The 57,671-nt window shown below is 40.4% G+C and carries 55 protein-coding genes (1 of these 55 running past the window's edge); 20 read left to right on the forward strand and 35 right to left on the reverse strand.

All coding sequences use genetic code 11. The features are described from left to right. Positions 1-376 precede the first annotated feature (376 nt). Positions 377-1,006 carry a lytic transglycosylase domain-containing protein gene (locus CH377_RS16825; protein ID WP_100724915.1) on the forward strand — a complete coding sequence of 210 codons (630 nt, stop codon included), beginning with the start codon at positions 377-379 and terminating at the stop codon, positions 1,004-1,006. Here the strand turns inward: CH377_RS16825 and CH377_RS16830 are convergent. Then, the gene (locus CH377_RS16830; RefSeq protein WP_100724916.1) at positions 1,003-1,869 is read right to left on the reverse strand and encodes an MBL fold metallo-hydrolase; all 867 of its coding nucleotides are present in this window, start codon (positions 1,867-1,869) and stop codon (positions 1,003-1,005) included. The two genes, CH377_RS16825 and CH377_RS16830, sit on opposite strands and share 4 nt — an antisense overlap. Positions 1,870-1,887: 18 nt before the next feature. After that, entirely contained in the window at positions 1,888-2,727 is an 840-nt protein-coding gene (locus CH377_RS16835; RefSeq protein WP_100724917.1) for a substrate-binding periplasmic protein, read from the reverse strand. Between the two features lie 152 nt (positions 2,728-2,879). Here CH377_RS16835 and CH377_RS16840 point away from each other — a divergent pair, with 152 nt between their 5' ends. The 4 genes from CH377_RS16840 to CH377_RS16855 are packed head-to-tail and all read left to right on the forward strand — an operon-like array spanning position 2,880 to position 5,146. Then, on the forward strand, positions 2,880-3,614 hold the full coding sequence (locus tag CH377_RS16840) for an LIC10920 family plasminogen-binding lipoprotein (protein ID WP_100724982.1): 735 nt from the start codon (positions 2,880-2,882) through the stop codon (positions 3,612-3,614). 23 nt (positions 3,615-3,637) lie between these two features. Next, on the forward strand, positions 3,638-4,276 hold the full coding sequence (locus tag CH377_RS16845; RefSeq protein ID WP_100724918.1) for a Spy/CpxP family protein refolding chaperone: 639 nt from the start codon (positions 3,638-3,640) through the stop codon (positions 4,274-4,276). Position 4,277: 1 nt separating this feature from the next. Next, complete coding sequence (locus CH377_RS16850; protein ID WP_100724919.1) at positions 4,278-4,814, forward strand: RNA polymerase sigma factor; 537 nt, start codon at positions 4,278-4,280, stop codon at positions 4,812-4,814. After that, positions 4,811-5,146: a hypothetical protein gene (locus tag CH377_RS16855; RefSeq protein ID WP_100724920.1), complete on the forward strand. Its 336-nt coding sequence runs from the start codon at positions 4,811-4,813 to the stop codon at positions 5,144-5,146. Before CH377_RS16850 ends, CH377_RS16855 begins: the two co-directional genes overlap by 4 nt. A gap of 57 nt (positions 5,147-5,203) precedes the next feature. On the opposite strand, the gene CH377_RS16860 is transcribed toward CH377_RS16855, so the two are convergent. Continuing rightward, a complete protein-coding gene (locus CH377_RS16860) occupies positions 5,204-7,168 on the reverse strand; it encodes an acetoacetate--CoA ligase (protein WP_100724921.1) in 1,965 nt (654 codons plus the stop codon). Positions 7,169-7,280: 112 nt separating this feature from the next. On the opposite strand from CH377_RS16860, the gene CH377_RS16865 reads away from it, so the two are divergent. After that, positions 7,281-7,691: a hypothetical protein gene (locus tag CH377_RS16865; RefSeq protein ID WP_100724922.1), complete on the forward strand. Its 411-nt coding sequence runs from the start codon at positions 7,281-7,283 to the stop codon at positions 7,689-7,691. Positions 7,692-7,843: 152 nt separating this feature from the next. On the opposite strand, the gene CH377_RS16870 is transcribed toward CH377_RS16865, so the two are convergent. Next, positions 7,844-8,248 (reverse strand): 6-carboxytetrahydropterin synthase, encoded by a 405-nt coding sequence (locus CH377_RS16870; protein ID WP_100724923.1) that lies wholly within the window; start codon positions 8,246-8,248, stop codon positions 7,844-7,846. 66 nt (positions 8,249-8,314) lie between these two features. Between CH377_RS16870 and CH377_RS16875 the strand changes: the two genes are divergently transcribed. Beyond that, positions 8,315-8,539, forward strand: a complete 225-nt coding sequence (locus tag CH377_RS16875) for a disulfide oxidoreductase (protein WP_100724924.1) — start codon at positions 8,315-8,317, stop codon at positions 8,537-8,539. Positions 8,540-8,561: 22 nt separating this feature from the next. On the opposite strand, the gene CH377_RS19615 is transcribed toward CH377_RS16875, so the two are convergent. From CH377_RS19615 to CH377_RS16915, 9 genes are all read right to left on the reverse strand, one after another. Continuing rightward, the gene (locus CH377_RS19615; protein WP_125172181.1) at positions 8,562-8,777 is read right to left on the reverse strand and encodes a hypothetical protein; all 216 of its coding nucleotides are present in this window, start codon (positions 8,775-8,777) and stop codon (positions 8,562-8,564) included. 58 nt (positions 8,778-8,835) lie between these two features. After that, positions 8,836-9,921 carry a hypothetical protein gene (locus CH377_RS16880; protein ID WP_100724925.1) on the reverse strand — a complete coding sequence of 362 codons (1,086 nt, stop codon included), beginning with the start codon at positions 9,919-9,921 and terminating at the stop codon, positions 8,836-8,838. 64 nt (positions 9,922-9,985) lie between these two features. After that, positions 9,986-10,342 (reverse strand): DUF4180 domain-containing protein, encoded by a 357-nt coding sequence (locus CH377_RS16885; protein ID WP_100724926.1) that lies wholly within the window; start codon positions 10,340-10,342, stop codon positions 9,986-9,988. A gap of 12 nt (positions 10,343-10,354) precedes the next feature. Beyond that, a complete protein-coding gene (locus CH377_RS16890) occupies positions 10,355-11,146 on the reverse strand; it encodes a hypothetical protein (RefSeq protein ID WP_100724927.1) in 792 nt (263 codons plus the stop codon). 63 nt (positions 11,147-11,209) lie between these two features. After that, a complete protein-coding gene (gene rodA / locus CH377_RS16895; RefSeq protein ID WP_100724928.1) occupies positions 11,210-12,730 on the reverse strand; it encodes a rod shape-determining protein RodA in 1,521 nt (506 codons plus the stop codon). Continuing rightward, on the reverse strand, positions 12,727-14,667 hold the full coding sequence (gene mrdA / locus CH377_RS16900) for a penicillin-binding protein 2 (protein WP_100724929.1): 1,941 nt from the start codon (positions 14,665-14,667) through the stop codon (positions 12,727-12,729). The genes rodA and mrdA overlap by 4 nt, the downstream gene beginning before the upstream one ends. Position 14,668: 1 nt before the next feature. Beyond that, complete coding sequence (mreD, locus tag CH377_RS16905; protein WP_100708168.1) at positions 14,669-15,172, reverse strand: rod shape-determining protein MreD; 504 nt, start codon at positions 15,170-15,172, stop codon at positions 14,669-14,671. Next, the gene (mreC, locus tag CH377_RS16910) at positions 15,172-16,275 is read right to left on the reverse strand and encodes a rod shape-determining protein MreC (protein WP_100724930.1); all 1,104 of its coding nucleotides are present in this window, start codon (positions 16,273-16,275) and stop codon (positions 15,172-15,174) included. Before mreC ends, mreD begins: the two co-directional genes overlap by 1 nt. A 51-nt stretch (positions 16,276-16,326) precedes the next feature. Further along, positions 16,327-17,349, reverse strand: a complete 1,023-nt coding sequence (locus CH377_RS16915; protein ID WP_008595388.1) for a rod shape-determining protein — start codon at positions 17,347-17,349, stop codon at positions 16,327-16,329. Positions 17,350-17,537: 188 nt separating this feature from the next. Here CH377_RS16915 and CH377_RS16920 point away from each other — a divergent pair, with 188 nt between their 5' ends. Both CH377_RS16920 and CH377_RS16925 read left to right on the forward strand, forming a co-directional pair. Next, positions 17,538-19,094, forward strand: a complete 1,557-nt coding sequence (locus tag CH377_RS16920; protein ID WP_100724931.1) for a Ppx/GppA phosphatase family protein — start codon at positions 17,538-17,540, stop codon at positions 19,092-19,094. Then, the gene (locus CH377_RS16925) at positions 19,091-19,765 is read left to right on the forward strand and encodes a hypothetical protein (protein WP_100724932.1); all 675 of its coding nucleotides are present in this window, start codon (positions 19,091-19,093) and stop codon (positions 19,763-19,765) included. The genes CH377_RS16920 and CH377_RS16925 overlap by 4 nt, the downstream gene beginning before the upstream one ends. Positions 19,766-19,851: 86 nt before the next feature. On the opposite strand, the gene CH377_RS16930 is transcribed toward CH377_RS16925, so the two are convergent. The 10 genes from CH377_RS16930 to CH377_RS16975 all read right to left on the reverse strand — a co-directional run bounded on the left by CH377_RS16930 (position 19,852) and on the right by CH377_RS16975 (position 35,866). Beyond that, positions 19,852-22,074, reverse strand: coding sequence for a SpoIIE family protein phosphatase (locus CH377_RS16930; RefSeq protein WP_100724933.1), 2,223 nt, complete (start codon positions 22,072-22,074; stop codon positions 19,852-19,854). A gap of 118 nt (positions 22,075-22,192) precedes the next feature. Then, positions 22,193-24,304 (reverse strand): ATP-binding response regulator, encoded by a 2,112-nt coding sequence (locus CH377_RS16935; RefSeq protein WP_100724934.1) that lies wholly within the window; start codon positions 24,302-24,304, stop codon positions 22,193-22,195. Positions 24,305-24,362: 58 nt separating this feature from the next. After that, positions 24,363-24,740: a response regulator gene (locus tag CH377_RS16940; RefSeq protein WP_100724935.1), complete on the reverse strand. Its 378-nt coding sequence runs from the start codon at positions 24,738-24,740 to the stop codon at positions 24,363-24,365. A gap of 2 nt (positions 24,741-24,742) precedes the next feature. Next, positions 24,743-26,290: a PAS domain S-box protein gene (locus CH377_RS16945; RefSeq protein ID WP_100724936.1), complete on the reverse strand. Its 1,548-nt coding sequence runs from the start codon at positions 26,288-26,290 to the stop codon at positions 24,743-24,745. 159 nt (positions 26,291-26,449) lie between these two features. Then, positions 26,450-26,842, reverse strand: coding sequence for a DUF6941 family protein (locus CH377_RS16950; RefSeq protein WP_100724937.1), 393 nt, complete (start codon positions 26,840-26,842; stop codon positions 26,450-26,452). Positions 26,843-26,860: 18 nt separating this feature from the next. Next, positions 26,861-29,635, reverse strand: a complete 2,775-nt coding sequence (locus CH377_RS16955) for a 2-oxoglutarate dehydrogenase E1 component (protein ID WP_100724938.1) — start codon at positions 29,633-29,635, stop codon at positions 26,861-26,863. A 13-nt stretch (positions 29,636-29,648) separates the two neighbouring features. Next, positions 29,649-31,052 (reverse strand): dihydrolipoyl dehydrogenase, encoded by a 1,404-nt coding sequence (gene lpdA, locus CH377_RS16960; RefSeq protein ID WP_100724939.1) that lies wholly within the window; start codon positions 31,050-31,052, stop codon positions 29,649-29,651. Positions 31,053-31,067: 15 nt separating this feature from the next. Further along, complete coding sequence (odhB, locus tag CH377_RS16965; RefSeq protein WP_100724983.1) at positions 31,068-32,318, reverse strand: 2-oxoglutarate dehydrogenase complex dihydrolipoyllysine-residue succinyltransferase; 1,251 nt, start codon at positions 32,316-32,318, stop codon at positions 31,068-31,070. Between the two features lie 141 nt (positions 32,319-32,459). After that, positions 32,460-34,916 carry a penicillin-binding protein 1A gene (locus CH377_RS16970; RefSeq protein WP_100724940.1) on the reverse strand — a complete coding sequence of 819 codons (2,457 nt, stop codon included), beginning with the start codon at positions 34,914-34,916 and terminating at the stop codon, positions 32,460-32,462. Beyond that, positions 34,913-35,866, reverse strand: a complete 954-nt coding sequence (locus CH377_RS16975) for an MBL fold metallo-hydrolase (protein WP_100724941.1) — start codon at positions 35,864-35,866, stop codon at positions 34,913-34,915. Before CH377_RS16975 ends, CH377_RS16970 begins: the two co-directional genes overlap by 4 nt. 98 nt (positions 35,867-35,964) lie before the next feature. Between CH377_RS16975 and CH377_RS16980 the strand changes: the two genes are divergently transcribed. Beyond that, positions 35,965-36,804, forward strand: coding sequence for a rhomboid family intramembrane serine protease (locus tag CH377_RS16980; RefSeq protein WP_100724942.1), 840 nt, complete (start codon positions 35,965-35,967; stop codon positions 36,802-36,804). Between the two features lie 24 nt (positions 36,805-36,828). On the opposite strand, the gene CH377_RS16985 is transcribed toward CH377_RS16980, so the two are convergent. Both CH377_RS16985 and CH377_RS16990 read right to left on the reverse strand, forming a co-directional pair. Continuing rightward, positions 36,829-37,623: a hypothetical protein gene (locus CH377_RS16985; protein ID WP_100724943.1), complete on the reverse strand. Its 795-nt coding sequence runs from the start codon at positions 37,621-37,623 to the stop codon at positions 36,829-36,831. Next, positions 37,620-38,210: an SGNH/GDSL hydrolase family protein gene (locus tag CH377_RS16990; protein ID WP_243402109.1), complete on the reverse strand. Its 591-nt coding sequence runs from the start codon at positions 38,208-38,210 to the stop codon at positions 37,620-37,622. The genes CH377_RS16985 and CH377_RS16990 overlap by 4 nt, the downstream gene beginning before the upstream one ends. 393 nt (positions 38,211-38,603) lie before the next feature. On the opposite strand from CH377_RS16990, the gene CH377_RS16995 reads away from it, so the two are divergent. From CH377_RS16995 to CH377_RS17015, 5 genes are read left to right on the forward strand one after another with little or no spacing between them, the layout of a single operon-like run. Next, entirely contained in the window at positions 38,604-39,437 is an 834-nt protein-coding gene (locus tag CH377_RS16995; RefSeq protein WP_100724945.1) for a lipoate--protein ligase family protein, read from the forward strand. A gap of 25 nt (positions 39,438-39,462) precedes the next feature. Next, the gene (gene glyA / locus CH377_RS17000; protein ID WP_100724946.1) at positions 39,463-40,710 is read left to right on the forward strand and encodes a serine hydroxymethyltransferase; all 1,248 of its coding nucleotides are present in this window, start codon (positions 39,463-39,465) and stop codon (positions 40,708-40,710) included. Between the two features lie 30 nt (positions 40,711-40,740). Beyond that, positions 40,741-41,943, forward strand: a complete 1,203-nt coding sequence (locus CH377_RS17005) for an acyltransferase family protein (protein ID WP_100724947.1) — start codon at positions 40,741-40,743, stop codon at positions 41,941-41,943. 13 nt (positions 41,944-41,956) lie between these two features. Further along, complete coding sequence (locus CH377_RS17010; protein WP_100724948.1) at positions 41,957-43,147, forward strand: acyltransferase family protein; 1,191 nt, start codon at positions 41,957-41,959, stop codon at positions 43,145-43,147. 39 nt (positions 43,148-43,186) lie between these two features. Then, positions 43,187-45,160 (forward strand): hypothetical protein, encoded by a 1,974-nt coding sequence (locus CH377_RS17015; RefSeq protein WP_100724949.1) that lies wholly within the window; start codon positions 43,187-43,189, stop codon positions 45,158-45,160. Between the two features lie 54 nt (positions 45,161-45,214). Here the strand turns inward: CH377_RS17015 and CH377_RS17020 are convergent, their stop codons facing one another. Continuing rightward, a complete protein-coding gene (locus CH377_RS17020) occupies positions 45,215-45,736 on the reverse strand; it encodes a Pycsar system effector family protein (RefSeq protein ID WP_100724950.1) in 522 nt (173 codons plus the stop codon). Positions 45,737-45,933: 197 nt separating this feature from the next. On the opposite strand from CH377_RS17020, the gene CH377_RS17025 reads away from it, so the two are divergent. From CH377_RS17025 to CH377_RS17040, 4 genes are all read left to right on the forward strand, one after another. Then, positions 45,934-46,308, forward strand: coding sequence for a cupin domain-containing protein (locus CH377_RS17025; protein WP_100724951.1), 375 nt, complete (start codon positions 45,934-45,936; stop codon positions 46,306-46,308). Positions 46,309-46,555: 247 nt separating this feature from the next. Beyond that, the gene (locus tag CH377_RS17030) at positions 46,556-47,203 is read left to right on the forward strand and encodes a hypothetical protein (protein WP_100724952.1); all 648 of its coding nucleotides are present in this window, start codon (positions 46,556-46,558) and stop codon (positions 47,201-47,203) included. After that, positions 47,196-47,456, forward strand: a complete 261-nt coding sequence (locus CH377_RS17035) for a DUF8156 family protein (RefSeq protein ID WP_100724953.1) — start codon at positions 47,196-47,198, stop codon at positions 47,454-47,456. Before CH377_RS17030 ends, CH377_RS17035 begins: the two co-directional genes overlap by 8 nt. After that, positions 47,453-49,750, forward strand: a complete 2,298-nt coding sequence (locus tag CH377_RS17040) for a DNA polymerase domain-containing protein (RefSeq protein WP_100724954.1) — start codon at positions 47,453-47,455, stop codon at positions 49,748-49,750. Before CH377_RS17035 ends, CH377_RS17040 begins: the two co-directional genes overlap by 4 nt. A gap of 1 nt (position 49,751) precedes the next feature. On the opposite strand, the gene CH377_RS17045 is transcribed toward CH377_RS17040, so the two are convergent. Next, a complete protein-coding gene (locus tag CH377_RS17045; RefSeq protein ID WP_100724955.1) occupies positions 49,752-50,900 on the reverse strand; it encodes a DUF1577 domain-containing protein in 1,149 nt (382 codons plus the stop codon). A 287-nt stretch (positions 50,901-51,187) separates the two neighbouring features. On the opposite strand from CH377_RS17045, the gene CH377_RS17050 reads away from it, so the two are divergent. Further along, positions 51,188-51,487 (forward strand): hypothetical protein, encoded by a 300-nt coding sequence (locus tag CH377_RS17050; protein ID WP_100724956.1) that lies wholly within the window; start codon positions 51,188-51,190, stop codon positions 51,485-51,487. Between the two features lie 40 nt (positions 51,488-51,527). On the opposite strand, the gene CH377_RS17055 is transcribed toward CH377_RS17050, so the two are convergent. From CH377_RS17055 to CH377_RS17090, 8 genes are all read right to left on the reverse strand, one after another. After that, positions 51,528-52,340 carry an Lp29 family lipoprotein gene (locus CH377_RS17055; RefSeq protein WP_100724957.1) on the reverse strand — a complete coding sequence of 271 codons (813 nt, stop codon included), beginning with the start codon at positions 52,338-52,340 and terminating at the stop codon, positions 51,528-51,530. A gap of 69 nt (positions 52,341-52,409) precedes the next feature. Beyond that, a complete protein-coding gene (locus tag CH377_RS17060) occupies positions 52,410-53,222 on the reverse strand; it encodes an Lp29 family lipoprotein (RefSeq protein WP_100724958.1) in 813 nt (270 codons plus the stop codon). Between the two features lie 58 nt (positions 53,223-53,280). Beyond that, positions 53,281-53,679 carry a hypothetical protein gene (locus CH377_RS17065; RefSeq protein WP_100724959.1) on the reverse strand — a complete coding sequence of 133 codons (399 nt, stop codon included), beginning with the start codon at positions 53,677-53,679 and terminating at the stop codon, positions 53,281-53,283. Positions 53,680-53,798: 119 nt separating this feature from the next. Next, positions 53,799-54,617, reverse strand: coding sequence for an Lp29 family lipoprotein (locus CH377_RS17070; protein WP_100724960.1), 819 nt, complete (start codon positions 54,615-54,617; stop codon positions 53,799-53,801). Between the two features lie 155 nt (positions 54,618-54,772). Continuing rightward, positions 54,773-55,297, reverse strand: a complete 525-nt coding sequence (locus CH377_RS17075) for an Lsa16 family lipoprotein adhesin (protein WP_100724961.1) — start codon at positions 55,295-55,297, stop codon at positions 54,773-54,775. A gap of 11 nt (positions 55,298-55,308) precedes the next feature. After that, positions 55,309-56,532, reverse strand: coding sequence for a hypothetical protein (locus CH377_RS17080; protein WP_100724962.1), 1,224 nt, complete (start codon positions 56,530-56,532; stop codon positions 55,309-55,311). Beyond that, positions 56,532-57,128, reverse strand: a complete 597-nt coding sequence (locus CH377_RS17085) for a c-type cytochrome (protein WP_100724963.1) — start codon at positions 57,126-57,128, stop codon at positions 56,532-56,534. Before CH377_RS17085 ends, CH377_RS17080 begins: the two co-directional genes overlap by 1 nt. A 10-nt stretch (positions 57,129-57,138) precedes the next feature. Next, positions 57,139-57,671, reverse strand: the 3' portion of a protein-coding gene (locus CH377_RS17090) for a DUF3341 domain-containing protein (RefSeq protein WP_100724964.1). 19 nt of this gene lie beyond the right edge of the window; the window shows 533 of its 552 coding nt (coding positions 20-552); the start codon falls outside the window, past its right edge; it ends in the stop codon at positions 57,139-57,141.

Here is a 57,671-nt window from a genome sequence, read left to right on the forward strand (position 1 = left end):
ACTTCTACTAAACGTTCCGATCTATATTTTTAAATTTTTTATACCGAAAGATTTATTCTTATATTGGAAATTTTTTTCCAATATCATGTAGTTGAGAAGTCTTCGCAAATAATTCGAATATGTATAGTGATGAAGAGAAAAAACTAGAGTGAAAGAATGAGAGCTACAGTTTTGGAAATAAATTTACTAAAAGGAAAATGTTTCCTGTGATTCTTCTACATCCCGTTTTTAATTTCTTAAGGGCCAGATTTTCCGCCAGAAACCCGACTTTTTTTCCAAAACCCCAAAAATCGGATGGTTTTTTGCTTTGCCTGTAGTGCGATGCAAAAAAACTGGTCATAGATGGTGCGTTGCACCATAAGAGGAGGCAAGGAGAATGCTCCAGCCTAAAGTTAGAAAAAGATACATATTTATCGCCTCATTACCACTTCTCTACCAATCATTTGTAGCTCCAATCGCGGGCTCCCTGATCGGAAAGACCGCACCTGGTAGGAACTCCTTACCGGAAAGCGCTCAAATCAAAGAATACATTCGCTCAGAGAGACCAAGCCTCTCAGAATCAGAGCTGGAACTTCTGTCCTTAACCGTAGAAAAGGAATCAGAAAGGATCCATAACAGTGCTTGCGGAGTTTATTGCCAAGAAGGAGAGAAGGCAGGGTTACTTCTCGGGATCATCAAGACGGAGTCAGAATTCTATCGAAAAGCAAGATCCAAAAAAAATGCACTTGGGCTTATGCAGATCATGCCAGGGACCGGATCCTGGATAGCTTCTTGGGAAGGAAAACATATCAAAAAACAAGATCTATTGGAGCCGGAGACAAATATCCATTTAGGAGTCTCTTATCTGAACCATCTTTTGAAAACCCACGAGGGTAATCTGCGTCTGGCTCTTCTTGCTTATAATGCGGGACCGGGGGCGGTTAAAAAATGGGGAGGAGTTCCTGCCTACGCTGAGAGCGTGTTTTCAGGCCAGGAAGAATATTTAGGAAGCAGGGAATCACTTTAACGTTTTTGCATCCATAGAACACAGGACCTAAGCATCTCACTCATACGCTTCCGATCCGTATGAGTGGGGTGCCCATGGCCTGGAAGAAGCCACTCAAAATTATAATTTTCCAGGTCCTGCATGGACTTGGTTTGCTCTTCCCAAGAATACCAACAAGCACCTCTAAAAGCGATCAGTCTATCTCTCTCAGGATCAAATGCTAAATGATCCCCGGAAAATAGAAATTTATGTTTATATAATAAAGTCGAATGTCCTCTTGTATGCCCAGGCCCGGGTATCACGAGTAGATCTTCGCTAAGAGAGAATGGTTCTTTTCCTTTGATCACTATCTCCGCATTGGGAACGGCAGATAGGTCTCCTTCATGTATGATCCTTTGGGTCCCGAAATCATTATGGAATTTTTCGTGATCTGCAATATCATCTCTATGAGTTAGGAAATGGTATTTGATCCCGCCCAGATTTTTTATTTTTTCTGAAAGTGACGGGATATACCTGGGAGAATCCACAAGTACGTTACCTTCTTCCCGGACAATTAAATAGGAGAAGGCTCCGAACGAATCCTTAGAATGGAAACCGCAATGATAAACCTCGTCTTGGATCCGTCTAGGGAAAGATAATTTTGCTTCTGTAAGATCAATTCGATCTTCCGTTCCGATAGAGGCAGTAGGGCAAGCAACTAATGCTTGTAAGGCTTGTAATTTTTCGGATTCCGTTTCAGGTTGTTTTTTAACAAAAGAACCGGTTTGGTCTTCTCCAAAAATATCCGAGGCCAAGATCCTACATGTCTCACAATCTATACAACTGGAGTCCACATAGATCTGTCCGGGAGAATTTTGGGCCTTTCTTTTTGCCAAAGTCGCCATAGGGATTAGACTGTTTCTTTATTTCACCCAGTCGTTTCTGTTAAAATACTTATCCTCTAAACTTTTTAATTCTCCTGTTCGTTTGAGTTCCGACAGAAAAAATTCAAAATTGCGGGAGAAGTAAATATCACCTTTGGGAAGTAAAGCGCTGACATGATTTTCTTGAACCGGCTCTATGAGTGCTCTGAAATTAGATAAAATACTTCTTTGTTTGAGTAATAGACCCTTTATATAAAGAGAATCCCCCACAAAACAATTTGCCTGCCCTTCTTTCACCGAATTCCAAGCGCTTTCCATAGAACCGTAAGTGAATATCCTAGAATTCGGGAAAAGGCTTAAAAGATATTCATGGCTGGCAGAAAACGCACGAACTGAAAAACTGAGTCCGCTTATACTATCTAGGTCCTTTATATTTCTGAAATATACCGTGGTGATAATATTTCCTTCCGGAGGAGGAGGAAGTGCATTCTTATTCACCAATGCCCCTGTTGTAGAAACCAAGTAGGGATAACTAAAGCTTCCTTTTTTAGATCTTTCTAATGTAGTACTTAAGCCTGAAAATGCGATATCCGCTTCTCCATTTTTGATCGCTTCTGCGTAATCCTCAAATTCTGGGCGGTTTGTGAATGTGTATTTTACTCCCAAGAACTCGGCATATTTTTTTCCAAGTTCCGCATCGAATCCAGGAAAACCATCTTTTGGATCAGAGATATAAAATGGGTCGAAGTTACGGTTTCCAGTGACTCTCAACTCTCCCCTTTTTTGGATCTCTTCTAAACGAGAACCGGTGATGTTTTGAGAGAATACAGGAGAAAGGATCAAAAACGAAAATAGAAGTCCGAATATTCGAAACACCATTCTTTTTTATTTTCTTGGCGCTTATGGATCAAGGGAAAAACAGATATCAATCATACTCGAGTCGATTCGATAAATGTGAATTTTTTAGTAAGAATCAGGGAACGTTTTTCCCTCTCCGGGTTTACTTATATATAGAATCCGGAAATTTTATTTTGAATCTTTTCATCCGACCGAACCTACAAGGCCATCAGGCCCTCTTCCTATTTTTCTTATTTTGTTTTTTATCCTGCGAGAACAGAGATGCGGATAAGGTAAGTTTAACCGTTTTTGGGGACGGGGTCGCGTTCAATATAGATGGGGAATTGGACATGGATAAAACTGCAAGTTGCGGGACCGCCAGTCCTTATAGTTCTTCCAGCACGAGTACGACCACCACTACAACAAGTACAAGCACCACGAACCTTTATACGGTGATCACAAGATTGTATTTTAAAACGGGAGAATATTTGTATCTCAAGTTCTTATACGATGCCACTCAAAATCAAGGGTTTATCGATTCAACCCAAGGTTTCTCTTATTCAGGAGGAATAGGAACATCTGCAGTGGTTTCTAATTACGGTAAAATTTATTGGGGAGGAAGTGGTGTGCCTGTGGACACAAGTGTTTCCAGTTCTCAGGCTCTTTCCTATCTTACAGTAGATTTGGATCTCGTAGGCACAGCAGTTTCGAGCGGAAGTGTAGGTCTTTCTCTCACTCAATGTTATACTATAGATAATATCAATTGTACTTCCGCAACTTCTACAAGTATGTGTTATACCCAGGATGGAGCGACTTGTTATAATACGCAGAATGTTTCGGGTCCGTCTGTCAGTATTAAAGGAGAAGTAAATTGTACAAGTAGTACGATTTCTTCAGGAAGTTCTTCTAGCACTAGTACCACACAATAAAAATAATTCGTCAGAAATAGTAGGTGATCGTTTTGGATTTTAATAAACTCAAGTTATTCGTTCTTATTTTACTGGTTTCAGGATCAGGGAATATCTTATTTGCAGAACCCCCTCCTCCGCCACCATTCGGTCCTGAACCATTCGACTTCTTTATACCAGGAGGAGGCCCTGGTCCAAGGGAAAGAGAGGAGAGAAATTTTGAAAGATTCTCCAAAGAACTTTCCCTGACTCCCGAACAAATCGAAAAAGCAAAGGCGGCCACCGACAAAAGGCTTAATATAAGTCGGAGTATGGGAGAAAAGTTACCTGCTCTTCACGAATCATTACGCAAACTATTAGAATCCCCTAAAGTAGATCTGGTAGCTGTAAGATCCAAACTAAAAGAGATCAGCGACATACAATTAGAATTAAGATTTCTGCATATACAAGGAAGATTAGAATTCGAGTCCATTCTGAATCCGGAGCAAAAACAAAAACTGAACCAACTCCACAAGGAAAGATTAAATAGGATCAAGGAAAGAAGGGATTCTCACCCGCATCACCATGGCCCACCTCCTCCAGGAGATAGAGACTGTAAGAACCTGTCCATAAATGGCCAGGTTCTTGAAGCCCGAGACCAAATACTTATTAATAACCTAAGTTTTGGTGCGGACTATAGATAGAATGACGGAACCAGAATTAATCCGGATCATAGAATCCAGCAAGGAGACTGTCCTCAAGTCCATCCGTAGGCATATTATGCCTGGGATGGCTTCCTTAGTTGAGGACCTGGTCCAAGATACATATTTAAGATATTATCTTAAATTTAAGAACAAACCTTCTCTGGATCCACAAGATGCAAATCGTTGGTTGTACGTTGCTGCCAGAAATGAATGCAGAAGAGCGATTAGAAAATGGAATCGAGAAGGAAGAGCTTATTCAAAACTACAAGCAGAGATAAAGGTTTCCGAGAAAAAAGAACAAGATATTGCAGCGATCGAACCTGATCCGGACAAACGTAAATGGATGGAATCTCAAATTAATCTCTTGCCTTCTCCATATAAAGAAACTATGATACTTAGGTTGGGTGGCGAGAAGATGGAATCGATCGCTAAAAAACTGGATATCTCCGAAGGAACTGTCAAGTCCAGGATTTCCAGAGCAAAAGAATGGTTATCCCGATTCGCAAATTCGAATCGGACAGGAAGAGAAAAAAAATGAAAGAACCTTATATCGATTCCGATGTGGAGCAAAAAATTGGATCCTTACTCAAAGATCCTGATCTTGCAAAAAGGATTGCCGGCAAAGTAATCGCCAAAGCAGAATTCCAAAAAGTTGCGAACAATATGTTTGTATGGCAGGCGGCATTAGCTGCAATTCTACTTTTAGGATTGGCTGGGCTTGCTACATTTTATGTGCGTAGCATGAAAGAATCCGAAGAGAATTACTCTAATTCACAGAACTCTGCGGAATATTTAGCTTCCCCTATTGAAACGGAATATATCTGGGAAAATACGGATCTGATCATAGAAACTTCTTTTTCAGAAAGATAGAAGGTCCAAACTTATATCTTTCTATCCGAATGAAAGAAGAATGCCGCAAAGGCGAATTTAATCCGTTTGTAATTGCGGGATATTTTTATAATATTCTAACGATTCAGGATTAATGAGTGCATCTTGGTTCGTGACCGTCTCTCCTTGGACTGTCTTTTTAACCGCGATCTCTACTTTCTTCATGTTTCGAGTATAAGGAATATCCGCTACCTGGATGATCTTAGATGGAACATGGCGAGGAGAAACCTTCTCCTTTATTTCTTTTTTGATCTTAGATTCAAATGTGGGATCTAAGACTGCACCTGCAGCCATCTTTAAGAATAGGATCACTCTAACATCATCCTTCCATTCTTGACCGATCACTACTGAATCTGCAATTTCGGAAATTGTTTCTAGTAAACTATATAGATCCGCGGTTCCAATTCGAACTCCACCTGGATTTAAGGTAGCATCCGATCTTCCATAAACTACCATTCCTCCATTGGGAAGAATTTCCGCAAAATCACCATGTCTCCAGATATTGGGATACGTATCAAAATAAGCACCCAGGTATTTTTTTCCATCCGGATCATTCCAAAATTCCAATGGCATGGAAGGAAATGGTTTTGTACAAACTAGTTCCCCTTTTTGTCCCTGGACCGGCTTTCCGGAATCATCAAAAATCTGGACTGCCATTCCAAGTCCTAGAGATTGTAATTCTCCGGAGTGCACGGGTAAATTAGGATTTCCTAATGCAAAACATCCATTCAGATCGGTTCCTCCCGAAATAGAGGAAAGCCTTAGGTCCTTCTTCCAAGATCCATAGACATACTCGAATCCGTATCCTGGTAACGGGGATCCTGTTGATAATACCGCTTTTACAGAAGATAGATCCATGCTCGGTTTATATTTTTCCTTTTCCAAGCTAAGAATATATTTAGCTCCTACTCCGAATACCTTGACTTTCCGATCGGAAACATAACGGAATAATACTCCAGGATCAGGGTGAAATGGATTTCCATCGAATAGATGTACTGTGGCCCCGATAGAAAGAGAACTTACAAGCCAGTTCCACATCATCCATCCGCAGGTGGTATAATAGAAAATCCCATCTCCTTCTCTCAGATCCGAATGAAGTGCGAGTTCTTTCCAGTGATTTAGAAAAACTCCTGATCCTTGGACCATACATTTTGGAAGCCCCGTTGTTCCGGAAGAATACATGATGTATACCGGATGATCAAAAGATGTTTGATAAAATTCGGGTTCCTGTCCCTGAAAAGATTGATAAGATTCTTTTAATGGAAGTGAATTTGTAGGAAATTCATCCGTAACAATTTTCTGATCCTTTGATCCTAAACTAGGATATTCGGAAACTAAGATCTTTTTGAGATCAGTAAGTTGGGAAGATATCTCTTGGATCGTAGCTGCAAGCGAAAGTGATTTACCTTTAAATTCATATCGATCCGTGGTGATCAGGATTTTAGGTTTGATCTGGCCGAATCGATCTAAAACACCTTTGACCCCGAAATCAGGAGAACAAGATGTCCAAACAGCACCGATGCTAGTAGCAGCTAACATTGCGAGAACCGTATCCGGGACATTCGGCATGAGCCCAGCAATCCTATCTCCAGGTACCACACCTTCTGATCTAAAATAAGCGGCGAGTGCTCCTACATTTTTATAAAGTTCCGAATAGGTCAGACTACTCTCCGCTCCACTTTCTCCCCTGTAAAAGATAGCGATCGTATCGTCTTTTTTTCGAAGTAAGTTTTGTGCGAAGTTTAGTTTTGCTCCCGGAAAAAATTGAGCCTCTCTAAAAGTTTTTCCAGGCCGGATGACTTCGTCGTAGGTTTTGGAATGAATGACAGGAGCAAATTCCCAAATCAGTCCCCAAAATTTTTCGGGGAATTCCGCAGACCAGGAATGTAGTTCTGAGTAGTTCTGAAATTTTTTACCGATCTTTTGTTCGGCAAAATTTTGGAATTCTGTAAGTCTTGAGTTTTGAATGAGTTCGGGACTGGGGGTCCAAAGAGTTTGATTCATGTCCGGCCTGTTATCTTCGTTTTTTTCAATCGAAGGTCAACAGTAAATTAGTTGTGAAGTGAAAGCCGTCCCATAAGATTTGTGAGTCGATAAGAAGTCCGGAGTTTTCCATTTGTCAGACCTGAATCATCTCAACCTGCCTACGATCCTATTTTTATGTGTAAGTTTGGTCTACGCATTCCATGGTTTTCTGCACCAGTTAGTAGTGGGAGGCGCTATCTCTGTCTTCCAACATCCCGACGAAAGACAGTCCAGAATGATCCTAATGGTTTGGATCGCTACCGGCGGGTTCATGAGTTTTCTAGGACTATTGCCTACGATCCTTCTTCTTTTATACGGAGCCGACTCTGAACCGGTGAAGGCCGTCCTTTGGACCAACACTTTGGCTCTTTGTTTTTTAGCGGTGCATTTTGTTTTATGCGGGGTGATGAAACTTCCACGCCCTTTGCGAATCGGTTTTTATTTCACGATCTCTTATGCAGTGGCGAACTTAGTTTTCCTTTTCACGTACGGTAAGATTTGATTTTTATCAAATACACGTTCGTTTTGATTTGAATGCAGTTTGTTTATTTAAGATTTGCTTTCACTTCGTTCAAGCACCCACGCGCAGCGACAATAGAAGCGAGCGTACGACTGCGAAGCAAGTCGGTGCCATCATTGATGGCAAAGTATGGGTCAGGAAATTGGCTCGTAGTAAGCCAAGTTTTCCGGACCTTCGTGGATCACGATCCGATCTACTTTTCCTTTAGCCTCAGATACGCTGTCCTTTAAGCCATAATAAAACCAACGGGCCATATTTTCAGAAGTAGGATTGGTCTTCTTAAAATCCGCATGGTCATTGATAAGAATGTGGTCTAACTCGGCTACTAGCTCTTTGAGTTTACGTTTAGAGGTCAAAAAGTCGAAGCTGATCCCATCTTCTCCAATATTCTTTTGGCCGGAGAGATAGACTTCTACCTTAAAAGAATGGCCATGGATTGGCTCATCCGAGCCATCAGGGAAGTATTTATAAAGATAATGAGAAGATTCGAACCTTTCCTCGATTCGGATATAGAATTTGCCGGTTTCTTGAAAAAACATGGAATTGACTTTGGCCTAGGGAGTCTATATACTGGAACTTAAACCAGTACTTAGGAGATTTTCCCCATGTCGGAAGCGGTCAAGCCAAGATTTTTTAAAGAAATGACTGTAGGCGAAGCAATTGGTCTTCATCCTGAAGCAGGATTGGTATTTTCAAGCTATCATTTGGGCGGATGTTCTCATTGTTCCATCAACGAACTCGAAACTATCGAGCAAGTTTGTATGGGCTACGGTGTAGAAGTGGAAGTCCTACTGGATAGTTTAAACAATCTACTCGAGGACGGAGAGTAATCTCTCCGCCTTCGGTTCCCATCTAATTAGCAAAACAACTCGCACCAGCAGCCAATGATTCTGTTAGGCATGCATTCTGTCTTTCTGGATCAGTTGACCCGTCAGTGCAGGCATTATACGAAACAAGTATAGCAAGACACCCCATTTGTTTCCCATCGTAGTTATAAAAATCCGGATCAATCAGACTACAGGAAGGAAGGACCCAAAATAAAGATAGAAGACACACGTTAAACTTCATTTATTAAAATCTAACTCCATAGCCCGCAAACAATTTGCTCCATCGCTTATAAAGAAAATCATAAAATAAAATATTTCCTGATTTTTTCAGACTCTCCACCCTCCGGGCAATCCAACCAATCTAAAAGTTTAGTAAGGGACTTATCCCCTTTTCGACTAAGGGAAAGTTTATTTAAAGCACCTCTGATCCCCCAATATTTCCTGTAATCCGGCAGTTTTGGTAACGGAAAATCTAAACTAATGAAGGAAAGTCCCACTTTAGTATTTCCCATATCTGTACCTTTTCTCATTTTTTCCAAATCTTGCGTCACCGAATCCAATGTTTTTCTAAACTTAGAAAGTGAAGCAGGATCTTCGCGCTCTACTGCAGTTTGGTATTCTCCTATCCATTCTCTGATCTTTGTATATTTTTCTCTAGTCTCTATCGCCGAAGGAATGATCTCTGAAAATTTTGAAGCAGATTCGATAACTTCTGCAACTATAGGCGGAAGAACTAATTGGAAATTATTCATCTTTCCCACAGGAGTCAAACTTGTGAACATCTTCATCCTTTCGTTATCGATCCATTCTTTCACTTCCGAATTTATATCAGTATGAGGTTCGAATAAAGGAACTTGCTCCAGTAAAGAAGCACGAATTGGATGAGCCACGTAATGCGCTCCTAAAAAGGAACTGCGTCCCAGATTTCCGGCTGCTCCCCAGACAACTTGACCGAAATATTCATGAGGTGATTGTTTATTCTTTCTATACCCTTCTAAATTTTCTTCCTGATGTTTTTTCATCAGATCAGTAACACATAATAATTCTAAGGCTTTGTTTCTGGAATCGGCAACTTCTGGATTGTAAGTCGGTATATCTACCGAAATAAGGAGACTTCCATCCAAGGAATCCAAGCTTTCGAAGGAATTCCAACCTGCGGAAAACTTATGATCATAGAATATTTTTTCTCTTAAAACAAGTTCATTAATCAAATGAAATAGACTTTCTATCTGGACGCAGGCTGTAGAAACTTCCGTCCAATCATAGGAATTTGTCTCTTTATTTATTTTTAATTCTTTGGAGTCGGAAAAATCCAATCCTTTAGAATATAGATCGAAAAGGCTTTCGAAAGTCCAGTTATCCCAGAAAGAAGTATTGTTCTGCATCGGAAAGGTTTTGGATTTTCGCACTGAGGCAGAAAATTGCAACCTAAATTACGTTATATTTATGTTAGGTGGATTTTTTAAGTAGTCGAATTCCTTCCGCCAATGTCTCTACAAAGATCACTTTACCGTTTTTGTTACTTTCGTAAATTAAATCTTTAAAACTTTTAGAAGTGATATTAGAATAGTCGCCTATTACAATAAATCGTTTTTGATAATTTGTGATCTTTTGAAAGATCTCTCCAGCAAAACCTGTTTTTAGATCAAAAAAATGTTCCGGAAAATGAGAAGAATGGACCGCAATTGTATCGCTAGCTGCAGAATAAATTAGATCGAAAAATGAATCTATATTTTGAATGATATAGTCGCTGTCTTTCAAAAAGGAGATTGGACCTTTTTCGGTATCTAATTCTTCGAATACCATGAGATCCGAAATTCACTCACCCTTCTGAGGAATATAATAATATCTAACTCCGGCTTTACGGAAATAATAACGGATCTCGGAGGATTGTTTATCAGTAGGTTGTAATCTTCTTTTAAACGTATCTTCAGGAATGCGGAATGTGTCTCCTAATGCATCACATCTAAAAAATCTATTCCCTTCCGGGTAACGGATCATGAGCAAGGAACCGGGCTCAGTTTCCCAGGCTCTACCTTCTCCTTCCCAAGAGAAGTAAATGGATCTGCTTGGAAAGATTGGATATTTTTTCCCTTCGTAGATTACCTTGTCCTTGTTTCTATGTACATTTCTGAAAATCTTTTTAGGTCCAGATTTTACTATAAAATGAACTGTGCCACATCTGAAAGTGAGAAGTAGAGGGATCCCACCCAAAGAGCCCGGTTCTAACCCGGAACCCGGTATATTCGTTGCAACTCTGTTTGTGTTTTCTGCGATCCTTCCTAATGTAGAACGCATGGACTCGTCCAAAAATTCTACAGTATCATCCTTACGGATCTTCTCTAGTTGTCTGTAGATACGATCGAATTCTTGTTTTTCGTAGGCCTTGTTCCTGACAAAACCATCTAACTGTCTTTTCAGATTGGAAAGTCTGGCCTTAAAATATGGAGTATCATTTCTGGAAGCGACATCGAACATTTCTTCCCAGACTGTTTCTAATTCTCTAACTTCCGAATCTTGGTCGTAGGTATTCTTCTCCACTTCTTCCAAGATATAGCGGAACTTTCTTTTCAGATCGAATAGAAATCTGGAATCTTTTACTCTTTCCATGCCGGCTTAGATAGAATATCGGCAGGCTTTTTTGCAATACCAGCCATTTTACCGATCCAAATTTTAGTTTGCGTGTTTTCTCATCTTGATGGAGAGAATGATTCCGACCGCTGCCATGGACATAAGCAAGTGAGACCCACCGTAACTCATGAAGGAAAGTGGGATCCCTGTTACCGGCAATAGTCCGAGTACGATCCCGATATTGATCGCCATATGATAGAATAACATCGCTACAATTCCGGATGCGAGTAGAGATCCGAATCTGTCCTTACTTTCGTAACTGATCTGCAGTCCTCTAAGCGGAATAGAGAATAAGAAGAAGAGCAAAAACACAGAACCTATAAAGCCTGTTTGTTCTGCCCAAGATGCAAAGATGAAGTCTGTGCTGGATTCAGGAACATGAGGGATTTTTCCTTCCGTCATTTCCGCGTTTAAAAATCCTTTTCCGACTAATTTTCCGGAACCCACTGCAGGTTTGGATGCCCTAAGCTGGTATCCCGCGTCTTGTTTGAACTCATCAGGATTCAAAAAAGCGGTCAATCGGATAACCTGGTTTTCCCGGAAAGGAACAGTTTTCATCACAACTACTGCCGAAATCAAACTGATCCCGAGGATCCCAAGAGGAATATAATAAGAACGTAATGTTTTACTTCCTCGAGCAACCCTGAGCAAGATCATAATGATACTGAATATGATAAGTGTTGCCCCTACTCCGATAAGTAACCCTTGATTGGAAAGTAACTTAAATATAAAGCTGCCTTCTAAGTCGATTACCTGATCGAATACTTCTCTCAATGAGGCGATTGTTTTGGGTGTCAAGTTCGCCCCGGCTATATCTTTCCCGTCCAACACCTGCCAGGTTTTTCCACCCAATCGGTTCACTACGGATAGAAGGTCCGTTTTTCCGGTTCTTTGTAGGAATGCGAGAATATCATTCAACAATGTAAGTTTAGAATATTCCACATACATCGGAAGAACAAGAGAGATCCCTCCGAATGTGATAAAGGAACCTATGTGGAAATAGTCGGCTCCTCCCAAGAATAACATTGTGAATAAGATCGGTAAGAAGGAGACCGCTGTTCCAAAGTCAGGCTGCAAAAGTATCAAAGCCATCGGTAATAGAACGATCCCGAATGGGATCACTAGTACCACTAACTTCTTCATTTCCTTTTCTTTTAGTACTAAATACTGACCAAGTAAGATCACAGTGGCGAGTTTTGCAAACTCCGAGGCCTGCAATAAGAACGGTCCTATCTTGATCCAAGATCTCGCACCTCGGCTGGAAGGAAGATAACCGATCCATTTTACTAGAGTGAGTGCTAATAATAGAATAGCGAACCCATAAATAAATAATGCATAAGCTCCGATCAACTGGTAATTGACCCTAGAGAGGAACCACATAATGATCAGCCCGAGTAGGAAGAACAAAAACTGTTTGAACCATTTATGGCTCATGAGTCCGACACTAGAATCGTCAAAATTATATTCTTGTGAATATAAAGTGAGAACGCTGCAGATCACCACTATGATGACCGAGCCTACCAAAAAGTAGTCAATCCTATCTATGGAACGATCCGACATCATTGTATATTCTCCGGTGTTGCAGGGGCGGTCTCAGGTATCTCTGCAGTTCTTTTGAAACTTCCTGGAGGGAAAGCGGCCCTAAACATTTCTCTTGCGACCGGCGCTGCTCCGGCTGCTCCACCCACTCCGTATTCTACGAACACGGCAACTAATACTTGTTCGCTGACCGGAGCATTTGCAGGTGCATATCCTATGAACCAAGCGTGGTTGGATCCTGAAGATCCTCTTCTTCTTGTTTGGGCTGTTCCCGTTTTTCCTGCGATATCGGGAAGCCCAGGTTTGTTTAATACGAATGCAGCTGTTCCATTCTTCACTACCAATCTAAGTCCTGTTTTGATAGCTTCTACTGTAGAAGATTGGATCGGAATATCGCTCAGTCTCTGAGGGTCCGTACGATTGATAATTGAATTGTCTAATGGATCTCTGATCTCGTTGACTATATAAGGCTGATAGATCTGGCCTCTATTCAATAGTCCGGCATAGAATAATGTCATAGAAAGAGGAGTTACGGACATGAATCCCTGTCCGATAGAAAGGTTGATCGTATCTCCATCGAACCATCTGGTTCCATAAATTCTTTTTTTCCAAGCTGGAGAAGGAACCTGACCGGCAATTTCTCCCGGAAGATCCACTTTGGATTTTTGATCCAACAAGAATAAACGGGAATAGGTCAAGATAGGATCAGAACCGAGTTTATATCCTAGGTTATAAAAATAAACAGAGCATGACTTTTGAAGAGCATGAGCAAGGTCATTCGTACCATGTCCTCCCTTCTCCCAACAATAGAAAACTTGGTCGGGAACTCCGGCAAATGTGGATTTTAAAGTATAACTACCATTACATTGATAACTGGTGTCAGGTGTATAATCCACCTTGTGCCCACTTTCCAAAGCAGCAAGTGCAACTAACGTTTTATAAGTAGAAGCCGGCGGAAATTTAGATTGGATCGCAAGATTTAAAAATCCACCGTTTGCATCCACTCTCTTATAATGTGCAGTTCTTTCGGATCTACTTTTTCCGGAGAGAACATTCGGATCATAGCTCGGATTAGAAGCCATTGCCAATATTTCCCCGGTTGAAGGACGCATAGCGATCGCGGTTCCTCTGGCACCTTTTAAAGCCTTGTATGCTGCAAGTTGGATATCTTTATCTATAGTAAGAACCAGGTTGTTTCCAGGAGTAGAATGTTCTACTACCCTCTCTTCCTCGATATTACCTTCGGAACTTCTTTTTTGGATCCGGAATCCGTCAGTTCCTCTAAGTCTCGAGTCGTATTGAAGCTCCAACCCGTCTTTTCCAAGCCATTGATAAGATTTAATTTCTCGGGTAAGAAGGTCCGTTTTACTAGGCTTACCGATATATCCTGTCACATGTGCAAGTGCAGGACCCATCTTATAGATCCTTCTGGGAGAAGGAACCAAGATGACATACTTAGATATATTATCAAAAACTGATATACGTTCCTGCTGAGCCTTTGAGATAGCTTCTAAAAGTACGAATGGTTTTTTGGTCTTGATCTTTTTGGAGAATTTAGGTTCAAGTAAATCCTCTTCGTAATAAGACATTGGGATCGAAAGAGTTCTCGCAAATTCCTGTAGGAAATTTTTAACCCTAGTAGGATCGTATTTGAGAATAGAAGTGTTTAATACTGCATCCAAACTAGAATAATTGGAAACAAGTGCCATGGAAGTTTCCGGGGTGAGAAAGTTTCTATCGAACATTTCTCCCCTGGCAGCCGGAATGGTCTCACTTTTTCGGACGAATTTCTCCGCTTTTAAAGAGTTATCCGTTCCTTGTACGATTTGAAGATTGAATAACTGGATCACAAATGCGATTAAAGCAAATGCAACGAGCCCTGAGAACATGTACAGCCTTAGCCTGAAACTGCGCTCCAGTCTAAACTCTGTGGCTGAAGAAGATCCTCCTCCCCCCAACATTTTAACCTTCCGCCTGCTCCAATCTGTATAGTTTACCTAACACCCAGAAGAATATAGGAGCGATTGCACCATTAAAGATAGAGGTACTGATGATAGAGTAGTTTAAATTCTCATGAAAGAATAAGGAGAATAAGAAATAAGACGCGATCCTTGAGATCAAGGTGACAACCAAAGAATATAACATTATGGAAATCTGATTTTCATGATAGGCAGGTCTTGCGAACTTCCCTACAATATAACCCATGATGCAGAATGTAAGTGAGTGAAGTCCTATTTTATAGGTAACAACATTCCCTACAATTTCTCCGCCTAAACCTGAATCGGAAAGTAAACCGCCAAAAAATCCGATCCAGATCCCTGCCATTGTTCCTCTACGAAGAGCAAAGAACAAAACGAAGATCACCATAAAGTCCGGTTTAAATCCGGAAATTTCGAATAGGTTTGTACCGTTCAAGAAGTGGGAGATCAGGATCCCGGCACCAATGACTATATATTCCAAGATCATCAGTTCGTTTCCTCGTCGGAGAATCCGGATCCGTTTCCTTCCGGTTTTTGAGGTTTGGGAGTTTCCACAGGTTTATTTCCTACTGGAGCGGGCGCTTTCGGTTCTCTTTCTTCTTTAGGATAATTTAATTCACCAAAATAAGGATTTTCGATATTGATATTCTGTCCTTCCGGCCAGGTTTCCGCCCATTTTTCAGGGAGTTTCATTAAGATAGTTACCGACTCCAACATATCGAAACGAACAAAAGGTTTCAAAAACGCAGTTTTAAAACTTCCGTTACGCGGACCTTCTTCAGTAATTATACCCACTGGAATTCCAGGTGGGAACATTCCGGAAGAACCTGAACTATATACCGGTTTTCCGATCTTACTTAAAGATTCGGTGTATTGGATCATCTCGCTTGGACCCATCGGGTAATCCCCGAAAATCCTTGGATCGATGATGATACCGCTATCAATATAATTCATCAATGCTTCCATTCCTCTTCCTGAGTTTCCGGAAAGAGTAGCCCAAAGATTACTTTCAGGAATAGAAACACCCATATTATAATTGGAATTGATGATAGGCTGGATCACCGCGGATCCTCCGGTGACCGCAATCACCTTTCCTACCAAAGCTTCTATAATTTCACCTTTTTGATTCACAGCCCTTGCAGTGACAGGCATATAAGGTTTGATCCCTGCTTCGGAACCTTTATCTATAATGATAGTACGATAGATAGAATTCAAACGAACGGAAAGAACTTCCGCTTTGACCGTGGAATATTTTTGTTTAGTATTAAAACGTAATTCTCTTCTGAGACTTTCGTTCTCTCTACTTACTCTTTCTAGATCTTGGGGAAGAAGTTTATAATCGTCTATAGCAGCAACGCAGGCATCTCTTTCCTGGCGAACTGCTTCAAAAGATTCTAATTTAGTATAAGCCCCTTTGAAGAAGGAGCCCACTCCGTCGATGGAGCCGGAAACGGAATCCCCTACTCTCTGAAAACTTGCAATCCCTCTGACTAAAACATTGCTCTTAAAAGTCAGGGACAGAAGAGAGAATACGATACAAAATAAAAGGGAAACGGTTTCCTTACTTTTATTAACTTGAAGCCAAAGCATAAAAAATTCCGTATCGGACTCCGGCAATCAAGCCGGAGACCGAGATCCGAATTAACGGATCCCTGGTTTTAGATACTTAACTTCGTCCAAGAATTTTCCGGTTCCAAGTACGACGCAGGTCAGAGGGTTTTCCGCTCTGAACACAGGCACACCGGTTTCTTTAGAAAGATAGGTTTCTAATCCGCGAAGAAGACATCCTCCTCCTGTAAGAACGATCCCTCTTTCTACGATATCCGAAGCAAGTTCCGGAGGAGTCCTTTCCAGAACTCTTTTGATCCCGTCTAAAATTTCGTCGGTTGGTTCTTTAAGAGCCTTACGGATCTCATTGGATTCTAATTCAAGAGTACGAGGTAATCCTGAAATCGCATCTCTACCTTTTACTTCCATGGTCTCGGTTTTTTTCTCAGGGTAAGCATTACCGATAGTAAGTTTGATATCTTCCGCGGTTCTTTCCCCAACAACCAGGTTGTATTGGTTTCTTAAATATTTGATGATAGCATCGTCGAACTCATCACCACCGGTTCTGATGGACTCAGCGATCACCATACCGCCAAGAGAGATGACAGCGATCTCGGTAGTTCCACCACCGATATCCACGATCATATTACCGGCAGGTTCATTGATCGGAATATTTGCACCGATCGCAGCAGCTAATGCTTCATCGATCAAGAAGATCTCGCGAGCACCTGCTTGTTCTGCGGATTCACGAACCGCACGTCTTTCCACCTCAGTGATCCCGGAAGGAACTCCAATCACGATCCTAGGTTTTACGAAAGTAGTTCTATTATGGACTTTTGCAATGAAGTAGCGGATCATTTTTTCGACTGTTTCGAAGTCCGCGATCACCCCGTCTTTCATAGGACGGATTGCTACGATCTCGCCGGGAGTACGTCCCAACATTCTCTTAGCTTCCTGGCCTACTGCGAGCACTTTGCCCGTAGCCGCGTGGACCGCTACTACGGAAGGCTCGGAAAGAACGATACCTTGCCCTTTTACATGGACGAGAGTGTTTGCGGTTCCGAGGTCGATTCCCATATCGTTGGAAAATAATCCGTATAGCTTATCGAATATCATTTCTATCCTTTGCTGCCAGAAGGCTGGTTGATCTTATTTATTATCTGCAAGATCGGTGAAAATCTCTAGGATTTTACTGTCGCGATCCAATTCAATATTTCCTGCCCGATCCTTACGGGCAATTCCAAAACAAAAAAAACGAAAAACAAATTGGAACCCATTGCGACCTCCATAAACTTGGGGAACTTATGGTTCGGGAAAACACCCTAGCTGCCATCGATCTAGGCACAAACTCCTTTCACATGATTATCGTCCGGGTCCGAGAAAACGGGACCTTTGAAGCAATCGCCAGAGAGAAGGAGAACGTACGTCTCGGAAGCGGTTTGGAAGAAGGAGGAGAGATCGACCCTCCCGCATTTAGGCGCGCAATCGAGTGTTTAAAGCGTTTTAAGATGCTCGCTGATAATTCAAAGGCAGAGATCAGAGCAGTCGCTACATCCGCAATGAGAGAAGCTTCCAATCGTGCCGAATTCCAGGCCGCTGCCTTAAAGGAAGCAGGAATTAAAATAGATGTGATCAGCGGATATGAAGAAGCCCGACTCATCTATTTTGGGGTCCTACAAGGACTTCCTGTATTCGATAAAAAGGTCCTACTTGTGGATATAGGTGGAGGAAGTACCGAAGTTTTAGTGGGTTATAGAGGGGATATTCTATTCTCCAAAAGTTTCAAATTAGGAGCAATCCGACTCACCGAAAAATTCCTGAAATCGGAAACTTTGGATTCTTCTCAGATACGAAAATGTAAACTCTATGTGGAAGAGATCATTCTTCCTTTTAGAAAGATCATCAGGGATCTAAAACCAGAAATGATCATCGGTTCATCCGGAACAATCCAGGCAACTGCAGGAATTATCCGCGCATTCGAGAAAGAAGAAGTAGAAGAAAGGCCTCTCAACCATTATACATTCCAGTCCTCTGAATTCAAAAAAGCGAGGAATATGATCTTAGAAGCGGACACTTCTAAAAAGAGAAGTAAGATCCCTGGATTCGATTCCAAACGTTCCGATATCATCGTAGGTGGAATGTTGATCTTGGATGAACTATTTCAATTATTGGACCTTCCGGATATGACCGTATCCGAATTTGCACTTAGGGAAGGGATTATTTACGATACCATCCGAAAATGGGAACATTTTCAGGACTTAGAACATTCCAAACATCTGGATGATATCCGCCAAAAATCCATCTTGAACCTTTTGGTTTCTTACACGAGAGATCAAGAATACGCCCGCCATGTAGCCAAACTTTCACTGGATATATTCGATCAACTACAGTCAGTACATAGATTAGGAAAGGAAGAAAGAGAATATTTGGAAGCTTCTTCCTTACTACATGAGGTAGGGCTATTCATTTCTCATTCCGCCTATCATAAACACAGCTATTATCTGATCCGAAACTCGGAAGCGATGGTTGGTTTTACCTGGGGAGAAATAGAAATCATAGCCCTCACTGCAAGATACCACCGCAAAAGTTCTCCAAAGTCTAAACATAGAGAATTCCAAAGGGTCGGTCCAAGAGAACAGGAAACGGTCGAAAAACTTTCCGCAATTTTAAGGATCGCGAGTGCGTGCAACCGGAACAGACAAGGACTGATCGAAACCGTAAAATGCCAGGTCCGAAAAAATCAGGCGATCTTTACCTTGGTAACAAACCAGAACTATGATAAAAGTCTGGAACTTTGGGCATGCGAAGAACAAGCGGATGCATTCGAATCGGCTTATGGAATGGTGCCCTTATTTCAGTGAATAGATTTAGATCCTTCGGCTATTTTTTCGGCTTAGTTCTAGTATATTCTGCTTTTCTAAACTGTTTTACGGTTTTTCCTTATAAACAGGAGACAATCGACTCTCGCTTATTGGATAAAAAAGAAGAAGTAATCATCTCTAATAAGGGAAGAATAGATTACGAATTCCAAAACTTCGAGCTAGTCTTAAAAATAGAGGGAGCTTCCTTCCTGGAAACATTAGAAAAAAGGAAAACCTTAGAAACCAAGATCATTCATTACGATTACAAGAAAACAGACGGATACAGACAATTGGATCACGATGATAAACCCTGGAACAGGTATATCTTAGGAATGTTTGCTGATCTAGGAGCTCTATTCGAATGGACCACGATCCCCTTCCGTACAATTTCGAGAAAAAAAGAAGAAGAAACAGTTTTTGAGAATATTATAAAATCCGAAAAAATCAGAACTTTCGACCCTAAAGAACTCGAACTCATCTTGAGAGCGGAGAACACAGAATTTGTAAATCAGACTCTACGATCTGATACGATCCGCATCCCTCTCACCGAGATCCGAAAGTTTTTCCCGAAAACAAACTCAATTGAAACACTTCTCTATTATGGAAAAGAAAGGATAGAATACCAAAACATCCCAGTCGCAGAAGAAATCCATAAAATGAAATTAAAATAGGGCTCGCGCAGAGCACACTGAGTCAAAAACGTTTCGAGCGGACTTACAAAATAGCTCTCCGTGATCTTTGTGTCCTTGTGCGAACTTTATCTCAATATTCTTCTATCCTCGCTGGAATCCGAGATCTGTGCTGTTTTCTCTATTAGAAATTCTGAAAGTTTTTTGGCTCTCGGATGTTCTGGAGTGATCGCAGTTGCTTCTGCCAAAAGTTGAAACGATCTTTCCAATCTACTTTTAGAAGCATACATCTCCGCAAGATGAAGTAGATTATCAGAATCTATTGGATTTCTCATCCTATATCTTTCTCCTAAATCGATAGAAAGGACGATCTTCCCCGACTTACGAAGAAGTTTACTCACAGTAAAAAGAAATTCAGTATCCGTCGGCCTTCTTTGCACATACTTCAGACCAAGTTCTCCCGCCTTTGTATATTTTTTTCCAGAAGAATATTCTAAAGCAAGTCTTCTGCATTCCTGAACGGAAATCGTCTTCTGGATTTCATTCTTTTTTTCGAAATTAGGATCTTTGAGTAGGACTTCGGTAGATGCTAAACTTTTTTTAGGTGCTTCTATTCTAAGAAGAGAAAGATCGTCAGTAATCTCTCCTTCTTTTAAGATTAATTCATAAGTGAGATCCAGATCTCCCCTTGCCTTTCCTACAATTTCCAAAAACCTAGAATCATCTGGATCAATTTCCGATTGGATCAAAAGATCATCTCTTCCATCCGATCCGGAGAATAAAACATCTCCGGATCTCAACTGAAATACTTCTATATGTACATTGCGCCCTATTCCTGAATGGCCTATCTTAAAATATTTTTCTTTAGGCTCCAAGAACATAGTAGTTTCATCACGATAAAGAACAGGGGAAGGATGTTCGCAATTTATATAATATAGAACTCCTCTGGATTCATCAAGTAACCCTAAAAAGGCAGATGCCATCAAGGAACCGTCGAATGCTTCAAAAACTTTTTGTAATTCTATAAACCAGTTTTTCAACCATCTCTCAGGCCAAACATTTCGATACAGAGCTGGAGTTCTTTCAATCATGGACCTAGAGATAGAACCCAAAATGATCGCCCCTACTGCACCTTGTAAAGACTTACCCATCGCATCAGCATTCACAAATGCAATATAAGGTTTTCCTCTTAACCGAATGGAATGAGCGAGAGAAATATCTCCACCGATCTGTCTTTCTTTCTGTTTATAATTAAATTTTTTCTTCTGAACCGTTAAAGATCGAAAAGAATATTCGGAATCTTGCAATTGAATGGAATGTAAAGGTTCCGTTAAAAGAGAAGTTAGGAAATAATCCCCGTCTTGGCTAAGTTTTAACTTTTGGATCTCTTCCAGACTTTTCCCAAGTTCGTCTGCAGTTTCTTTTAACTGTTTGGTCCTCTCTTCTACCTTGGATTCCAAACCTTCATTTAAGGATTGGATTTCCTCATAAAGCCCCCTCAATCGTTCCACAACCTTTCCGATCCTTTGTTCTTGTTTACCGAATTCATCCAAGGAAGACGGGGAAATTTTGAGACCGAAATTACCTTCTCCTACTTCTTCCAAAAAACCGGTTACGGAAGAAAGTCTGGATCGTATCGCCTCGGTCACTATCCATGCAGTAAAGATCAAGGGTACAGAAAATAAGAACGCCATGATCGCTAAGTGAAGAAGCGGATTTTCCAAGCGTATCCTACCATCTACAGTCGCGTACAACATATAGCCTAAAAGACTGAATGGCATGGAGATCATTGCCATAACGACTACCAGCAAACGTTTGGAATAAGGAAAAAATAATCTGGTTTTAGCTTCCACTTCCCTGAATTTATTCTTACTCAAAGCGGGACGGACCGAGTATTCAGTAATAAACAAATAACTAATAAACGAAATCGGAATAATTCCTAAATATAATGCAGGAATAGTGGCGATCAGATTTGGCCGATAACCCACGATCCAATAAACAATAAGATGAGCGAGTAATACGCCAAAAAACCAACGACCCGCGATCACAAAGGATTCATAGATAGGCTGAGTAATATAAATTGATTTTGCAGAAGAAAGAAGATTTGGATCTACAGAACTTCTATCTTCCAAATAAGATGCCCTCTTCAATCTTATATATCTAAGATAGAAGGCTCCTAAAAGCATAGCTGTTGCTGCTATCGTTGCAGCCACTCCCATAGAAAGATATTCTTCTAAAGAATATAAAGAACCCGTAACTGCAGAAAAATAGACTGCGAATGGCACAGGAACAGTATGGGTAAATAGCTCCAGCCTCCAGGTTAGGACCGGCAAAAGACGTGCATGGCTCATTTTCGTTTCTCTTTTTCACTTAAATTAAAACCAACACTGTAGCGATTGCTACACAGATCAATATTTTATTTCTAATATAAGATAAAATTAAGTGAAATCTTAGATTTAAGAAAAGCGCCTAACATTCTCTGCTAAATTTATTTTGATCTAGGACAGAGCGGATGCAGGAAAGTATCTCCGTGCCTAAATACGGTTTTTGGATAAAACAACTTACACCGAATTCTTTTAAAGAAAGTTTTAATTCAGGGTCCATAAATCCGCTTGCAAGAATGATTTTTACGGAACTATGAACCGCTCTGATCCTCTTTATAACTTCTCCTCCTCCAAACTTCGGAAGTCCCAAATCGGTCATCACCAATTGGATTTCAGAGTGTTTAAGAAGAAATTGTTCCACTCCATCTTCTCCATCAATAGCTAAATGTACTTTATATCCTTTAGATCCCAAAAGATCAGCTAACATACTTCGAAGGAGTTCTTCATCTTCTATAACAAGTATACTTTCGTTACCTCCTAAAGATTCAGAGACTGAATAATCAGGCTTTATATTCAGTTCCGGCTTGTCTTTAGGAACAGGTAAGTATACGAAGAATGTAGTTCCCTTTCCTAATTCAGAATCTACTTCTATCCAACCTTTATGATTATCGATTACACTATATGCCAATGCAAGCCCTAGTCCTGTTCCCTTTCCGATATCCTTGGTAGTAAAGAATGGTTCAAAAATTCTCTGCTTCGTTTTTTCACTCATACCGCTACCTGAATCAGAAATACGTAATATTACGTATTTCTCGGCCATACTTTTGGAATATCCCATCTTTAGATTTTCCGAGTCGGTTAGAAAGGTCTCTATAGTCAAAAGTCCCCCGTCTTGCATAGCGTCCCGAGCGTTCACACATAAATTTAAGAGAACCTGATGGATCTGGTTAGCATCCACCTGAACCAAAGGAAGATCTTCTTGGAAATCTGTAAGTAGTCGGATATTTTTCGGAAACGTCTGGGAGACCAATTTACTGATCTCTAATATGATATCGTTTATTTGTGCAAGTTCCAGATTGAATTCCATTTTTCTGGCAAAAGTAAGAAGTTGCCTAACCAAGGAAGCTCCTCTTTGTGTAGCCATATGTAATGCCGAGACATGCTGAGAAAATTTTTCCGGATTATTCCGATTATTCTCTATCACTGATGTATGGCCCATTATGATGGAAAGTATATTATTGAAATCGTGAGCAATACCGCTTGCCAAGGTGCCTAAACTTTCCAGTTTTTGCGCCTGGATAAGTTGTTCTTCTAACTCGGCCTTTCTTTTCTCGACTTCTTTTAATTGAACTTCTTTTAATTTATGTTCCGTGATATCTTCCGCGACTCCAGCAACTCGGATCGTATCTCCTTTTTCATTCTTAACAGGAAATGCTTTATCTCGGATCCATCTAACCTCTCCATCAGGACGAATGATCCTATACTCTTCTCTATATTCTCCGTTTACTTGTCTTGTCCTTGCACTATTCATCACCCTATCTCTATCATCCGGATGGATACATTCCATCCAAGAAATAGGATTTTCCAAAAGACTTTGTCTGGACCTTCCCCAAATCTGTTCGTATCCTTGGCTGATATAGACTATTTCGTTTTTAGAAAGACTGGTCATCCAGAATACTTCATGGATCGCATCTGTAAGTTCTTTGAATAATTCTTCACCTTCTCGGTTCAGTCTTTCTGCCCTTATTCTTTCCTCAATTTCATAACCCAACTCCTCGCTTCTTCGTTGGAGCTCAAAATTTTTCTCTTCCAATTTTTCTACAAGCCTATGATTATATTGGCGAAGAGGAGCGGAATCCAGGACTAATCCTCTTACATTTCGTTTTGACCTAGGGTTTTGTATAAGTTTAACTACCGTTTCCTCCAATAATTTTAGTCCTGCTGGTTTTTTCAAAAATGCGTCCGCACCTAGATCAAAGGAAAGTTTTTCGTCCGAATCGGAAGTATAAGTGGCAGTATATATGATAATTGGAATATGTTTGAATTTCTCATTCTGTCTTACTTGAGAACAAAATTGATATCCGTCCATTTGAGGCATTAGAATATCCGAAATAATCAGATCTACTTCTGTATTTTCCAGGATCTCCAAAGCTTCTAGCCCGTTAGAAGCGGTGTAAATTTTCCTGGATCCATTTGCTAACTGAGCGGAAATTAATTTCCTGTTTTGATAGCTGTCGTCTACGACTAGAATGAGCATAAAATTTAAGTCCGAAAAAGGACCATATATTGATAAGGGACGAAAAAATTCTTTTGGATCATGGATTTAACCCCTTGATAAAGCCGTTAATTTGGTCCGTAAATTTTCTGGTATCGATTGGTTTTGTAATATAACCATCGCAACCTGCTCCATAAGCTTTCTGCGCATCCCCTTTCATTGCAAAAGCGGTAACAGCTATGACGGGTATATTTTTTGTATTTTCTCTTTCTTTTAATTGTCTAGTAAGAGTTAGTCCATCTACTCCCGGTAATTCTATATCCATTAGGATCAGATCCAAAGGGAAATTATCAATGATCTGAAGTGCCTCTTCCGCATTTCCAGCTTTCAAAACTTCGTATTCGTCCAACTCCAATAATTCGCAAATCAATTTAAGATTTACTATATTATCATCTACAACCAAAACCTTAGGGGGCATATCTATTTACCGTTTGAGATCTTTCTTGGAAGTATTATAGTAAAAACCGATCCTTTTCCCAACTCACTTTCTACGTATATTTTTCCATTCATCAATTCCACGATCCTTTTGGTTAATGCAAGCCCGAGCCCTGTTCCCTGGAATTGTCTATTAGCGCCGCTATCAATTTGTTGGAATTCCTCAAAAATCCTATTTAAGTCGTTTTCTCCTATACCTATTCCATCGTCTTCGAATCTCATCTTGATCGTATTCCTGTCCTCCGCTTCCATACTCACTCTGATATTTCCGTTTTCGTGACTGAACTTGACGGCGTTGGATAACAGATTATACAAGATCTGTTTTATCTTTTGAGGATCTAAAGTCACCAAATCGATAGAGTCATCTATTTTTATCGAAAAACCGATCTTCTTCCTTCTTAATAATGGACGAATGATAGAGGAAACTTCTCTGATCGCGTTGGATAAGGAGAATGTTTCCAAAAATAATTCCATCTTTCCGGATTCCACTTTGGCAAGATCCAGAACATCATTGATCAATTTAAGAAGATGATTCGCACTATTTAAGATATCTGTTAAGTATTCTTTTTGTTTTCCATTTAAAGGTCCCGGCCTTTCGTCGGAGAGTAATTCTGAAAAACCTATAATCCCGTTCAGAGGTGTTCTCAATTCATGAGACATGTTCGCCAAAAATTCACTTTTTAATCTGGCGGTTTCCTTCATCCTTTCATTCTGTTCTTCCAATGCGGCTCTTCTGAATTCCTCTTGCTGTTTTCTTTCTGTGATATCACGGATTGAACTGGAAACTAACATACCTTCTTCTGTTTCTAAAGGACTTAAGCTGATCTCTACTGGAAACTCTAATCCATTCTTCTTTAGCCCGTATAATTCGAGCCCGCTTCCCATTCCTCGAACTTTCGGATCTTTGAAAAAACCGATCCTATTTTGCGGATGATTTGCTCTGAATCTTTCCGGAACTAAAACTTCTACCGGTTTGTGTAATAATTCTTCCCTAGGGTATCCGAATAATTTTTCTGCTTGGGAATTGATTAGTACGATATTTCCTTCCCGATTTACGATCACGACCGCGTCCGGTGCGGATTCCAGAAGTCCTCTGAACTTTGCTTCAGCCTTGATCCTTTCTCGAATGTCTCGGATAGCACTTAATACTAATGTTGTTTCTTCAGTTCTATAAGGGCTAAGGCTGATCTCTACCGGAAATTCCGCTCCGTTGGACTTCCTACCAAAAAGTTCCGAGCCCACTCCCATGGATCTAGTCCTAGGTTGTGTGAAATAATGATCACGATGAGAAATATGATTTTTTCTAAATCTATCAGGAAGAAGGATCTCTATTGGCTGTCCTAAAAGGTTCTCCATTTTGTAGTCGAACATTCTCAGGGCTTGTTCATTAACGAATACGATACTTCCTGAATCATTTACCATCACGATAGAGTCTGGTAAAGATTCCAGAAGTCCCTTAAACTTAGCCTCGATTAGCCTTGCATCCTTCAAAGCTTTTTCGAACGTAATATCTTTTTCAGCAGGAGTTGTCATAATATTAGAAATTCATATATTAGAGACGGGTACAATACTTTGAAAAAATTCCCAAAGCAAGCGCATTTCAAAAGGTTAATATTGGAAAAAAATTATTTTCCCTTCGTACAAGAAAACGAAGGCACTCGTAAAAGATTTAAGATTTTCTAAAAGATTAGATTAGGTAGGATTTAATTTATCTACCCAAAGGGGGCGACTTCCCACAATTTCGGAGCCTACTTTAAAAAGTAGAATATACCTTCCTTCTTTTGGGAAAACTGCGTGAGGGATTGGGATCCCGATTTCAACAGGTTCGGAGCCGTTATTGACCCGGATATTACCTCCGACTCCTATTACTTTTTCTCCCGAATCTGCGTGTTCTAATTCTAGGGAAAATTCATGGTCTCCTGGGGAAAGATTTGTGACACATACGTATATTCCCCAGGGAGGAAAGACTACGGGAAATTGTCCGGTAAAGAACTTGGTAAAAGTCCCTATAATTCCTTTTTTCCCGTTGTCTTCCGAGATGACCCGGTCCGCAAAAACTAATGCTAATAGGACGGGTTCTCCCACGTTATTCGACACCTAAGATCAGACAGTGTAAGCGTCTGAAACTAATTGTTCCTGCTCTTTAGTATGGACTTTCATGTGTCCTGCAGCAGGGCTTGCAGATTCTTTTCTTCCGGCGTATTTGAGTTTTGTTCCGTTAGGAAGAAGATCTTCGAATCTATCTCTTACAAATGTCCAAGCACCTTGATTTTTAGGCTCTTCTTGGCACCAAACAAAAGTTTTAGCGTTTTTGTAAGTTTTAAGGACTTCTTGGATCTCTTTCGCAGGGAAAGGATAAACCTGTTCAACTCGGATAAGCGCCGTGTTCTGCACCTTATTCTCTTCTCTATATTTTAGAAGATCATAATATACTTTTCCGAAACTGAAGACTACCTTTTCCACTTTGTCCGCTTTGATCTCGGCTTGGTCCGGAAGAACTTCTCTAAACGCTCCTTTTAATAGATCGTCTATTGGAGAAAGAGCTCCGGGGAAACGTAACAAAGACTTAGGAGTAAAGATGATCAGAGGTTTGCGGAAATTGCGCAGTATCTGTCTACGGAGTAAATGGAAATACTGAGCAGCATTCGTACAGTTTGCCACTTGCATATTATTGTCCGCACATAGTTGTAAAAATCTTTCGACCCTACCGGAACTATGTTCTGGTCCTTGTCCTTCGTATCCGTGAGGAAGAAGTATCACAAGACCGGACATCCTTTGCCATTTCACTTCCGAGCTGGAAAGGAATTGATCAAAGATCACCTGAGTATTATTTGCAAAGTCACCGAACTGAGCTTCCCAAAGAACTAGAGCGCTTGGATCAGAAAGTGAGTAACCATATTCAAAACCTAAAACAGAAAACTCAGACAAGGAGGAGTTAACAACTTCTGCCCTTGCTTGTTTTTCCGAAATATGATTTAAACCTACGTATTTTGCTCCTGAGTTAATATCTACAAGAACCGCATGTCTATGAGAGAATGTTCCGCGTTGGCTGTCCTGACCGGAAAGACGAACTCTAAATCCGTTTTCCAAGATCGAACCGAAAGAAAGTGCCTCTGCCATTCCGTAATCCAAAGAAGCTTTTCCTTCTGCCATTTCTTTACGACTTTGTAGAAGTTTTACTAATTTAGGATTCGGAGTGAAACCATCAGGAACAGTGGTGATCGCTTTTACGATACGATCAATTTGCTCCGCTAGTAGAGAAGTAGCAGTACCACTATCGAGAGGTTCTTTGGAATATTTCGCCCAAACACCTTGCATAGTATCCACTTTCATCTTGATATCTTGTTCTTTTGCTCTTTGGAAAGAATCTTCTAAACCTTGAGCGGAACCGTTCTTAATGAAATCCAACTCTTCTCCGGTAATATCACCGTCATTTATAAGTTTTTTCTCATATAATTGAGCAGTAGGGAGATGACTTTTAATGATGGAATACATTTTAGGCTGAGTAAATGCAGGCTCATCCGTTTCGTTATGACCTAATCTACGATAACAGATCAAATCTATGATAAAGTCTTTTTTGAACTTTTGGCGATATTCCATTCCGAGTTTAGTCACTCGGTATACAGCTTCCGGATCGTCTCCGTTTACGTGAACGATCGGAATTTGATAACCTTTTGCAAGATCAGTTGCGTATAACGTGGATCTGGACTCATTCGGTAAAGTGGTGAATCCGATCTGGTTATTGATCACAATATGGAAAGTTCCACCGGTTGTATAACCGTCGAGGTTCATTAGGTTGATGGTTTCTGCCACCACACCTTGTCCTGCAAACGCGGCATCTCCATGGATGGTGATCGGCATAAATTTAGAACGATCCGCATCCCCATATTGTTCTTGGCGAGCACGAACGGAGCCGGTAACAACCGGGTTCACTGCTTCCAAGTGACTTGGGTTGAATGCAAGGGAAAGTTTAACTTCTTTCCCACTTGAAGTCATTTTACTATTAGAATATCCTAAGTGATACTTAACGTCTGCATAACTTCCGGCGCTTTTATCCGCCTTCTCTTCGAATTCTGCGAATACTAAAGAAGCAGGTTTTTCGATCACGTTTACGAGTACGTTCAAACGTCCTCTATGCGCCATACCGATCACGAGTCCGTCCATTTTGAAACGTCCGGCCTCCTCAACGATCGTGTCGAGCATAGGGATCATACTTTCTCCTCCTTCTAAGGAGAAACGTTTTTTACCCACGTATTTTTTAGCTAAGAATGTCTCCAAATGATCCGCTTGGAATAATTTTTCGAACAATCTCAGACGTGTACTTTTAGGAAGAGGGGCATGATATTCTGCAGACTCGATCTGATGTTGGAGCCATTCCCTTTCTTCGTCGTTTACTAAATAATATTGCTCATAACCTACAGTGCTGCAATATGCTTTTTCAAACCAAGCTACAACATCTTTCAGTTTTGCACGACCCAGAGAGGGATTCTGTGTGTCGACTACTGTATCTAGATCCGCAGCGGTTAGATTTCCCAATTTGGATTCGATGAACTTTCTGTTCGGTTGAGAAATTCCAAGAGGATCTACATTAGCAGCTAAGTGTCCCTGTCTACGATAAGCGTTCAACAGGTTAATAATCCCCATCTCTCTGATGGACCCTGCCTGAGCATCCGTAAAAGAAGTGGCAACGGCTGATTTTCCGTTACCATTCCCATTTCCGTTAGATCCGTTAGGATATACTCCGTTAGTCTCTACTTCTTGGAAGAAGAGAGACCATTCTTTGTCCAAAGAGTTCGGATCCTTCTTAAACTTTTCGTAAAGTTCTTCGAGTAATGCTCCGTTCTCTCCGTATAATGCCATCAATTGTTCGATTTTCATGATCGGATCTCCCCTAAGCGTGAATTGCCCACTTGTCTACGGCCATGGCGGCCTCTTTTACGACTTCGGACAATGTAGGATGTGCGTGGAAAGAACGTGCTATATCTTCCGAAGAAGCACCGAACTCTACTGCAACCGCAAGTTCAGCGATCATATCCGAAGCTCTAGGCCCGAACACAAACGCTCCCAATACCTTATCCGTTTTTTTATCTGCTAAAATTTTGACTTGGCCTTCCGCTTCGTTCATAGCCTTAGCTCTTGCATTCGGCTTAAATAATGACTTACCAACTTTGTATTCTACACTGGCAGCTTTTAGTTCTTCTTCACCTTTTCCAACCCAAGCCATTTCAGGCCAGGTATAGATGATGCTTGGAACCGCAGCGTAATTCACATGTCCGGATTGACCCGCGAGTAATTCCGCAAGCGCAACACCTTCTTCTTCTGCCTTATGAGCAAGCATAGGTCCGTCGATTACGTCACCGATTGCGTAGATACCGGCAGCGCTGGTTTGGAAATGAGAATCTACCTTGATCCTTTTTCTCTCTGTTAATTGGACCCCTGCCGCCTCTAATCCGATCCCATCGATAAATGGTTTACGACCGACTGCAACAAGTACAACATCCGCATCCAGTTCGGATTCTTTTCCATCAGGTGCCGCAATCTTTACTTTAGCACCTGATTTAGAAGCAGTCGCTCCTAATACCTTATGTTCGAATAAGAAATTAAAACCTTGGGACTCTAAACTTCTTTGCAATAAGCTACCGAAAGAACGATCTACTGTAGGAAGAAGTCCTGGTAGTAGTTCCACAACTGTGACTTCTGCCCCGAGTCTTCCCCATACGGAGCCTAACTCTAAGCCGATAACTCCTGCACCGATCACTACTAGTTTTTTAGGAACTGATCTTAGATCGATTGCATGGTCAGAAGTGATGATAGACTTTCCGTCCACAGGCAGACCAGGTATATCTATTGGAACAGAACCTGTCGCTAGAACGATATGTTTTGCGCTTAGAACTTCCTTTTTGCCGTCAGCTAAGGCAACTTCTACCTGGCCGCCTCCGAGCAATTTACCAAAACCCTCATAACGAGTGATCTTGTTCTTCTTCATTAAGTAGTCTACACCGTCTGTGACTTCCTTAACGATCGTGTTCTTACGCTCCATGAGTTTGTTTAGGTCCAGAGTAACTTTGCCGACTCCGATCCCATGGATATCAGTCTTATGTAAAACTTTATGATATTCTTCAGAAGAATCCAAAAGTGCCTTAGAAGGAATACAACCTACGTTCAAGCAGGTTCCTCCCAAGGTTTTTCTTTTTTCGATGATCCCGGTTTTGAACCCGAGTTGAGCCGCTCGGATCGCGCCTACATAACCTCCGGGTCCCGATCCGATCACTAATACGTCGTATTGTTCCGCCATACTTATTAGACTTCCTTAAACTTCTAAAAGAAGGCGGGTCGGATCTTCGATCGCTTCTTTTACTTTTACGAGGAAGGTTACTGCTTCTTTTCCATCTACAACTCTATGGTCATAAGAAAGAGCAACATACATCATAGGTCGTATCACAATCTGATCGTTCACTACTACTGCACGTTTTACAATATTATGAAGTCCCAAAATTCCACTTTGTGGTGGGTTCAGGATAGGAGTGGACATCATGGAACCGTAAATCCCTCCGTTGGAAATAGTGAACGTTCCACCTTCCATATCGGAAAGATCGATTTTTCCATCCTTTACCTTATTAGCAAGGCGAGCAATTTCGGATTCAACCTGAGCGAAACTTAAAAGATCCGCGTCACGAACAATCGGAACTACCAGGCCTTTTGGACCTCCAACAGCCACACCGATATCGAAGTAGTTTTTATAAACTAAATCAGTACCGCGAATTTCTGCGTTGATTGCAGGAACAAATTTTAAAGCTCCGATCACTGCTTTAGTAAAGAAGCTCATAAATCCTAAATTGATATTATGCGCGTCTTTGAACTTGTCCTTGTATTTGGCACGAAGGTCCATCACAGCACTCATATCTACTTCGTTAAAAGTAGTTAGTAGAGCTGCATTATGCTGAGCTGCAACCAAACGATTTGCGATCGTCTGGCGAAGTTTAGTCATCGGAACAACGTTTTCTCTCGGAAGATTACTACGAGAAGCAGCAGGAACCGCTTTAGGAATTTCAGGAGAAGGAGCAGACTTTGCTGCTACCGGCGCTGCGGAAACAGCAGCTGCTGGTGCTGACTGTTTATTTGCAATTGCATTTAACACGTCTTCTTTGGTGATCTGTCCGTTCTTACCAGAGCCAGAGATAGAAGCAGGATTTAATCCGTTATCATCTATTAGTTTGCGAACAGCAGGAGGAAGTGTATCGTTCTGCGCTGCGTTAGTCGTGTTAGTTTGTGCTGTATTTGTTGTTGAAGGAGTGCTTGGAGTAGGAGTGCTTTTTGCGGAGGCAGAAGGGTCGATGATTCCGATCACTTCTTTGATCTTGACCGTCTCCCCCGGTTTCTTGTTAATTTTTTGGAGAACTCCCGCCGAGGGGGCTGGCACCTCCATGGTCACCTTGTCGGTTTCCAATTCCACCAGGACCTCGTCCTGTTCTACTCGTTCGCCTTCTTTTTTTACCCAGTTTGCTATTGTTGCTTCCGTAATGGATTCACCCATTTCGGGAACCTTGATCTCTATCGACATCTTGATCCTACGGAGGTCGGTGTATACGTCCCGTTCCGGGACCGCCTCCATTTCACTTTCGGAAAGCTGAAAAATTCTGTAAAGTCGTTCTTGTCAAATCGGTGTTTTGGATGAATTTTCCCGAAATCACACTAAGGTTTTTTAGTCCGCTTGCGGTTTAAACTTACGTTCCGTTTTTCCGATCTCTTCGTCGCTGATCTGGTATTCCAATTGCAGAAATTCTCTGAAATCTATTGACTTATGATGGTCCCGATCTCCGTCGCATTGGCGGTTTGCTTGGACAGATTTTGTCACACCTGCTACAGTAATCGGCTTTAAAGTCAAGTTCTGGGTAACAGGACATACTCCCGGTTTAGGAGACAGTCCATTATACGCACAGGTTCCTCCACCTTGCACTTCCTCAGGCTGTGGATCCAGACCATGCTCATTTTCGAAAGTAGGATAATTTTCACCGTTATAAAAACGACGGTACATTTTTCCCCAAATAGGAACTGCAAGAACCCCAGCAGCCTGCCCTCTTCCGAGCGAGATAGAACTTTTATCGAATCCGAGCCAAATAACAGTGGTCAATTTAGGATCAAACCCGCAGTACCAAGCATTTGTAAAAGAAGAGGTCGATCCGGTTTTTCCAGCAGCGATCCCTTTATAATTTCCTTGGTCAGCAGAATGGAGTCCGTTCGCGGCAGTTCCCCCCATAGCAACCATGGTCAACATTTTACGAAGAATATAAGCCGTTCCTTCGCTGATGATCTGGATAGAACCGTCTTCCGCTTCTTTATCTAATTCTTCTCGGACTTTTAGTTCTTCGTTATAAATTACATTTCCTGACTGATCGATCACATATCGAACAGAGAGTGGGATCACATTTCTTCCCTTATTTGCGATGATAGAATATCCCACTGCCATTTCATATGGAGAAAGTTCAGCAATTCCCAACGCAAGAGCAGGACTAGGCATAAATCTACTCTTATCAGCTTTTGTTAAGCGAGAAGCAAAGTCTATGACAGCATCCGCGCCTGTGCGTAGGAACACCTGCACAGAAACGATGTTTAATGACATGGAAAGTGCTCTGGAAAGAGGAACCATCCCTTGGAAATCTCCATCGAAATCCTGAGGAGACCAACCTTCTCCTTCTTCGGTTAGGGTAGTCAAAGGTGCGTCCATGATCCCAGTTCCGGAACCTACGATACGTTCAGCGATCGCTGCCCCATACACGAAAGGTTTAAAAGAAGATCCAGTCTGCCTTCTCGCTTGAACCGCTCTATTGAATTGGTTTTTAGGAGTAAATTCATAACCTCCGACCATTGTTTCTATATAGCCGTTGGTATGATCGATTGTAATAGCAGCACCTTCTACGTGAAGGTTTTTACCGAATACCGCCGATCTTTTTTGGAATTCAGTGAATGCAGCGGATTCGTTATCCGCAGGAAGAAGTAAACTAAGAACATCGGCCGAATCGATGAGTTCCTTTTCGAGTGCCACTCTGAAGTTTGCCTTATCATCCAAGCGGCTTACAAAAGTAGGAGCCACAGGGAATAAGGAACCTATAAAATTATAAAGTCCTACAAGTCCACGATCTGCGCCACCAGCATAATTCACGGTAACGCCAGAAACGAGATCGTCGTGCTTTTTGAGAGCCTTACGAAGCTCGTCCTGAGCGATCTCTTGTTTGCGAATATCCAGAGTGGTGTAAATTTTGAGACCGCCGCTGTAGATACGGTCTTCTCCCAATTCTTTTAATAATCTCTGTCTTACGAATTCAGTAAAATGGGGAGCTCTATTCAGCTTAGTTCCCCAGGTGGATTGAGAAGGGGACTGAGTGATTACGATCGGCCAGTATTTTTCCCAAAATTCGTCATGGATGGTTTGGACCTTGTCTACAGGAACAAATCCTTGGGATGCCATAAGTTTCAGAACTTCTATATGAGCTCTTTTAGAAGCGGCCGGATTTTTATAAGGAGAATAATCCACAGGCGCTTTAGGAAGTCTTGCAAGAAGTGCAGCTTCTGCCACATCCAAATCCGAAACATCCTTATGGAAATACACATCCGCCGCAGAAGCAAGACCCGTCGTTCCATGACCTAAGTATATTAAGTTAAAATAAATTTCTAATATTTCTTCTTTAGAATATTCCTGTTCTATCTGAAGAGTAAATAGAGCTTCTACGAATTTACGGATAAAGGATTTTTTCCTATTATTTAAAACAGTTTTAGCAAGCTGTTGTGTAAGAGTGGATCCGCCCTGTTTGATCCTACCTGAGATCACATTGACTGCCGCCGCGCGAAGGATTGCGGAGAAATCTATCCCGAAGTGATTGAAAAAGTTATTATCCTCTACTGAGAGGAATGCTTGGACCACATGAGGAGGAATATCTTGGTATTTTAGAAGTTGTTGTTTATGACGATACAACTCTGCATACACTACTCCGTTGATATCGTATAAACGAGTTGGAGTGGTTGGTTGGTAAGAAGCAAGGATTGCAAGCTCCCCACCCTCATCCACTTCGGCGATAATATATCCAAAAAATAGACCGCCTAGTAAGGCTAAGACCAAAAGTGTTTTTGTAGCTCTGTGAATTCCTTCGCTAAATAGATTCATACGAGTTTGAATTTCATTCCTTCTCTAGCCAGTACAATGGATAGGTCCTTGGTTCCAAGATTTTCAGCATGGGTTCTGGCGTCATCCAAGATGATAGCTAAAATTTCGTCCGAATAGGCGGGTTCATGGTGGGTCAAAGCCAGTTTTTTGACCTCCCAAGAAGAAGCACAATTGACTGCCATTGTATAAGCAGTATGGCCCCAATCGAATTTCTGGAAGGATTCGTCCAAAGTGTACTGAGCGTCCAAAACCAGAAGATCCGCACCCTTAAAGAACGGTTTTTGTTCCTGAATCAGAGGAAAATCCTCACCATTATATTCTGCGTCTGTGGCAAAAATAAAACTTTTCCCATTTTCGGTGAATTTGTAAGCGATGGAGCCTCCCGGATGTTTGAGAGCGAGCCATTCTATTTTAACACCGCCGATTTCCAGGACTTCTCCCTTTTGGAGCCTATGGAAATTTCTTTCTGAACCGAAATGATCAAAATGGATCGGGAAAAATCTGGGCTCTTGTTGGTATTTTAATCTTTCCGGAAGATCTTCCAAGGGAGAATAGAAGGTGAACTTATTTCCGGGAATATACAACGGTTTGAAAAAAGGGATCCCGTGGATATGATCCCAGTGAGTGTGAGTAAAAAATACGGAAGCTTCTCCCTTTCCTTGCCCGAATTTTTCTCGGACTAAGTCCTCTCCTAAAACTCTGGCTCCAGTTCCAAGATCCACGACCAGCTCCACCCCGGAAGAGCCTATTATCCGAACACAGGTAGTGTTGCCGCCAACAACATAATTCAGAGGTTCCGGCAACCCATCGAACCATTCTTCGGGAGAAGAAAAAGCTTTTCCCTCCGACTTGGCCACAAGTCTCAATATGGAAATTACTTTCTCCCTGTATTCCTCGTTTGATAAGGGGGCAGGAATAGAGCCCCGAACTCCGTACAAGAAGATTTCCATTTTAGGAACATTTACTATATTTCCCCCAAACTGTCAAAGGAAACAAAATCTCGGATTTAGGTTGTCGTTCGAAAGGAAAAAAGAAAACTAGGAAGGCAATGGCGTCTTTCTCTAGCGGATTCGGTGTCTCAACCTCTCCCCTCGTTCGTAAACTTTTGATCTTAAATATAGCGATTTTCGGGATAGAGTTTATCCTAAGCTTAGTCGCCCCTTCCATTCTTTTGGCCATTCTGGGCTTATTCGGACTGACTCCAGGTTTAGTCCTAGAAAAGTTTTTTGGCTGGCAGCTACTGACTTACAGCTTCTTCCATTCCCCAAATATGTTAATCGGATTCTTATTCGAGATGTTCGCATTTTGGATGTTCGGGTCTGCGTTAGAATCCCATTGGGGAACCAGGAATTTTTTACGTTATTTTATGTTCTGCGTCTTCGGAGGTGGGGTTGCCACAGTGCTTGCCTCTTTGTTTGGGTTCCAACAAGGGACAGTACTTGGGATTTCAGCAGTTCTATACGGGCTTATCACGGCTTATGCATTGATTTGGCCGAATAGAGAACTTTTGTTTTGGGGAATTTTCCCGATCAAGGCAAAATATCTGGCTGCTTTAATCTTAGTGGTTTTAGTACTTTTAGGATTACAATCGGGAAACCCAATTGCGAACGGACTCGGCGGTTTTGCTGCGGGCGGGCTTTACTTTTTATATTATACTAAAGTAAAATATAAATTCGGGATCAAATTTCCAAGCTTCTCTTTTTCCAGATGGAGACAAAAAAGAAAGATGGTCCGTTGGCAAGAAGAGATGAAAACAAGAGAACAAGCAAAAGAAGAAGTAGATCGTCTCTTAGAAAAAATTTCCAAAGAAGGAATGAATTCTCTTAACAAAAAAGAGAAAAAATTCCTGAAAGAAGCTTCTACAAAGTATTACGAAGCGAAAGATTAGGTCCTGCTGCGCTCATTCACAATATTATTCAAAAGAAAACATCTGCTGATAACCCAGCTTAAAGCCCTGATCGTAAGTATTATCTTTTCTCATCCCGTATAAACCGCTAAAGAAAACTCGCCCTCCATCTCCAATCTTATACTGAACACCAGGATGAAGATTGAATGAATCGGAACGAGGAGTTGAGATCGTATCTTCCACTGCCATACGATAGGTAGTTTCCAGAAGAAGGATCCAATTTGAATCTGTCTCGTAAGACAAAGTAGCACCCGCTTCCATATAACGATAATATTTATCTTGGACAGGATCTCTAAATTTGGAATCGGTTTCTCTTTCGTATAACCCGAATGCCTGGAGCTTAGTTCTACCAAAATCTAAAACAAAACCAAGATGAGGACGAACCAAAAGTAGATCCGGATTTCTTTCACCGATCCAAGGTTCGGATGCAGAAGGTCCGTAAACGTTTACACCTCCTCCTATCGAAAATATCCCGAAAGTGAAAAACGTTTTCAAACCCGCTTTCCATCTATCCCAACCACTCCAGGGCGTAGTCCGAGTGGCGTATTGGTCTACGTATCCATACCCTGCAGAAACTGAAAAATGATCTCCCAATTTCAATTCCCCATTCAGAGAAACATTTCGATTTCGATCATAATCGTTAGAATTTCTGTATTCTTTCGCATCTGCACTAATTACAAAAATATTATATACTCCTACTGATTGTCCCCAGGCCGGATATGGGATCGTAGTCTTATCGGATCCAAAAATTTCTGCGACCGGGCTCAGTAATAGCAGAAGGAATAAGAAACGAAACCTCATAATAGAAACTCCAACCAAAACTCAGGCAGAGTAGCTTTGAGATATTCTCTCACTCTTTGAGAAAGAATTCCGTATCCTTCGTCAGTTAAGTGACCTCCGTCCAATAACATTTCGTCATGGATCAGATCTTCAGGATCAATTCTAGGCAAGAAGGTGACCTTCTTCTTCATTTCCAAATTGATCATGGACGCTGCCTTAACAGGCCAAGGAAGTTGGACACTCCATACATTCAGAACTATGATATAATCACAGCGGTCGTTCAGTATTTCCAAGGTCTTAAGCTGACGCTGTACAGTTGCGTCGACCTCTTCCCAAGTGGGTTCGAAATTATTCAGGAAATCATTTACACCGCCGTTCAACATGCAGGATCTAAATTTTCCTGTTTCGTTTTTGGCTGCTTCCTGGATCTCATAAGTCCTTCTTCCTGGAAACGCCTTCTTATAAGTTTCAAATTCAGGGAATTGTTCTTCTACAGGCCAAAAGGCGGAGATACTATCCCCGAAAAGGGCAAAGCTAGGTTTGTATAATTTGGATTTTTTGGAATGTGTATCTTGGTCTATAACGCATACCCCCAACAAAAGGGACATGGCCAAAACAAAAACTGAAAACCGATTAAAAACTCCCCTGGTTCTCGAAGGGAAAGAAAGAAGCCTCAACTTCTCTAAGAAATAAATTATATTCATTTTTCATAATGCTCTATAAATTAGGACAAGGAAAGAAAGAAGAATGTTCCAATTTTATTAAAAATCGCGTAACGGTGACCGCAGTTCAATCAAACTTAAAGTGCACTTTAATATTATATTTTAATAATATATATGGAACGCGGTTCATTTATATTCGCACAAAGTGTTTAAAATTATTCCCTGAGTAAGAAAAGAGAAAATAAGTTTAGGACCGGTGTTTAAATAGATCAATTAAGACCACAGACCGTAGCAAAACCCATGGACGAAAACTATAGTCCAATAGACTCTGGTCTCGAAGTGAGAACTTTTGTACTAGACCAAAAATCCATCAGGACACCTTATTATAATCTAGCTTTGGAAGAAGCTCTCGCAGTCCAACTAGTACCCGGAGGATATTCCGGTGGGGTTCGGTTTTGGGAAGGACCCAGGTCCATTATAATGGGCCTTTCAGAAAAACCGGAACTAAGCGCAGGAAAAGAAAATATAGAAAACTTCCTGTCTAGATTCCAAAAAAGACCGACTCCCAAAAAACCTTCTATAACAGACCCGGTATATATAGCCAGAAGAGCAAGTGGCGGAGGGACTGTCGTGCATGAGCCTGGATGGAATCTGAACTTCAGCCTTTTCGTTTCCTTAGAAACAAAACCGGAGCTATATCCCGTCTCTAATTCTTATAATATATTCTTAGGCCTAATATCTTCTGCTCTAAACAAACAAGGACTCAAAACAAAATGTAAGGGCAAGTCAGACCTTGCCTTAGAACTATCTCCGGATGTATGGAAAAAAATTTCAGGTAACGCTCAGTTCAGAAAGAAGAACTGCATCGTACAACATGGGACCTTAATCTTGGATTCCAGACTGATCCCATTAGTGTCGGATCTCCTACCGCATCCCCCGGAAGAACCTGAATACAGAAAAGGCAGAGCTCATGATGAATTTGTGACCTCCCTACCTGCCTCTTTTTCGCCCGGAAAATTCAAACAAGACCTTTCCCTTTTATTTGCGGATTATCTGGGGGTTGAAATCATAGGTACCGAAGCAGATCCATCCTTCTTTCGAAACGTTCGCAAGGTGGCAAATCGGCTGTTCCAGGAAAAATATTCAGATCTAGGCTATATTCTGGGAGAATGATTCTCTTAGGCACCACGAGGAAAAAATGAAATACCTTCCCCAACAAGACCCCGAAATTTTCAAAGCCTTACAGGCAGAAGACCAAAGACAGGAACAAAACCTGGAAATGATCGCTTCTGAAAACTTCGTGTCCAGACCAGTTTTGGAAGCTTATACTTCCACTCTTACCAATAAATATGCGGAAGGGTATCCTGGAAAAAGATATTATAACGGATGTGTAAACGCGGACGCGGTAGAGTCTTTGGCGATCGAAAGAGCTAAAAAGATCTTCAAAGCGGAATACGCAAATGTTCAGCCTCACTCTGGGGCACAGGCAAATATGGCGGTTTTTTTGGCCACTATGGAACCGGGAGATTCTTTTTTAGGAATGAATCTGGCTCACGGGGGACATTTAACTCATGGTTCTCCTGTAAATATCAGCGGAAAATATTATAAACCGATCCCTTACGGTGTAGATCCTAAAACTGAGACAATCGATTACGATGCTCTTGCATCGCTTGCAAAAGAACATAAACCTAAACTGATCGTTGCAGGTGCTTCTGCATATTCCAGAACGATCGATTTTGATAAGTTCGCAGAGATCGCAAAATCAGTAGGCGCAAAACTTATGGCAGATATCGCGCATATCTCCGGGTTGGTAGCAACTGGCTATCATCCTTCTCCAATCGATAGTTTTGATTATGTTACCACTACCACTCACAAAACCCTCAGAGGACCAAGAGGTGGATTAATTCTTTCTAAATTAGAAAATGAGAAAGTATTAAACTCCAGAGTATTCCCTGGGATCCAAGGTGGACCTTTGATGCACGTAATCGCAGCAAAAGCAGTGGCGTTCGGAGAAGCTTTAACTCCTGATTACAAAAAGTATATTGAAACAGTACTCGCAAACGCCAAAGTCCTGGCAGAAGTTTTCGTAAAAAGAGGATTCAGAGTAGTAAGCGGTGGAACTGACAACCACCTAGTCCTACTAGATGTATCCGTAAAAGGTTTAACCGGGGCGAAAGCAGCGGACGGATTGGACGAAGTCGGGGTCACAGTGAATAAAAACGCAATCCCATTCGACAAAAACCCTCCAGCAGTTGCTTCCGGAATTCGTTTAGGAACTCCTGCGCTTACTACCAGAGGTCTCAAACCTGCTGATATTGAAAAAGTAGGAAACCTGATATGTGATTTCTTGGACAACCCTGACGACGAAAAGACCAAGGAAAAAGTCAAGGCTGGAGTGAAAGAAATCACCCAACAATTCCCAATGACCAATTTCAGATTGGATTAATTTTTTAACTTAACGCATAAAGAGAGCCCTATGAAATTTTTTTCTTATATTACGGAGAAGCGGGACGAGGAATACCCTGCCCTAAACGGAGTCCGAGCTATCTCCATTATGATGATCATAGGGCTCCATATCTGGATTGGGGCGAATCATTTTATCCCTAATATCCCTTATCTATTGGATACTGCTCTTAAAAACCTTACTGCAGGAATCGACTTATTTTTTATATTAAGCGGGTTCTTAATTTACGGAAATTTACTAAAAGAAAAAGTAAAGTACGGAAACATAAAACTATCCTTTTTTTATATCAAAAGATCTCTTAGGATCTTCCCTGCTTACTATTTTTTACTCTTAGTCCAATATCTCAGTATGAGAGGAATGTTAAAGTCCCTGAATGCTGCAGAAAATTTAGATGCTTCCAAAACCCTTTTAAAACAGGGTTTGACCGAAAGTATTTCCTACGCATGGGCCGATATATTCTATATTTCCAATTATACAAAAGGAAGATTATTCGATTACGGATGGTCTTTGTCGATCGAGGAGCAGTTCTATTTAATACTGCCTCCTTTATGCGCATTACTCTTCTTTAAAATTTCGGATTCCACAAGAAGGATCCTGCTTGTAGGCCTCTATTTTATACCGGTCATATTAAGAGCGGTTTATTCCCAATTCGATATTTTACCTACACATATCATATACACTCACAGCGAGACTAGATTCGATTCGCTTATTGCGGGAATGTTATGTTCTGAATTTTTCCTTTCTTCTCATTATTCCAACTTTTTCCAGAAAAAGCCGATCCGTTACGCAGTGCTTTCCGTCTCCGTCATTCTTGCGGCAATAGGCTTTCTGACAGAGAAGACTGCACTCACTCAAATTTACGCTTACAATTGTTTAAATCTTGGTTTTGCGGGGATCGTATTAGTTAGCCTTTCCGAAAATTCATATATTGGTAAATTTTTAAGCTTTTCTCTATTTCGTCCTATCGCCCGGGTGAGTTACACAATGTATCTTTGGCATCTATACCCGACCTCCGCAGCTATCTCGATAGTTTGTGGAACAGTAATACAATCCTTAAGTTACTCCAGAACTTTCGCCACTTTTATAGTCGCGGTATTATTCACTTTCTTATTCTGCACCATTCTATTCTATTTGATCGAAAGACCTTTTTTAAAACTTAAAGACAAATGGATTGTTCGACTAAAAGCCAGATCAGCAGCTTCAACACCTAACTAATACGGTAAAATACATGCTAAAATACTTATTTGCTAAAAATGATGCAGAAATCCCCTCACTAAATGGCCTAAGAGCCCTCTCCATATTCATGGTGATTATTTTCCATCTTGGGACCGGAGCGGGAAAAGTTCTAGTCTCCGATGAAGAGATATTAACCACCATTATCGTAAACTTACAATCCTCAGTAGATCTATTTTTCATGTTAAGCGGGTTCTTGATCTACGGCGGGTTATTAGACGAATACGGAAGAAGTTCCAAAATCGACCTAAAAAAATTCTACTTAAAACGTACTTTCAGGATCATACCCGCATATTATATTTGTCTAATTGTTCATTTTATACAAACCAAAGCTGCCTATAAAATAGGCGAAAAAATGATCTCCCCTTCTCCGGAAATTCTGGTCATAAAAGAAAAATTAGCAAACTCCCTTGCAAATTCCTGGACTGATTTTTTATATATTTCCAATTTTTTCCACGATAGATTATTCTCATTCGGCTGGAGTCTTTCCATCGAAGAACAATTCTATCTAGTCGTTCCTCCCCTATGCTCCATTCTTCTTTTCAAACAAAAGGCCGAAATGAGAAGGATCATATTGGTCGTGCTATATTTTGTCCCGATGGTTATCAGAGGTTTCTATTATCATTTCGATTTTACGGCAGATTGGACCAGCTTTCATACTGAATCTCGTTTTGATGCAATCATTGTCGGAATGCTACTGACTGAACTTGTAAGATGGAAACCTGAGTTCCTAAAAAACACGAGTCTGACAAAAAACTTAGGTTTTTCGATCGGAGCCGCGTTATCTCTTTGTATCGCACTTCTGATGAGTAGAACAAATATAAATTCAATATTCATTCATACGTATTTCCAATTTAGCTTTGCTGTTTTATTCATTGCATGTTTACTGGAGGGAAATTTCTGGAATTTTATATTCAGATCACGCTTCTTCACTCCGATAGCTCGCACAAGTTATACAATGTATCTTTGGCACGGAATGTTTTTACTAGCTGCCCTTCGTTTTATATTCAAGAATAATCTTCCATCCGGATTGGAGGCTGGCCCTTACTTACTTCTTGGAGTTTATACAGTATTATTTGTTTTTGTTGTTTGTGTTCCGATTTTTTATATTACAGAAAGGCCATTCCTGGCAATTCGAGATTATATTCTAAAAAGAATGAAAAAGAAAGAGCTCCCAGCCAAGTAAACATCTTGACTACTTTATAATTCTATTTAATATTTTTGCATGTTCATATTAGGTCAGGATTCCGGAAACCCCATCCTGATTTGGCCAGAGTTCTCTTGGGCTCCAGTTATTAGCGGAGCGATCTTTTTAGCCCTTCTATTCACCGTAATCTATGTATTACAACGTTATCTACGTAGACAAAACAGTCTCGCGTTAGAGCATAGAGCAAAGATCGTATCCAAACTACAGCTCCACCATTTTAATTCCAAAGATACGAACCTATTCCATACATTTTTAGATCAGGTTGATAACGCAGATCTAAAACGACTGGCGGAAGATCCTTCTTGGTATCGAAAATATTTCCTTCCTGAGTTTTTACAGTTCCTTGCGGAACAAAGTAATCTTCCCGCCTGGAAAGACATATTGATCGTACATGCATTAGATCATCTGATGGAAGATCATAAGGCCATCGCCAAAAACTTTATCACCGCTATCTTAGAAACGGATTCCGAGGAAAGATTCCCTGCCTTATTAGGTATCCAAGAACTAGATGAGAATTCTTTAAACAGAGCGATACGTGCCAGGATTTATACTAAAAAAGTAGGAGCCACATTCGCTCTCACAAGATACGAAAGAATGCAGATCTTAGTTCCGGACGAGAACAAACAATGGCTCAAATCGGAAGCGATATTGATCTCTCAAGAAGGAACAAATCTTACCCTACAGATCAAAACAACCCCAGAATTGGACGATAAAAAAACAGAAGAATGGGCCGAAGCTCCTAAATCAAGCCCTGCCGGACCGGCACATCCTGGCAGCATACCGGACGAATATGTAAACAGTCTGGCTCAAATATTAGAATATTCCGGCCTTCATCCAAGCACTTGCGAAGAGATCACTCGACTCGTTCAAGCATACAAAGAACACCCGGGATTGATACGCAGAAGACATAGACAAGAAGATTATAAAATATTAATACGTTTATACAAAGTTTGCTTTATAAAATTCCGATCTCAGACCACAAATGTCCCTAAACCAGTATTACTATTTATACATTTTTTCTTTTTGGAAGAAGGTTTAGTCTCCGCAAAGAGACTCCAGGATCTGGAATTCGCAATCACCACCCTAAAATCCTCAACAACTGATCGCCAATACCAGGAAGTGAAACTTTCAGTTCATCTTTTGCCTGATTGGTTAAATCTAATACTCGCTGGTAAAAAGAATCCTTCCCAAAACCATATGGGACAAACCTACGATCAGGTACAAAAATCAAATCTTCGCTGGAACCAAGAAGCAGAAGCGAAGAATATTATGAATAAAGAATATCTTTTGCACATTCTGGACTGGGAACTGGAAAATATTCTTTATATGGGGCTCTTAGGAATTTCCTTAAACCCGAATTTCGCTTATCCAATCTTATCCGAAGACCAATTCTACGGAGCAACGGAATCCAATCTGACCTTTCCAAGCAAAATTCTATCAAATGCAGAAAGAGTTCTAAAAATAGATACAAGCATCTTCCATAGAGAAGTAAGTGTGATGTCTCATGCCGACCCAAGTAAGACAGATCAGTATAGAAAAGAATTTTTTGCCGATTGTATCCTTCTACCTTATAGCGGTAATCGAGGAGTGCTATGGCAGGAAACAAGTGTAGGTAATCAAGATTACAGTAGACTATTATTCCCAGTTGTTATGACTGAGAATGCCACATTAGTAGTTACGAAAACTTTAGGCGAATTCCGTTGGGAAACGGAAAGAACTATAAGGGGTAGAAAATGGAAGGATCCGATCCCAGCTTCCCTTACCTCAGAGTATTATGCTTATTTGGAAAATTTCCAAAAGAATCCGAACTTAACCGTAGAAGCTAAAAAAAGAATAGAGCAACAATGGACAAAAGTCGGAAAGAATATCAAGGACATGTTTAGCATTGATTATGCCTATTGGATCCTTCTCGAAGCCGAAGGAAAGCCCAGACTCAATCGAGTCGTCAGGGAAATCTTAAATCGATTTGTGCCTATTCAAATTAAGATGTGAATTATAAAAGGTTTATCTTTTATAATTCTTTCAATCCTTTATAGAAATATAATATTAAAGAATTCCTTTAATTTCCAGGAATATTAAGACCATAGAAGAAGTAACACCCACTAAAAGACAGCGGTAACTCCATCTCAAATATCTATATTTTGTAAAGTATAGAGATTTCCCTAATTGGTATAGGTCTCTAGTTAATGCTTCATACAAAGAAGAATCTTCCGAAGCGATCTCTTCCATCTTATTCATAAATTCATTTTCACTCATAGGAGCAAAATGCCCGAAAAACAAAGGATTCGATTTACCGTTCTTTTTTTGTTTGAATGTAGGCATCACTGCAAGTATTGCCAAACTTGCTGCAATTACGATAAATACCATCAGGGTCAGTAAGCCTGTTCTATAGGTGGGCCTTTGGACATATCCCAAGGAAAGTGAGAGTATTACGAATGAGGCAGCGATCAAAATATTCGCCTTTTGATCAGCCATTTGACTAAGCTGAGAATGATGCTGGTGAACGGTCCTAAAAAGATAATCTACGGCAGAACGTGCACGGACCGTTTTGAAATGATCTGATTCCATATATTTCCAAGGATTTTGGGAAATTTTTTAAGACAAACATAAATTCCAATTCGATAGCCTTGTTTGATCCGTTTAAACTCTGCCCAAGCCATCATTCCGTATAGCATACATTAATCATGCAATAACAGATAAATTCTTTTCTTCCTTAACTTACGGCCAGAATACGGAAACTGAATTTTAGTATAAGGTAAAAAGCCATGTCAAAACACGTAATGCAAAGAGGAAGTTTGAATTCTCCGAACGATGTAGTTCGTTTCGGTTTGATTAAAAAAGAAGAAGTAGTTTTAGACGGTGTCATCGTGCACAGGGTAACTTTTGACGTAGGTGCAAAATGGTCGAAGGATCTAAAACCAGTTGCTGGAACGGAAAGTTGCCTGCTCCCGCATGTCGCCTATGTACAATCCGGTAAATTACATGTAGTAATGGACGACGGAAGCGAGGACGAATTCGGCCCGAATGATATCATGCTGTTACCTCCTGGACATGATGCTTGGTCCGTAGGAGACCAGCCTTGTGTGTTCATAGAGTTTTCCGCCGGAGGGGATATTTACGAACACAATCATCAACATTGAAACGAAAGCGGAATTTTGTTCTTATTCAAAATTCCGCTTTTGATCACTAATCCAAGAAGAATATTATAAATTTTTAATATATTTCGTAAATCCGGTTCGCACTGATACAGGATAGTATAAGATCACAAAATTATGTCGGAATTCCGACATAATTCGGATTTATAGTCCATAGACTAAAACCCTCTTTTTGGAATTCCTACACTCCAAATCACTTTACATTTTTTAACATATCATTTATATAGTATATATGTATTTAGGTCCCCTGGAGGGTTTCCAAGACCAGTTATTTCGTCCGGTCCTAGGTTGGAATAGGGACAATATTGGGCTTTTAACAGGAAGACAGGGAATCTATAAACTAGCGCTTCGTTGGGAATACGCATTTGCGGTTTCCGGATTCCAAGTTTTTAATTTGGACTGCGCCATTCGTTTCGATGTGTTTACCATTACGGAAGAGACCAGAAAAAGAAGAGTATCCCCAGAGGCTCTTTTAGAAAAAATTTTGGTCCAGAGAGCATTCACTCCTTATCAGATCTTGGATTCCTTGAGGGAGATCTATTCTTCGACAAAAGAAAATACGATCTATTTCATTTTAGCTCCCTGCAAACAATTCTTCGATGGAGATGTTCAGGATGATGAAGGTCTTTTCCTTTTGGAAAAATTGGTTTTATTATTGGAGCGTATGCGTTCCAAACAGATCCCGATCGTTCTTGTGGAATCCACTAAATACACTCATCCCAACTTTCAAAAAATTTTTCCCAAGTTAGTCGAGCTCTCCGAAGATCTTTGGGAGTTAAATGTGGTAGAAGGTCATTCTTATCTTAAGATCAGAAAAGCGAAATCTATGTACGAGATCGGAACAGATCCGAATTCTAAACAGGAGTTTATTTATGGGTAGGACAGTTATTCCATACTCTAGGCAAATGCAGTACATCGATGCCAGCCTTGGGCAATACAGAAGAGGATTGCGTAAACCGGATCAGGAAATTTTTGACGAATTGATCCGAACTGCAAAACTCCAGGTGCAAGCAGGAGTGATGGCCTCTTCTCCTTATCCAATCGATATCATGCTTCTTACAATGATGATAGATCTAAAAAAAGAAATTCTCAGATTGAAAAAAGAATTGGAAACTTTTCGGAAATCGGAATGAACCTCCAAACTGCCAAAGGATATTTGTTCGACGTTTATCATGCGGAGGACATTGTATATCTATGGTTGAAAAACGAAGAAGGCGAATCCCAGCTCTTCTTGGATAAATTTAATCCGATCATTTATGCAAGAGGAGAAGCTGATGTACTTAAAAAATTAATAAAACGCCTTTTCGAATTGGATGCGATCCAAGATATTCCTGTTTACGAAAATAGAAATCTATTCTATGAAAATAAGACTGTTCCTGTCCTAAAAATAATCATCACAAAACCTTCTATCCTACCTAAGATCAGCCGTAAATTATATGCCTTGTATGGAAAATTTGAGATCTATCATTCTGATCTGGATCTTCCTACTAGCTATATGTTCCAGAAGGGTTTGTTCCCTTTATGTAAAATGAAGATTGATTATACGGAAGATCCTGGGGCAAAAAGGATCGTAAATGTCAAAACAGAGGATTCTCCCTCTGAAATGGATTACGAGGTCCCCAAATTCAAAACCTTACATTTGGAGCTTAAAAAAAGTCATAGGATCAATATAGAAAACAATCCTTTGATAATTCGAACTGATACAGATTATTATGAACTATCTGGAACAAATCCCAGAAGATTATTAGAAAAACTAGATATACTATTAAGGGAAGAAGATCCCGACATTCTTCTGACAAGATATGGAGATCAGGTCATTCTGCCCTACCTATTCTACCAATCCCAAAAACAGGGATTTCTACCTGCATTAGACAGGGATAGGACAACCCCTATCCGAAGGAATATCAGCACCAAGGGAACTAGTTATTTTACATACGGAAATATCGTGTTCCGTGCACCCTCTTATCCTCTATTCGGAAGATGGCATATAGATTCTAAAAACAGCTTCGTATATAAGGAAGCTGACCTAATGGGAGTCGTGGAACTAGCAAGACTCTCCAGACTTCCAATGCAAAAAATGGCAAGAGCATCCACAGGAAAAGCACTCACTTATATAGAAACGGATGTAGCTTTAAGAAGGGGCTATTTAGTTCCTTGGCAAAAAAGTGCGGTAGAAGCTCCTAAAACGGCTCTCCAATTATTGGAGGCAGATAAAGGAGGTTTAGTTTTCCAACCGGATATTAGTCATGGAAAAACCGCAGAGAATGTTGCACAATTGGATTTTGCTCAGATGTATCCCAGCATCATGGCGATGCATAATATTTCCCCCGAATGTGTAAACTGTCTATGCTGCGCCGATGATGAAACAGTCCCAAAGGCTCCGGATATAGGATATCGTATATGCGATAAACGTAAAGGAGTCGTTTCAGAAGCTTTAGAACATATAATAGAAAGAAGGACTTATTATAAAAAACAATCCAAGATCACTTCAGGACGTTTATTAGAAGACTATGAAGCGAAACAAGCCAGCTTAAAATGGATGTTAGTTACTTCGTTCGGATACTTGGGATATAGAAATGCAAAATTCGGAAGATTAGAAAGTCATGAAAGCGTAAACGCATTCGGAAGACAAAAACTTCTGTTAGCAAAAGAAACTGCGGAAGAATTCGATTATGAGTTCGTTCATGCAATCACCGACAGTATATTTATTAAACGTTATGATTCTTCTCCTTTAAGCGCGTCCGAACTAGACTTTTTATGCTTAGAAATACAAAAGCGAACTGGGATCAAAATGGAAGTGGACGGTGTTTACACCTGGTTACTTTTTCCTCCTTCCAGCCAGGATTCAGAAATGCCTGTGGCGAATAGGTATATGGGAAGATTCCAATCCGGCAAATTAAAGTGTAGAGGAATAGGAGCCAGAAGAAAAGACCTCCCTAGTTTTATTACAAGTGCGCAATATGAAATGTTGGAATGGATGAAAACCAAGGTCAGGATCCAAGATCTAAAAAACTCCGAATCTGAGATTTTATCCATCTATCATAAATACGATTCCATGATTCGACAGAATTGTATCTCTCCCGAAAATCTATTACTTCTCAAATCCAGCTCCCGGGAATTGGAAGAATACGAGGTAATGGGAGCTACTGCGCTCTCCATGATGAAATTAAAAGATTTCGGAATGGATGTGCAGGCTGGAGAAAAAATAAAATATTTAGTATTGAACCAGAAATCAAAAACAAAGGATAGAAGATACATGCCGGAAGAAGAGTTACAACTCTATCCAAACAAGATCAAAAAAACAGGTTTTGACAAAGAATATTATAGAAAAATGTTAGTTGGGGTTTTTAGAGAAGTCTGGGCGGAATTTGCTTCTTTCAAGGATTTTGATTCCCTGATAGATCCCCAGGGAAGATTCGACTTCTAAATTAAAGTGCACCCTTTTGCATTAATTCTAAATTCTTAATGTATCTGTCTCTTTCCCCAGGGTGATCCGATTTACTCTTAAACTCCAAACCCAAAATCAAATGTTCATCCTCATCCTTACTCCACCAACGGATCGTTCCAGAAACAGTCAACGGAGCTTGCATTTTGAACAATACATCGAAAACAAAATCTTCCTGTTTAGGCAAGGTATCCATTAAATTCGGATCGTGAATTTTTACCTTAATTCCTTTGGCAGAAGCATCCAGGATTCTGAATCTTTCGATTGTTTTGATCGTATTCGATTCCTTGATCCTACCTACAACTTCATCAGAAAGCCTTCCTAATTCTTCCAAATAATCTGAACTGAGTTTTTTATCCCTACTTTGGATCCAAATATACCCGATCGGAATCAAATCGTTTGAATGATTTTTATAGATGATTGGACGAATCAGTTCTGAAACTATTTTTTGATCCTTAAATTTCCGAACGACCGAACCAATATCATCATCAATCTCTTTAGTGTAATTCAATCGATCAGGGTTCATTGCCGTCATATAGGATTCGGTATTTTGAGTATCTTCTAAAAGTAAGGATTTACGGGTCCGTTTTACTATCTCGAATTTTCTGTCCAGACCGGGTTTAAAAGCATCGATCACTATATTATCTGTGCTGTTCTTTTTGAGGCGGTTTTTATAATCTTCGAAATTGACCTTAACCAAAGTTGGAATATTGAACATATTTGCATCAATTACTGTCTTCGAAGAAACTACGTTCGTAACAAAAGCTTTTCCGTTAGGCACTAAGATCCTAGCACTCTCACGATTCAACTTCGCAATTGCCAATCTTTCTACTTTTAGAAGATAAAGGTCTTTTTCTATTTTTTGAACGAGGATACAATCAAGCTCAATAAATTTTGCGAGGATTTTATATAACGAAACCTTATTGTCTCCACTTTCTTCCAATCCATCTTGAACATAGATAAGGACTTTTTCGTCTTCCTCCATATACTTTTTGATGGTCGCCTTTTTATCAAAAGGATCCACCTTAAAAGTAAGTTCCTGATCTAAGAGATATTTAGTAATTACATGTTTTTTTTGATCCTTAGAAACGATATAATCTAAAGCTCTGGAATTCTTCTCAAAATATTGCATAATCCGACTAGACTTCTTTTAATAAGCGAATTGATTCTTTCCGAATTAACCGACTCACAATTTATTCTTGGAATGTCTTTCGTTTTCGATTTTTTTCAGGCAAAATCGCCTTCTTTTGGAAAAAAATTCTTACCTAACTTTATCCATTAGGGAATGCTCGCCTCGACTAACGTATCCCTCAAACGAGGGAAACGTGAAAAGTCGGACAAAATCCGCGAAAAATTAATCGTTGACTATCGTTCAATTTGGAAATAAATTATTAATTCAATTTTGAGTCTGGGGAATATATGAAAAAACTACTTATTGTTCAGCTTCTCATCTTAATCCTTTCTGCTCATTCCAAACTTGGTCTTTATGCGGATGGATGTTATATCTGCGGTTCGGGTTCTAGTTCGAACTGTAGAGACTATTGCAGTTATTCAGGCTCGGATACTTCTGAAAGCCGCAAAAAATGTGAGAAGTCCGGATGTAAGATCGGCGGGACAGCAAGTTGTCCGTCTGCTGTTAATTACAAAGTTTGTTCTGCTTCTATTTTCGATTCTCCGATCGACAAGAAAACTATCCTCGCATCCCTTCTCGCTAAATAGCTTCTAATCCCGGGGACCAAACCGCCCCGGGTGTCTTTTCTCATTTTAAAGTATTTATATAATCACTTAAGTCAGAGCTGATCTTAGAAGAACTTGCTTCGAATACCATAGGTGGATTCGTTCCTAATGTAGGGCTAAACATCCCGAGGCAGCTCAAACTTCCAATCCCACATTCCTTAGGATTCGGAGAGATCCATAAAGCTCTCCAAACAGAATAATTATTATCATATTCGAGTTCTTTGAGTAAATTTAGGTTTTTATCATATACCAAAACCTTTGTATTAGCGACATACGCCTCGTAAGAAGGCAAGATCCCTAATGTTACCACACTAAATAAACTGGAGAAAATAGTTACAAAGTTCAAACCTACATTTCTTGTTTTTTCAAAAACGGGATAATGTAGTCCTACGATATAATAATCATAAGGAAGATTTTTGAAAGAATAAGTATAATGATCCTCTGTTTTCGAGATCTCTAAAAACTTTTCCAGTTCTCTGATCCCGGTAGGACCAGTCACTTCTAAGAATGATTTTACGAATTTAGAAACTTTTTCGGAAGATAGATCTTTTCTAATTCCGTTTGGTTTGTTCTCCCCTGGAATAGGAAAACTTCCTCCAATAGGTTCTTTGATCGTCCGAGAATAGTGATCTGAAAGCGCTTCAAAGTCCACAGTCCCGTCGGGGTTTTTTAGCTTAGTGGATTTAAATGTATTAAATCCTAAATAAGCGATCCTGAATTTTTTATTAGGTTGTTTTGCTGGAATTCCGAGATCCCCAGTATGGGTAAGGGAATATCTGGAGGCGCAGGAATTGAATAGAAGGAAGAAAAGAATGCTAAATAAAATCAAACGCATTTCAAAACTCTAAACAATTCCCGACTAAGTTGCCAGTAAAAATTTATCCAACAAAACTAAGTTTTGGATTTATTTGAAAATAACTGACTCGATATCTTTCTCAATTGCAGGAATTTGTCCTGAGTAAATATGCTCATCCCTATTCGATCTCATATTATCCCCTTGAAGACAACGCAAAAATTCACAAGATTTAGATGCCGGCATCCAAAGAGCAGATATTTCAGTGTATCTATTATTATAATCAAAACGTTTAAGTTCGTTCAAATTTTTATCATAGATAATTACAGTAGAGTATGCTTTTCCTTTTCCGACATATGGAAGCACTCCTAATGTAAAGAAAGAGAATGGAAAAGAAATGATGTGAAAGAAACTTTCATCTTCAGCACTTTCAGCAAAAGCGGGAAGATGGATCCCTATAACATAATAATCAAATTGATGATCTCTCAGAAAATAATCATATTCTTTTCCGCGGGGAACAACATGAACATATTTGTTCATCTCTTTCAAACCTGACTGACGAACCGAATCTAGATAACTGAAAACGAAATTACGAACTTTTAGTGAAGGAATATCTCGTCTAACTTGATTCACATTTGCAAGTTCATCAGAACCAAAATCCCCATATGGAGGGTCTGTCAAAAAACGAGCTCTATCATCTAAACTAGCAGTATATGTTCGTCTCCTACCGTAGGAAGCAGTTAACTCTTCTTTGAAACCCATAAATCCGATGTAAGCAATCTTTGGCTTTTTATAATTTTCTGGGAGGGTTTTGCGCACATAAGGCTCAGCTAATGTCGGATAAATCCTAGTACTACAGTTAATAAAAGGAAGTCCTAGTGATACTAAGGAAAGAATAAATAACTTTCTAAAAAGATTCTTCATATGGCGAATGACGTTAGAAAGCCAGATAAATTCGGCAAGAAAAATTTAAGGGTTTTGACTATCGTCCTTCTTTCGAACTCGCCAAAATAATACAACAAGCAGCGATTATTAAAGTGACAGGAGTGAACACAGTTGCTTCCGTCGCATTCAAAGAGAATATATTTCCTATAGTATTCAATGAAAAGACTGCAGCCATAATCCAAATTGCGATCCGGACGACTCGCTCTGGCACAGGGAGTTTGATATATTTAGAATCTAGCGCAATGACTATTAAAAAGATAGAATTTAGAAGAATGGAAATCGATTCAAAAACGATCATCTGCTCCCAAGTCTCCAATCTTCCTCCCCACACTATGGAAAAAGGAACTGCACCTGATATGATGATCGTGTGAAAAATTATAGAACAGGAAAAGAATAGTAATAATAGGATTTTAGCAATTTTACGGATCAGATTCATTTTTCTAAACAACTCCCTAATAAATAAGAATGGATCGGATCCGTCATTTTATTTTTTAGATTTTGCACATTAGGCTCCATTTAAAAAACGATCGAATGGAGCCCAACTATCTACTTCTACTAATTTGAAGAAACAAAATTCGAAACGTCGGATTCCACTTGTGGAAGTAAGTCACGATATACAAATCCCGGAACCGCTTCTCTTTGTTTCGGCATACAGGTCGTCCTTTCGGAGCATTCCGCAGGATAAGCGGGGACCCACAAAGAGCGCAATACAGTATAGGAAGCATTGTATTCCTTTTGCCAAACTTGATTTAAATCTTTATCATACACTTTAACATCGATGGTGGCATCTCCCCATTGGAATGCAGGAAAGATACCCAAAGTTACGATGGAAAACAATATACTAAATAATTGAGGGAACGCTAATGCTGCATTCATGTTTTCAAATGCTGGACCTAAAGCACCGACCACTATATAATCCACGTCCAAATTTTTAAGATGAGGAGTATAAGAATCCTTTCCATCCTCAGTCTTTTTACCGTCTTTCACCGGCTCAATCACATGGATCAACTCTTCGGTTCCGGACTTTTTAACTATAGAAAGGTAATCCGAAACGAATTTTAGTATTTTCTCTTTAGGCACATCTTTGCGTAGCCCATTACTTTTTAAAGTATGAGCAGGTTGAGCAACAGTTTCCGATAAGGAGAGACGTTTACTTTTATCCAAAACTGCCGTATATGTAGTCGTTCTACCGGAAACATTCGAAACGAAAGAACGAAACGGAACAAAACCTATATAAGCTATCTTAACGTTCTTCTTCAAAACAACCGGAACAGTTACGCTTTCATCCGGATATTTCACGAAATAATGCGCGTTACATCCAAATACCCCAAACAGGATAATCACCAATATCAGATTTTTTTTATATTTAATCATCTACAGACCTCGAGCGATCTATAAATGACATTTGCGAAATGTTTAAAAGAAAAAAATACCTTAGAGAGTGAGGAAGATAAAAAAAAATCCCCCAACGAATCAAATTCGGAGGGGGCTTTGTGAATTTTGAAACGGATAAAAGAACGTTCTTTCTTTTACTTTTTCAGCTCAGGTGCCAGATCTGCCAGAGGAACCTTATCTTTCGGAAGGTTTCTGTAGATATCATATTCGAAACCATCAGCAGATCTTCCTTTCGAATCAGGTCCTGCATTAGGATCGTTTTTATGATTATATCTGTCTCTGTCCTCTCTATCTAAGAAAGGTTTATAATCAGAACGGTATCCCCATTTAAAAACGGAATCGTCCGGATTCTGAGCGACTACCAAACAAACCGGGTCTACCCAACCTTCGTTTTTTTCGGTCTTGATACGAACCAATTTTTTCGCGATGTAGTAATGATTTCTGTAATCATAAACCTTTACTACAGTTCCAACAGGAAGGAATTCCACAGGAACAGGATTGGATTGGTCGTCGGAAAGAATTCCGACTTTAGGATCCAATTTACCTTTTTCTAATGTAGGGCAGTTAATATTCCCTACGATTTGAGCGGTGTTGGAGCAAGCTCCCAAAGCGAGAGCTGCAATTCCGAGGATCGTAATATTTAATGCTAATTTTTTCATGATCCTTTTCCTTATTGGTGATGGTGTAAAGCGTCTTCCAATCTCGGATCTCCCACCGGGATCAATGGAGCTTTTTCCAATCTTTTCAGAACTACCAGACCGAATAATCCGATCACTCCTACAACGGATCCTAAAGATACCAGGTATCCTCCGAAGGAGAAGTCCACGAAATTAGCAGGGTATACCAACCAGAAAATCTCCGTAGCCTGAGTGAAGATAACCCAAAGAGCAACTTTCACTAAGAAATCGATGTCTCTTTTGTTCGGACGATTTAATAGAAGTAAGAAAGGAACCGCGAACTTGATCGCAGGCAATGCCAGAGTCAGGTATTCCCATCCGCCAGTCAGTCTTTGCTCATAGAAGAAAGTTTCTTCCGGAATGGAAGCATACCAGATCAACATGAACTGAGAGAAACCAACGTAAGCCCAGAATACTGTGAAACCGAGAAGGAATTTTCCTAAGTCATGGATATGGTTTTCGTTCACCAAGTTTCCTAAAAATCCTTTTTTCTTCAGGTAATACGCCATGATTATGAAAGAAGAAAGTCCTGCCTGGTAAGCTCCTGCGAAACAATAAACTCCGAACATAGTAGAGAACCAGTGCGGAGTAAGGGACATGACCAGCATAATAGAAACTAAGGAGAATGAAAGTGCGAAGAATATGATATATCCTCCGGCTAACTTTGCGCTGAACTGAGTATGTTTAACGTCTTTGTCGCTATCTTGGGTTACGGATTTCTTATAGAAAAGGTATCCGAACGCAGACCAAGCTGCTCCTAAAACAACCACCATCACGGAGAAAAATCCGATGTTCAAAAGCGGTTTTTTATGTTTAAGAAGTTTATCAGCTTCTACCACTTCTGCATGAGTCCACTCATATAGATCATGAGCCCCAAAGATCAGAACTAAAAGAAGGACCGTTGCAACCGGAACGAACAATCCGTAGGTTTCGGAAATTCTACGAAGAGTTACTGGCCAATGAGCACCAGTGATATGTGCCAAAGAGGTAAAGAATATCCCTGCAAGTGTAATTCCTAAAATGAAGAATACACCAACTAAGTATGCGGACCAAGCCGGATTGGAATGACCACCTTCATGACGAAGTTCTGGATGTCCAAGACCGAAAGCCGCAAGACCAATACTTGCCAATCCTACTAGAATCATTCCAACCAGAGCGTTTCTGGTTTTGGAATCCAACTTAAAGTTGATTAAGCTTTGTTCTACTTTAACTTCCATTATTTACCAGCCGTTCTGTTGTCGTATTCTTGTAATTTACGAACATATAATATGATTTTCCAACGATCCTCGGAAGGAACTTGAGAAGCATAACTTTTCATTGCTCCTTTTCCTTCGGTGATGATATGATAGATCTGTCCGTCGGAATAACCTTTAGCGCTCGCAGATGTGAGTGCAGCCATCGGGCTTCCGTCAGATTGAGCCATATTCAAACGTGGAGCTGGACCTACTACGGTTCCATTTCCTTGTCCTCTAACACCGTGACAAGGGCTACAATACGTTTGGTATTTGATCTCCCCTTTTTGAAGAGTAGCCAGATCTCCTTTAATAGGATTCGCAAGTCCCTTATTAGGAAGAGCATCCAGAGATTGTGTCCAACCTGCATACTCGTAAGGGAAATATCCTTGAGGAACTGCTCCTACAGGAGGAAGGCGTAAGGAAGTATTGTTCGGAAAATTAGAGTCCGCTTCCTGAGCCTCTCTTGCTGGAGAATCAGCCATATCAGGCATGTACTCCATAGGAGGAGTCTTAGACTCGCAGTTCCATAGAATCAAACCTGCGAGAGAAAGAGCAAAAATTCTTTGCAGTGAAATCATCAAAATTCTCCTATTTCACCGTCTCGACATGTTTAGAGCCGAGGCCTTTGATAAAGTCGGTCACTGAACCTTCAGAATAATTCGCGGAATTGGAAGGGATCCAAAGTGCGAATTTGTCGGTTGTGATGTCCGGATGTAAAACTTTACGACCGGTTCTTGGAAGTTTAGCCAGGAAGAACAAAGCTGCAGCTGTGGAAAGTCCAGCCATGAACACTGTAAACTCGAATGTGATCGGAATATAAGCAAACCAAGCGTTGAAACTTTTTCCGGAGATATTGATCGGCCAATCGTATTTATGAGTTAAATACTGCATGGAGAAACCAACAGTGCATCCAAAAATTCCCATGAAGAAGGTTACCCAAGGAAGTCCGGAACGAGGAAGACCCATCGCGTCATCCAATCCGTGAACAGGATATGGAGTAAAACAATCGAAGTTGGTATAACCCTTCTCCTTTGTTTTCTGAGCGGCGTCTATGATCTGAGCAGGAGTATCGAATAATCCGAAAACTCCGTGTTCTGTTTCTTCGAAAGTATGAAACTGTT

The organism is Leptospira haakeii (genome assembly GCF_002812045.1).
Classification (GTDB): Bacteria; Spirochaetota; Leptospiria; order Leptospirales; family Leptospiraceae; genus Leptospira_B; species Leptospira_B haakeii.

Coding starts and splice junctions, on each gene's coding strand:
- CH377_RS16825 (WP_100724915.1), top strand. CDS start 377: ATGCTCCAGCCTAAAGTTAGAAAAAGATACATATTTATCGCCTCATTA.
- CH377_RS16830 (WP_100724916.1), bottom strand. CDS start 1,869: ATGGCGACTTTGGCAAAAAGAAAGGCCCAAAATTCTCCCGGACAGATC.
- CH377_RS16835 (WP_100724917.1), bottom strand. CDS start 2,727: ATGGTGTTTCGAATATTCGGACTTCTATTTTCGTTTTTGATCCTTTCT.
- CH377_RS16850 (WP_100724919.1), top strand. CDS start 4,278: ATGACGGAACCAGAATTAATCCGGATCATAGAATCCAGCAAGGAGACT.
- CH377_RS16855 (WP_100724920.1), top strand. CDS start 4,811: ATGAAAGAACCTTATATCGATTCCGATGTGGAGCAAAAAATTGGATCC.
- CH377_RS16860 (WP_100724921.1), bottom strand. CDS start 7,168: ATGAATCAAACTCTTTGGACCCCCAGTCCCGAACTCATTCAAAACTCA.
- CH377_RS16870 (WP_100724923.1), bottom strand. CDS start 8,248: ATGTTTTTTCAAGAAACCGGCAAATTCTATATCCGAATCGAGGAAAGG.
- CH377_RS16875 (WP_100724924.1), top strand. CDS start 8,315: ATGTCGGAAGCGGTCAAGCCAAGATTTTTTAAAGAAATGACTGTAGGC.
- CH377_RS19615 (WP_125172181.1), bottom strand. CDS start 8,777: ATGAAGTTTAACGTGTGTCTTCTATCTTTATTTTGGGTCCTTCCTTCC.
- CH377_RS16880 (WP_100724925.1), bottom strand. CDS start 9,921: ATGCAGAACAATACTTCTTTCTGGGATAACTGGACTTTCGAAAGCCTT.
- CH377_RS16885 (WP_100724926.1), bottom strand. CDS start 10,342: ATGGTATTCGAAGAATTAGATACCGAAAAAGGTCCAATCTCCTTTTTG.
- CH377_RS16890 (WP_100724927.1), bottom strand. CDS start 11,146: ATGGAAAGAGTAAAAGATTCCAGATTTCTATTCGATCTGAAAAGAAAG.
- rodA (WP_100724928.1), bottom strand. CDS start 12,730: ATGATGTCGGATCGTTCCATAGATAGGATTGACTACTTTTTGGTAGGC.
- mrdA (WP_100724929.1), bottom strand. CDS start 14,667: ATGTTGGGGGGAGGAGGATCTTCTTCAGCCACAGAGTTTAGACTGGAG.
- mreD (WP_100708168.1), bottom strand. CDS start 15,172: ATGATCTTGGAATATATAGTCATTGGTGCCGGGATCCTGATCTCCCAC.
- mreC (WP_100724930.1), bottom strand. CDS start 16,275: ATGCTTTGGCTTCAAGTTAATAAAAGTAAGGAAACCGTTTCCCTTTTA.
- CH377_RS16915 (WP_008595388.1), bottom strand. CDS start 17,349: ATGATATTCGATAAGCTATACGGATTATTTTCCAACGATATGGGAATC.
- CH377_RS16920 (WP_100724931.1), top strand. CDS start 17,538: ATGGTTCGGGAAAACACCCTAGCTGCCATCGATCTAGGCACAAACTCC.
- CH377_RS16930 (WP_100724933.1), bottom strand. CDS start 22,074: ATGAGCCATGCACGTCTTTTGCCGGTCCTAACCTGGAGGCTGGAGCTA.
- CH377_RS16935 (WP_100724934.1), bottom strand. CDS start 24,304: ATGCTCATTCTAGTCGTAGACGACAGCTATCAAAACAGGAAATTAATT.
- CH377_RS16940 (WP_100724935.1), bottom strand. CDS start 24,740: ATGCCCCCTAAGGTTTTGGTTGTAGATGATAATATAGTAAATCTTAAA.
- CH377_RS16945 (WP_100724936.1), bottom strand. CDS start 26,290: ATGACAACTCCTGCTGAAAAAGATATTACGTTCGAAAAAGCTTTGAAG.
- CH377_RS16955 (WP_100724938.1), bottom strand. CDS start 29,635: ATGAAAATCGAACAATTGATGGCATTATACGGAGAGAACGGAGCATTA.
- lpdA (WP_100724939.1), bottom strand. CDS start 31,052: ATGGCGGAACAATACGACGTATTAGTGATCGGATCGGGACCCGGAGGT.
- odhB (WP_100724983.1), bottom strand. CDS start 32,318: ATGTCGATAGAGATCAAGGTTCCCGAAATGGGTGAATCCATTACGGAA.
- CH377_RS16970 (WP_100724940.1), bottom strand. CDS start 34,916: ATGAATCTATTTAGCGAAGGAATTCACAGAGCTACAAAAACACTTTTG.
- CH377_RS16975 (WP_100724941.1), bottom strand. CDS start 35,866: ATGGAAATCTTCTTGTACGGAGTTCGGGGCTCTATTCCTGCCCCCTTA.
- CH377_RS16980 (WP_100724942.1), top strand. CDS start 35,965: ATGGCGTCTTTCTCTAGCGGATTCGGTGTCTCAACCTCTCCCCTCGTT.
- CH377_RS16985 (WP_100724943.1), bottom strand. CDS start 37,623: ATGAGGTTTCGTTTCTTATTCCTTCTGCTATTACTGAGCCCGGTCGCA.
- CH377_RS16990 (WP_243402109.1), bottom strand. CDS start 38,210: ATGTCCCTTTTGTTGGGGGTATGCGTTATAGACCAAGATACACATTCC.
- glyA (WP_100724946.1), top strand. CDS start 39,463: ATGAAATACCTTCCCCAACAAGACCCCGAAATTTTCAAAGCCTTACAG.
- CH377_RS17005 (WP_100724947.1), top strand. CDS start 40,741: ATGAAATTTTTTTCTTATATTACGGAGAAGCGGGACGAGGAATACCCT.
- CH377_RS17010 (WP_100724948.1), top strand. CDS start 41,957: ATGCTAAAATACTTATTTGCTAAAAATGATGCAGAAATCCCCTCACTA.
- CH377_RS17015 (WP_100724949.1), top strand. CDS start 43,187: ATGTTCATATTAGGTCAGGATTCCGGAAACCCCATCCTGATTTGGCCA.
- CH377_RS17020 (WP_100724950.1), bottom strand. CDS start 45,736: ATGGAATCAGATCATTTCAAAACGGTCCGTGCACGTTCTGCCGTAGAT.
- CH377_RS17025 (WP_100724951.1), top strand. CDS start 45,934: ATGTCAAAACACGTAATGCAAAGAGGAAGTTTGAATTCTCCGAACGAT.
- CH377_RS17030 (WP_100724952.1), top strand. CDS start 46,556: ATGTATTTAGGTCCCCTGGAGGGTTTCCAAGACCAGTTATTTCGTCCG.
- CH377_RS17035 (WP_100724953.1), top strand. CDS start 47,196: ATGGGTAGGACAGTTATTCCATACTCTAGGCAAATGCAGTACATCGAT.
- CH377_RS17040 (WP_100724954.1), top strand. CDS start 47,453: ATGAACCTCCAAACTGCCAAAGGATATTTGTTCGACGTTTATCATGCG.
- CH377_RS17045 (WP_100724955.1), bottom strand. CDS start 50,900: ATGCAATATTTTGAGAAGAATTCCAGAGCTTTAGATTATATCGTTTCT.
- CH377_RS17050 (WP_100724956.1), top strand. CDS start 51,188: ATGAAAAAACTACTTATTGTTCAGCTTCTCATCTTAATCCTTTCTGCT.
- CH377_RS17055 (WP_100724957.1), bottom strand. CDS start 52,340: ATGCGTTTGATTTTATTTAGCATTCTTTTCTTCCTTCTATTCAATTCC.
- CH377_RS17060 (WP_100724958.1), bottom strand. CDS start 53,222: ATGAAGAATCTTTTTAGAAAGTTATTTATTCTTTCCTTAGTATCACTA.
- CH377_RS17065 (WP_100724959.1), bottom strand. CDS start 53,679: ATGAATCTGATCCGTAAAATTGCTAAAATCCTATTATTACTATTCTTT.
- CH377_RS17070 (WP_100724960.1), bottom strand. CDS start 54,617: ATGATTAAATATAAAAAAAATCTGATATTGGTGATTATCCTGTTTGGG.
- CH377_RS17075 (WP_100724961.1), bottom strand. CDS start 55,297: ATGAAAAAATTAGCATTAAATATTACGATCCTCGGAATTGCAGCTCTC.
- CH377_RS17080 (WP_100724962.1), bottom strand. CDS start 56,532: ATGGAAGTTAAAGTAGAACAAAGCTTAATCAACTTTAAGTTGGATTCC.
- CH377_RS17085 (WP_100724963.1), bottom strand. CDS start 57,128: ATGATTTCACTGCAAAGAATTTTTGCTCTTTCTCTCGCAGGTTTGATT.